The sequence below is a fragment of the Acinetobacter sp. GW821-FHT01E09 genome, assembly GCF_059422385.1.
The window spans coordinates 2,652,890-2,710,560 of record NZ_JBWKWU010000001.1; the positions used below are offsets into that span (position 1 = coordinate 2,652,890).

The following is a 57,671-nucleotide window of genomic DNA, read 5'->3' on the forward strand; positions in this document are numbered from 1 at the left end:
AAAATTGATTGAACAGTTAAGACAATATATTTCAGGTTAAGTGACATTATAAAAATATAACCCTCCATGTGGAGGGTTTTTTATTGTGTATAGAAAATTGGCAGCTCAGCTTGCATGTAAAACCATTTTAAATTTCAAGATAATAGAAATAATCACCTGCTTTGAGTTGCATGTCTTCATTTATCACGGGGATAAACAATCGAGTTCATTAAACGAAAGCTAAGACTGAATTTCAAATTTAACGATAAAATAAAAAAAACCTAGCCAAAGCTAGGTTTTTAAATCAAATCAATTTTTTATCAGTTTAGATTTAACTTTTCAGCAACATAGTCGGCATCTTTATCACCACGCCCAGAAAGGTTTACAACAATTTTGATTTCTTTCGCTAATTTAGGCGCTTCACGAATTGCCCACGCCACAGCATGAGAACTTTCTAATGCAGGAACAATCCCTTCTACGCGTGAAAGGGTCATAAACGCATCTAAACACTCTTGATCAGTTGCTGTTGAATATTCCACACGGCCTAAATCTTTTAAGAAGCTATGTTGAGGGCCTACACCCGGATAATCCAAACCAGATGCAATCGAGTGCACAGGCAATGGTGCACCCTGTTCATCTTCTAGTACATAACAAGCCATACCATGAATCTGACTTGGCTTTCCTAAAGTCAATGTTGCTGAATGCTGTTGAGTATCCAGACCATGACCTGCAGGTTCCACACCAACCAGTTTAACCTCTGCATCATTTAAAAATGCCGTGAATGCGCCAATTGCATTTGAGCCACCGCCTACACAAGCAACCACATAATCTGGTTGTGCGCCAAAGCGATCTTGGGTTTGAACTTTAATTTCATTGCCGATAATAGATTGGAAATCACGTACCATTTTTGGGAAAGGATGCGGCCCAACCACAGAACCAATCGCATAAATAAAGTTTTTAGGGTCTTTTAAATACTCTTCAAATGCGCTATCTACAGCATCTTTCAGTGTTGCAGTACCTTGAGTGACTGAAACCAGTTTTGCACCCAAAATCTTCATTTTCACGACATTGGGATGCTCTTTTTCAATATCCACCTGCCCCATATGAATTTCACATGGAATACCAACCAAAGCACATGCGGTTGCAAGTGCAACGCCATGTTGACCAGCACCTGTTTCTGCAATCACTTTGGTTTTTCCCATATATTTGGCAAGCAAAGCTTCGCCCAAACAATGGTTAATTTTATGTGCGCCTGTATGATTTAAGTCTTCACGCTTTAAATAGATTTGTGCGCCACCCAATTGATCAGAAAGACGTCTTGCATGAAATAAAGGGCTAGGACGACCTACATAGTTGGCAAATAAATCAGCCAATTCATTTTGAAATTCAGGCGTTTTACGAATTTCTTCATATGCAACATTGATTTCATCCATTGCTTCTTTTAAATGAGGTGGAATAAATTGACCACCATATTCACCAAAAAAGCCTTGTTCATTTGGTAGCGCAATACCATTGATTTGATGATCCATTTCTTTCCCTATTTAATAAATCAGCCGTTGAATTTATGAATAACAACTTTGCTTTCGAATAATCTATCGTGACAAATATTTCGTCATATCCTCAATACCTTTAAGGGTCATTGGAAACATATGATCGTCAAATAATTGTTTAATTAATGCGATGGTTTGTGTGTAATGCCAGTAACCTTGCTCTTCTGGATTTAACCATGCTGTTTTTTCAAAATGATTGCGTAAGCGACGTAACCATACGTCTCCTGCTTCATCATTCATATATTCAACAGAGCCACCGACCGATTTCAGCTCATAAGGTGCCATACTTGCATCACCCACCACAATTACACGATAGTCTTTACCGTAGGTATTAAATAAATCCCATGTATTCATTCGGGTAGAAGAACGACGATGATTATCTTTCCATACATAGTCATATAGACAGTTATGGAAATAGAAATACTCTAAGGTTTTAAATTCAGTTTTTGCCGCACTAAATAATTTTTCACATTGTGCAATGTGCGAATCCATCGACCCACCTACATCAAACAACATCAAAACTTTAATACGGTTACGCCGTTCAGGCACCATTTGTACATCTAAAATGCCCTGTTTGGCAGTTTCATAGATGGTGCTGTTAATGTCTAATTCTTCTGCAGCGCCTTGACGAGCAAACTTACGTAATCGACGTAAAGCCATTTGCATTTGTCGAGTACCTAAAATTTGTTCATCATCCAAATTTTGATATTTACGCTGTTCCCAAACTTTTACTGCTGAATTTTTACGACTCGGGCCGCCAATTCTCACGCCTTCAGGATGGTCACCAAAAGCACCAAACGGTGAAGTTCCACCTGTACCAACCATACGGTTGCCACCTTGATGTTTTTTATGTTGTTCACGCAAGCGTTCTTCCAACATCTTCATCAGTTCTTCAAGCGAACCTGCTTTCAGCAATTCAGCACGTTGTTCAGGTGTGAGATGTTTTTCAAGTAACTCTAAATCAAACCAGTCTTTGGGAAGTTTTTGAACTTTGCTGAGCAGATCATCGATATCAAAAGTATGAATACCTTCAAAATAATCTTTCATGGCGCGGTCAAATTTGTCAAAGAAGCGTTCATCTTTGACCATGACTGTCTTTACTAATTGATAAAAATCATCTTGATCGGCAAAAACCAAACCTTCACTAATTGCTTGGTTGAGATCAATGAGTTCTCGTGTTGAAACTGGAACACCATATTTTCTGAGGGTATAAAATAATCGCACAAACATGTTGCGATCTCCTCATTAACGACGTGACATAAAAGCTAAGCGTTCAAGCAACTGTACATCTTGCTCATTTTTAATCAATGCACCATATAAAGGTGGAATCGCTTTTGATTTATCATGATTACGCAAAATGTCTTCAGGCATATCATCTGCCATTAACAAGCTTAACCAGTCAATCAATTCAGATGTTGAAGGTGGTTTTTTTAAGCCAGGCACTTGGCGTAATTTAAAGAAGACTTGTAATGCTTCTGAAACCAGTGTTCCAGAGATATTTGGAAAATGAACTGCGATAATTTCACGCATCGTTGCTTCATCAGGAAATTCAATATAATGGAAAAAACAACGACGTAAAAATGCGTCTGGCAGTTCCTTTTCATTATTTGAAGTAATGATTACGATTGGACGTTGAGTTGCAGTAATGGTTTCGCCTGTTTCATAGACAAAAAATGACATTTTGTCTAATTCATGTAGCAAGTCATTTGGGAATTCAATATCTGCTTTGTCTATTTCATCAATCAACAATACACAGCGTTCTTCGCTGGTAAATGCATCCCACAACTTACCTGGTTTGATATAGTTTTTAATATCGTAAACACGGTCATCGCCCAACTGGCTATCACGTAAACGAGAAACTGCATCATACTCATACAAACCTTGCTGTGCTTTGGTTGTAGATTTAATGTGCCAAGTAATTAATTTAAGACCTAGACTCTCAGCAACTTGTTCAGCCAATAAGGTTTTACCTGTACCAGGTTCACCTTTCACCAATAATGGCTTTTGCAATGCTCGAGCTGCTTTTACAGCCAGTTTTAAACTATCCGTTGCGATATACTGTTCAGTACCTGTGAATTGTTGAGAATCGACAGACATAACTTACCTTTATTTTTTATTTAAAGTGGTGAAATATTTTTTGCTACAGCGCTTGCTTGGGTATTTTTCGTGGTTTTGTATTTAGACCAAAAAAATCCAATGACTAAACCAATACCCATGACAAATGTAATTAAGGCAAGATTTGACCAAATCAATGGTGAGTCCTTGGTCAGAATACCAAATAACAGTCCAAATATTGCTGGCGCAATCGCTGAGTTTGGTCCTTCAGAAATGGTCGGGGTTGCAAGAACGGCAAATACAATGATCCATGTAATACCGCCAAGTGGCGATGGCAATCGTTTTGAAATCGAATACCAGCACCATAAAATCAACAGCGTCCCAAGAATATAGACGGTTATTGCGATATTATCTTCTGGGATAGCATCAAATAGATCTAAAAAATTTGCCCATATTCCTGATAACTGATCAAGCACCACGTAATCCCTCTGGTTCAACCGCATTTGGGTTAATTAAACCTTCTGGCGGCATTTGAATAAAGAAGCCTTTTGTATTGAGTGAATCGATTACATGTAACACATTTACACGTGCCAAAGGTCGAGCTTCGCTCAGTTCAAGATGCATTACATGCGTTGCACGACCAAAGGCAACACGTAGTGGCTCAGAAAGAGCCGCTAAGGGATCTGCACTTTCGTCTGTATTTGGATGATTTGGGCGAGCCACATAAAGATACATTTCATCTTTTTTGCTCGATTTATAAATATCACAATGCATTTTAAACAACAGCTTCAGTAAAACTTAGTTGACAGCATACATGAAAAAAACGACGGATACATTATCGAAAGTTAACGCATCAGTCGTTATTTATGTCCAATTGCTAAATCTTTGATCAATAATAACGCAGTAAGCTTTCTTGGCTATTGGTGATTATTCATCTAAACAACAACAGCAACAGCCGCTATTCATTGACCTTCATCTGCATACTTAAAAACTTAATATCTTCTTGTAACAGATGGATCAGCGGCTGGGTAAGTAATTCATAGCGCCACCCCAACAAATAACCGGGTAAATCCTGTTCATTGCCATGAAATACCACATGATGATACAAGGCATTTAACCATTTTTTACGCATAAGTACTTCTTTAGGTACTTGCATTTCAAATGAAACCTGAGAAATTAACTCATCCACTTCAAGGGTGATTCCCTGAGAAGAATGCTTAATTGGTCGTGCAATACGCAGTGGCCATTCATCGGTTTCAGGCAGAAACTTCAATAAATCTAAAATTGTTTTTCCATGTTCACGCACAATATTTGGACGTATTCCCTTCACAGAGGACAATTGAAAATTATTTTTAGGATTGACTTCAACCAAATCAATCATCGTGGCATTTTTTAGTATAAAGCTACGTGGTTGATTGAGTGCCTTGACCATTTCTTCACGCCAAACACTTAATTGTTGCAATTGCATCAATTGTTTTCTGGAATGACGATAATTACCAATATCACAATATAATTTTTCTTTTGGAGTTTCTGAAGCAATTTCAAAGGTTAAATTTTGACAATCTTCAAGCACATGTGAGTATAGGCTTTTCTCGACCAATTCAGCTTTTACTTTTTCAGCCAGACGCATAATGTATAAAACATCATTGGCTGCATAATTCATTTGTTCATCTGTTAATGGTCGAGCCAGCCAATCTGAACGTGTTTGATCTTTATCAATATCAATCTCTAACACCAATTTCAATGCATTTTGATAACTGACTTGTAGACCATGTCCTAAAAAAGACAACCCCACTTGGGTATCGAAGACATTCTTCAGATTTTTCTGATCTGCATAATGATAAATGAGATCAATATCTTCTCCACAAGCATGAAAAATATTTTGCTGTGCTTGAAAAAGTTGAAACCAAAAGCGATCTAAATTTAAGGTTGTGCCGTCGAGCAAAAATACTTGACCATTGACATTAATTTGGAATACACCGAGTTTTGGCCAAAGTGTGTCGACTTTAATAAATTCAGTGTCTAGACCATAAGTCGAAGTATGTTGCATCAAATTCAACACATGTTCGAGATCGGTCTGTTGATTAATAAATTGAAACATGTCAGTTTAAGTCAAAATGTTACATTCAAATGAAATATGATTTTACCTTAATATATAAAATTTAAATATAATATTTTTAAACTAATTCTCCGTAAACACCTTATTTTTCAATAAAGTTTCTTGTGAATATTTATTTTATATATAGGTTTTACAACTTAATAAAAGTATATTTTAAAGTAATAAATAACATGGCTAATCATTGCTTTAGCTTGAGTTTACCTAAAAAATTTAGCGTGAATGTAAATAATTTTTAAATGAGACAGAGTTTGTTGATCTTTTAGTCGTTATCGCATTTACGCAAAACTTTCAAGCTCAACAAACTCTAAATGTTAGCAAGTCTAAGATCGCTATTTCATTCTCATGCGATTATGAACAGCCTGACTCAATGTATGACTATCCACATATTCCAATTCACCACCTTGTGGAACACCTTGTGCGATTCGTGTCATTTGCAAAGACAAATGTTTTGTCGCTTCTACAAGATAATGCGCAGTCGCTTGCCCTTCTACTGTTGCATTGGTGGCTAAAATTACTTCAGTAATTTTACCATCGGTTAAACGCTGCACTAAATATGGAATACCTATTTCTTCAGGACCAATACCATCTAAAGGCGACAAATGTCCACCCAATACATGATATTTGCCTCTAAAGCTACCAGACTGTTCTATTGCCATTACATCTGCAGGAGACTCAACCACACAAAGCAGCTGATCATCCCGATCATTTGAGCAACAAATATCACAGACTTCATTTTCAGTTAAAGAATGACAAACACTACACTCATGAATATAGGAAGTTGCTTCATTTAGCGCATGCGCCAAACCTATAGCACCTTCTTTATTTTTCATGATCAGATGGAGTGCCATACGTTGAGCCGATTTCGGCCCAACACTGGGTAAGATTCGTAAAGCTTGTACGAGTTGATCAAAACGGTCGCTAAACACCTATGATTCCTTAGAACAATCCTGAAAGACCTGGTGGTAAACCCATACCTGAATTGGCTTCTTTCATCTTCGCTTCTGTAATGACTTCAGCTTGGCGAGCCGCGTCATTCATTGCTGCTGCAATCAAGTCTTCAATCATATCTGGATCGTCTTGCAACAAATCTGGACTGATTTCGATACGCTTAACAACATTACGGCAAGTCATTGTAACTTTTACCAAACCGCCACCAGCTTCAGCATTCACTTCAGTTTGGGCAAGTTGTTCTTTTGCCTTTTTAACGTTGCTTTCCATATCTTTCTGCATACGTTGCGCTTGCTGCATAAGCATATTAATGTTCATAAAATACTCCGAAAAAAAGTCCTAAATTAAATCTCTGTCTTTCAGTTTCATGGCTCGTATTTTCAAAAGCCTAGAAGAAAATGAAAGAAACTCTTTCGCAAATTTTGCTTATCTTAAATTAAATCTAATCCATGAGAAAGGTCACGGATAATATCATCGACATCTTCTAAGCCAACAGACAAACGGATTAAACCTTCACGAATACCCGCTGCTGCTTTTGCTTCAGGAGAAAGCTTACCATGAGTCGTTGTTGCTGGATGGGTAATTGTTGACTTAGCATCACCTAAATTACCTGTAATCGAGATAAATTGTGTATGGTCAATAACTTTCCAAGCACCTTCTCGCTCGCCTTTCACTTCAAAAGAAACGATTCCACCAAAACCGGTTTGTTGTTTGGCTGCTAACTCATGACCAACATGGTCTGCTAATCCAGCAAAATAAACCTTTTCCACTTTTGGATGAGCAACCAGCCACTCGGCAATTTTTTGCGCGCTTTCAGAATGTGCTTTCATACGCAGTCTTAAGGTTTCTAAACCTTTCAAAAACACCCATGCATTAAATGGGCTCATAGACGGGCCAGTGGTACGAACATAACCAAATACTTCTTCAAGTAATTTGTGACTACCGACCACAGCACCACCCAATGCACGACCTTGTCCATCTAGATATTTGGTGGCAGAGTAAATCACTAAATCTGCGCCAAATTGCAATGGACGCTGTAAAATTGGTGTGCAAAAACTATTATCAATCGCCAATAAAGCATCATTTGCATGTGCTAAATCTGATAATGCTTGAATATCTGCGACTTCAGCCAAGGGATTTGATGGTGACTCAACAAACAGTAATTGGGTTTCAGGACGAACCGCGTCTTGCCAAGCGGTTAAATCAGTTAAATCAACAAAAGTCACTGCGACATTAAATTTAGCGACATATTTTTCAAATAATGAAACTGTAGAACCAAAAACAGCACGTGAACAAATCACATGATCGCCTGCCTTTAAGAACGACATTGCAACTGCCATAATTGCAGCCATACCTGAACTTGTTGCCACAGCACGTTCACCACCTTCTAGTGCAGCTAAACGCGTTTCAAACATTGCTACAGTTGGATTGGTAAAACGTGAATAAATATTACCTGGTTCAGCACCAGAGAATTTTGCTGCTGCTTCCGCTGCATTTTCATACACAAATGACGAAGTGAGGAAAATTGGCTCACTATGTTCACCTTCAAAACTGCGTGTATGACCTGTACGAATCGCTAAAGTATCAAGTTGGTATTCAATGTCGTCGTGCTGGCTCATTTCAACTACTCAGTCCAAAAACTGCCTTTGTAAAATATTGCCAACATTTTGAGCGCCCTATGTATTTAAGGTCAAGGTAAAATCGTAAATTATCACATACACTTCGCTTAAATCTGCATAAAAATGAGACAAACACCGCTTATGACACAAGTATCAGCTAAGTTCCAACAGCGCAAATCCAAATTGAAGAATCTAACCACACGTATCTTCAATGGTAAGTCATTGGTTTTATCTCAAAGTACCCCTTATGAAATTATTGCGGAGCATCATCAAACCAAAGTGCGTTACTACGCAGCTGCTGAAAAAAAATTTAAGGAACCTTTGGTTTTTACAGCACCATTGTCGATCAATATGGCAATTTATGACCTCTACCCTTATCGTTCACTCGTTAAATATTTTACCGAACAAGGCTATGATGTGTATTTATTGGACTGGGGGAAACTCAGTTATCAGGATCGCAACTTAAACTTTTTATACTTTATTGATGAAGCTATACCACTCTGCATTAATAAAATCCGAGAGCATGCTCAAAGTGAGCAAATCTCATTACATGGCTGGAGCATGGCCGGTATTTTTGTATTACTTTACACAGCATTACGCCAACCTAATTATGTTAAAAACTTAATTATCCTAGCCAGCCCAATTGACAGCTATGCATCGGGTGGCATCGGTAAACTTTATCAAAAAATAAATAATCTGATTATAAAGAATCAAAAACTGAAAGATACTTTATATAAAGGTGGTTTACCGAAAAAACTGATCCATACCCCGGGCTTACTCAATGCCATTGGTTTTAAGATTTTAGATCCAAAGGGTTGGTATGAGGGTCATAAACAATTGTTGCTAAATTTAGACGACAAGGAGCTGTTGCATGAACACGCTACTCTTGGAAATTTTTTAAATCACATGGTGGATTACCCCGGTGGTGTCAATCAAGATATGTTATTTAATGTTTGGCTGCAAAATCCACTGAAAAATGGGGCAATTCAGCTCAGTAACCATAAAATTGAACTTCGCAATATCGACTGTTCATTGATGATTGGGGCTGGAAAAAATGATCAAATGGTCACCGCAGATGCAGTTAAGCCTTTAAGCGAATTGACAAAGAGTAGTGATGTCACGTTTACTCTTATTCCTGGGGGACATTTAGGGCTAATGTCTAGTCAAAAAAGTGCGGATGAATTTTGGCCTACACTGTCCAGATGGTTAGAACAAAGATCGACAAAAATTTAAGAGATAGATATGAAGACTACAGTTGCATTTATTGGTTTAGGCGCAATGGGCTATCGTATGGCAGCACATTTACCCAAACATTTTGATACCGTATATGTGTGGAATCGAAATTTTGCAAAGGCCAAGCAACATGCAACTGAGTTTGGTACTCAAGCTGTCGAACTCGATCAAGCGGTGCAAGCTGATATTATTTTTTCATGTTTACCGACTAGCCAAGATATCGATGATTTAATCCAAGATTTAAAGATCAAAAATGGCGCGATTTGGGTCGACTGTACCAGTGGTGTACCTGATGCTGCGCGTAAACAATCTGAGTATCTGCTCAAAAATAATATTCACTTCTTAGATGCCCCTGTAAGTGGTCAAACCATTGGCGCTGAAAATGCAACACTGACCTTTATGGTTGGCGGTGCGGCAGAAGCGTTTCAAATTGCCCTACCTGCAATGCAGGCGATGGGTAAATTAATTAAACGTGTCGGTGACTCAGGTGCAGGCTTTGCAGTAAAAGCTGTAAATAATATGATGATGGCGGTTCATTTATGTGCGGCCGCTGAAGGATTTACCACGCTGAAAGCACATGGGGTAGATTTAAATGAAGCGCTTGATTGTATCAATGCATCCAGTGGTAAAAGTGGTGTGACTGAAACTGCACTACCGCAACGTATCCTCAATCGCAGTTTTCCACTGACCTTTGCTTTACCCTTATTGGCAAAAGATACAGGTATTGCCATTGATTTAGTTCGTGATGCAAGATTATCAGCACCAATTCTTGGTTTAACACAAAGCTTAATTACCGCAGCCAATAGCCTTTCAGAGCCTGATAGCGATTTTTCTACCGCGGTAAAAATGTATGAATCATGGAGCAAAATTACATTAGATTAATTTTTCGTCATTGAATAATCACAACTAAACCTTATAATCACATTAAGTGACATGTAAATATGTCAATTTCGAGGTCGTATCATGAATAAATATGTAATTGCTACACTTTCTAGTTTATCTATTTTAGTCGCTAGTCACGCTTTTGCTGATAACACCCAAGAATGTAAAAAATTGCAAGATGATTACAATGTCATTTATGCATCAAAAGGGTTCTGTTTTAAAGATCCTGAAGCAAAAGCAAAATATAATAATGACAATTGTTATACAAGTAAGCCTAAATTTTCTGAAAAAGAGCAGCAAAAACTTGACTCTATCAAGGAACGTCAGAAAGAATTGAACTGTAAATAATCACATTCACACCTTCAAGGAAATAAACATGGCTTATGATGATCAGAATATATTTGCACGAATTTTACGTGGTGAACTTCCTGCAATTAAAGTTTATGAAGATGATCATGTGCTTGCATTTATGGATATCATGCCGCAAGCCGATGGGCATACCCTGATTATTCCGAAGACGCCAGCAGTGACATTGCTCGACTTAGATCCTGAAATTGCAGCTTATACAATCAAGATTGTGCAAAAAATAGCGCAAGCAATTGAAACAGCTTTGGATGCTCAAGGTATTGTATTGATGCAACTTTCTGGAGCTGCTGCTGGACAAACTGTACCTCATGTACACTTTCATTTGATTCCGAGCTCGGTGCATGAATTAGGTCGTCATGCTATTCAAATGGGTGATCAGGAAAAAATTAAAGGGTTTGCTGAAAAAATTAAAGCTGCACTGGCTTAATTAAAAACCTTTTTAGAATCAATGGGGCTAATCAAGCCTCATTTTTTATTTAAATTACACAAATGTTAAATTCACGTCATTAAATTGTCATTTTTTCTTCACTGATATGTAACAAAGTTTACAGATACTGCATGCAAGTTAGTAAGTAGTGCACAAACCCACACTTACTGAATAAAAAAAGTAACTGCAAACCCATTGAACATGTTTTGGAGAAATCTCAATGAAAAAAGTGCTACTCGCTGCAGCAATCGCCACCCTTAGCATAAGCGCAGCTCAAGCAGCGCCAACATTGTATGGTAAATTCAACGTAACTTTAGATCAAATTGATAAGAATGGCTTTAAAGACGAAAGCGTAACTAAAGTAAACTCTAACGCTTCTCGTATTGGTGTTAAAGGCGAAGAGAAATTAACAGATAAATTGTCTGCTGTTTACTTGGCAGAATGGCAAATCAGTGCTGATGGTGATGGCGATGCTTTCACTAACCGTAACCGTTTCGTGGGGATTAAATCAGACGGTATTGCAACGTTAAAAGTTGGTCAGTTTGATTCATATTTCAAAAATGCTGCTGGCAACAACCAAGATATCTTCAACGATCACAACGAACTCGATATGACTGCGATTTTAGTTGGTGAAGATCGTTTAAAAAACGTGATCGGTTTTGAAACTGATAAAAAATTATTGGCTGGTTTAGCTTTCAACATCATGTTTCAGCAAGGTGAAGAATCATCTGCTTTAAAAAATGATGCTAAAGGTCAAAAAGGTAGCCGTGATAGTTTCGGTGATGGTATCTCTACATCACTTACTTATGACAACAAAGACTACGGTTTTGCTGCTGCTGTTGCAGGTAACTTCGGTGTTGCATCTAAATATAATGCATATAACTCTGAATTAGGTAGTAACACAATCTACTCTGACGCAATCCGTGTTACAGGTTCTGTAGACTTGAAACCTGCGGGTCTTGATGGCTTAGTATTTGGTGCATTATGGCAAACTGCTAAACCGTCTGATGATACTGTTGCAACCACTTCTGGTACTACAGTAACATCGTTCAAAGGCTTGAAAGAAAATGCTTATGGCATCACTGCTGCATATGCAATTCCTTCTACACCGATTAAGCTAAAAGCTGAATATATTTCTGCAACGACAGAACTATATGGCCGTGATGATCGTAAACAAGACCTTTACGGGATTGGCGCGGATTACAACATCAACAAGCAAGCTCGCTTCTACGGTGTTGTTGGTCAACAAAAGCGTGATTGGTCAACTACATCTACACCAGAGAAAAAGAAAACTGTTATTGGTTTAGGTATGGAATATAACTTCTAATCCGAACCTTTAATAAAAAACGGCAAGTGATCTTGCCGTTTTTTTCGACTCAATAATTCAAAAGCTCATTTTATAAAATACATATTCATTAGCTGAGTAACCATCATATAAATTTAGCGCTCTTATAAATAACGCACGTATCGTTTCATCATCCATGACAGATCTATCATTTAGCAACATGAATTTCATCGTTGGATAGGCATACAGCTCCCCAAACCAAAACTGAAAATCATTAATTTAAATATCAGTATGTAGGATATAACAAGAGTTATATCTAAACACCAAAAATACAAACAAGCTCGACAGAATCTTAGGATTTCACGCTGTCAATTTTTAACAATTAAAGTTTGATATAGGTTCGAAACCCACGACTCGCATAATATGAGGCAGCACCATTATGATAGGTAAATGTACGCCCATAACGCTGATCACAAAAGATCGCCCCACCTTGCTGACGTAATATCGTTGGTGTTTCGACCCAGCTAGATGTTTTTAAGTCAAATTTGAATATTTGCTGTAGAGCATAATACTGTTGTTCCGTCATTAGTGCTAAGGCATGCTTATTTACCCAGTCGATCACCGTATCTTCAGGAGGATGATCCTTGCGACTGAGTAATGCCTCTCGGTCATAACACAGACTACGCCTTCCTTTTGGCGACTCAATTGCACAATCAAAAAAATACACACCTTCTGTATTCGGTAAAACAACCACATCTGGCTCGCCGCCAGTCATTTCCATTTGTTGTAAAGCCCATAACTTTTCAGGACAAAGCAAAAGTTGTTTTTGGACAAAATCCCAGCTCATTTGTGCATGTCGTTCTGTATGCTGCTGAAAACGCTGTGCTAAGGTTTTTAATAGGTTTTCAATTTGCAATGGACTCAGTTTTTCTTGCTGTTTTATCATTTATTTTACTGCCTAATTTTAAGCCTTTACTAACATAACATTATCCACCAAGTGCAACCAAATCCGCCTTTTGGGCATACTGAAGTGGATTGATTAAATAGTCTGGCACGGATAATTCAATGGAGTTCTCTGCATATGCAATTCTTTCTACACCGATCCAACTAAAAGCTGAATATATTTTTGCAACGACAGAAAAATCGTCGTGGCGATCGTAAGTTACGGGATATAGCTTCTAATCTTAATTTAAAAAATGGCAAGAAATCTTGCCGTTTTTTACTTAACAACAGAATATTTTAAAAATCTCGTATTTCATCAAACCAAGCATTCACTGTTTCTTGATCTATATCGAATGTTGAAGCTTCAACCAGTTGCAGTACAGCAAGACCAGTATCTTCTCTTTCAACAGTTTCAATATTGGGCAATGTATTAATTATCTCAACAAGTTCAATAATTGCACCTTTCACATCTTGTTTTGTCTTCGCCTTGGAGATTTCTTTTAAAGCAGATTTATATGCTTTGATCGCAATTTTTGCATTATTGCTTTCCCAGTTTTCAAATGGAATTCCATATTCAGTGGTAAACCATATTGAACTCCTCAGTTTAGACACCGACGAATAATCCAATTGTTTTTCTTTAACTAAATGCTTTAATTCAGCATTTAACCTTTTCCCTGTTTTTTCATCAATATTCCATCCAATGAAGGACCTTAAGTTTTCCCAAGTATTTAAAGCTGGAAAGCCTTCCAAATTTACGGCATAGCGTATTCCAATACGTTCAAGTTGCTGAAGTTGCTTTAAACTTGCTGTATTGATTATATTCCCAGTTAAGTTTAGATTTTTTAAATTAGGAAACTGTAATAAGCTTTCACAATCAAAAGCTTGACCTAAAGGTTTAACAGTTAAATCTAACGAAGTTATTGCCGCTAAATTTTTCATAACAGGAAGATGGTATGCCGATACCATTGGATCTTTGTTTGTCGTTGGTTCTATTCTCAAATGGGGATATGCTGCTGTGGTAATAATTTCAAATTGCTCAATATGACCAGCCAAATGAAGCGAATATAACCCCTTCTTATTCTCATCATCAGCATGATTTAAAACTAATGTGATTGGATATTGATCTGCTTTGATTGAAAAGTTATGAATTTGAGCATGACTTAAATCTAGACAAATCGCTTGCGTAGGTCGCCAAGAAAAATCTTCTATTACTCTTTTCTTCGACCATTCAATAAACCCCTGATCATTTCCCCAATAATAAAAAAATCTTGGCCAATCTCCATAAGGATGCAAATGCGCATTTTGTTGACCATTTGGCGTATAAAAAGTATTAAAAGCATCCCAATTGATTACAGCATTTTCTTCAACAAGAACATCAAACTTTTTCTTGTCCATGCCGATTCGACCAATTGAGAAGCTTCCTTGCCCAGCTGGAATTTTTATCTGATGGCTATTTGTACCTGTTAAAGAAACATAAATGGGAGTATTTCTATCCATGTTGATCCATTAATTGTAAATTGTACGATTCAGCTTTCAGCAAATATTAATTACTTATACTTGTGCAAATAAGCATATAAACTCAACACAGAATATATCAAGCTTAAAGCTTAGCCTTTGTTTCATTTTAGCAAAATATGAACATGTTAGATTTAGCTCTATATTTCAACTTTCCCAACTTAGATACTTAGATGATCTAAAAGACCTTGATGATCTATTTTGACCACAATCAGTGGATGGATTAGAAATCCCAATTTTTTCTAAGCAATCATCACCTAATTCTTTAATATGAAAATCCACATAGTCTTTGACTATTCCTTCAACTTCAAAATCCTGTTGAATGATGCGTTGTTTTTGTTAATCAAATTTTACGATATTTTCTAGTAAGTAATTTATTTGATCTAAAGTTTGCTTATTTAAAATATCTTGCCGATTTTCCAATAGAGTACTAACTCCAAAAATGTTGGCACTGTTTACACTTCGTTCCATTTTTATAAAAAAAGAGCGGAAAACCAAGCAATAGAAAAACCAAATAAGCGGGACGTTTTCCTTCGGTATATGGCTGTATATCACTACTACCACAATGAGGGCAACTTTCACCTGCTCCAAACTGTTGTTCTAATTCTTGGCTAAAATCTTGGGCAAGTAATGCTTTAGCCTCCTCTGCATAGCTTTCAGGAACTAACAGTCGCACACCACCCAAAGCATTGGAGTAAAGCCAATCCATATTAATAGTATGTTCATTTTCAATACGTGCTGGAATTTCTGCTGCTTCTAATTGCGTTTTGGCAATCTGAGCCTCGTAAGGAAATGAATATGTTTCAGCGACAACCCATTGCATAAAAACACCTAACAGAAATAAAAATGGATTTTAAGCTCAATTCGTTTCACTGTATATTGCATAAATTTATTCAGTTGATGCTTTCATTTTTCAAATTATGCGGAAGGAAAGGAAATTTCATAAAAATAAGGGAATACGTTGGAGGATAGATAGGTTTTAAAGCAGTGCATTTTATCTATTTCCGTTAAATGTCATTCTTCTTTCTATTCTGCCTAAGCAACCAGTAACTATAGTTAGTCTTAACTCTATCCTACTTTGCAATATTTTGATGAGGAAGTAAAACAACAAAATTTACATCTTATTCTTACTATTTATTATTTTTCTCCGCGCATAAAAAAACACCCCGCTCTCGTTAGAGACCGGGGTGTTTTAGATTTAAAAGCTGGCGATGACTTACTCTCACATGGGTAACCCCACACTACCATCAGCGCTAAGAGGTTTCACTTCTGAGTTCGGGAAGGGATCAGGTGGTTCACTCTTGCTATTGTCGCCAGCAAACTGTTATGGACTTGTTCGGGTCTTATTTAAATGCCTTACTTCGTACCAAATGAGTTTAACAGAACATTTGAGTTGAATAGTTTAACTAGCTTTACAACTAAATCAAGTATGTTTGATCTTTTATGAATCAAATGATGCTTCATATACAACTGCTTGGGTGTTGTATAGTCAAGCCTCACGAGCAATTAGTATTGGTCAGCTTCATGCGTCACCGCACTTCCACATCCAACCTATCAACGTCGTAGTCTTCAACGGCTCTTTAGAGGACATAAAGTCCTAGGGAAATCTTATCTTGAGGTAGGCTTCCCGCTTAGATGCTTTCAGCGGTTATCCCTTCCGAACATAGCTACCCGGCGATGCGACTGGCGTCACAACCGGTACACCAGAGGTTCGTCCACTCTGGTCCTCTCGTACTAGGAGCAGATCCTCTCAAATTTCCAACGCCCACGGTAGATAGGGACCGAACTGTCTCACGACGTTCTAAACCCAGCTCGCGTACCTCTTTAAATGGCGAACAGCCATACCCTTGGGACCTGCTTCAGCCCCAGGATGAGATGAGCCGACATCGAGGTGCCAAACACCGCCGTCGATATGAACTCTTGGGCGGTATCAGCCTGTTATCCCCAGAGTACCTTTTATCCGTTGAGCGATGGCCCTTCCATACAGAACCACCGGATCACTAAGACCTACTTTCGTACCTGCTCGACTTGTGGGTCTCGCAGTTAAGCGCGCTTTTGCCTTTATACTCTACGCGTGATTTCCGACCACGCTGAGCGCACCTTCGTACTCCTCCGTTACTCTTTAGGAGGAGACCGCCCCAGTCAAACTACCCACCAGACATGGTCCTCGTCCCGGATAACGGGACAGAGTTAGAACCTCAATATTACCAGGGTGGTATTTCAAGGATGGCTCCATAGCAACTGGCGTCACTACTTCAAAGCCTCCCACCTATCCTACACAAGTAAGATCAAAGTTCAATGTCAAGCTGCAGTAAAGGTTCACGGGGTCTTTCCGTCTAGCCGCGGGTACACCGCATCTTCACGGCGATTTCGATTTCACTGAGCCTCTGCTGGAGACAGCGCCCCCATCATTATGCCATTCGTGCAGGTCGGAACTTACCCGACAAGGAATTTCGCTACCTTAGGACCGTTATAGTTACGGCCGCCGTTTACTGGGGCTTCGATCAAGAGCTTCGCTTACGCTAACCCCATCAATTAACCTTCCAGCACCGGGCAGGCATCACACCCTATACGTCCACTTTCGTGTTTGCAGAGTGCTATGTTTTTAATAAACAGTTGCAGGGGCCTGGTTTCTGTGGCTGCCAATAGCTCAAGGAGCAAGTCCTATCACCGTCAGCAGCGTACCTTCTCCCGAAGTTACGGTACCATTTTGCCTAGTTCCTTCAGCAGAGTTCTCTCAAGCGCTTTGGTCTACTCGACCTGACCACCTGTGTCGGTTTAGGGTACGATTCCTGTGTAACTGAAGCTTAGAGACTTTTCCTGGAAGCATAGTATCAGCCACTTCGCTAGTAAACTAGCTTGCTATCAGCTCTCAGCATAGAGCACCCCGGATTTGCCTAAGATGCATGCCTACTGCCTTTCACCTGGACAACCAACGCCAGGCTGACTTAACTTTCTCCGTCCTCTCATCGCATTACACAGAAGTATTGGAATATTAACCAATTTCCCATCGACTACGCCTCTCGGCCTCGCCTTAGGGGTCGACTCACCCAGCCCCGATTAACGTTGGACTGGAACCCTTGGTCTTTCAGCGAACGGGTTTTTCACCCGTTTTGTCGTTACTCACGTCAGCATTCGCACTTCTGATACCTCCAGCATACTTCTCAATACACCTTCATCGGCTTACAGAACGCTCCCCTACCACGTATACATAGTATACATCCGCAGCTTCGGCATATAGTTTTAGCCCCGTTACATCTTCCGCGCAGGCCGACTCGACTAGTGAGCTATTACGCTTTCTTTAAAGGGTGGCTGCTTCTAAGCCAACCTCCTAGCTGTCTATGCCTTCCCACATCGTTTCCCACTTAACTATAATTTGGGGGCCTTAGCTGGCGGTCTGGATTGTTTTCCTCTTGACTACGGACGTTAGCACCCGCAGTCTGTCTCCCGGATAGTACTCATAGGTATTCGGAGTTTGCATCGGTTTGGTAAGTCGGGATGACCCCCTAGCCGAAACAGTGCTCTACCCCCTATGGTATTCGTCCGAGGCGCTACCTAAATAGCTTTCGGGGAGAACCAGCTATCACCGAGTTTGATTAGCCTTTCACCCCTATCCACAAGTCATCCCCTGGCTTTTCAACGACAGTGGGTTCGGTCCTCCAGTTAGTGTTACCCAACCTTCAACCTGCTCATGGATAGATCACCCGGTTTCGGGTCTATACCCAGCAACTAAACGCCCTATTAAGACTCGATTTCTCTACGGCTCCCCTATGCGGTTAACCTTGCTACTGAATATAAGTCGCTGACCCATTATACAAAAGGTACGCAGTCACCAAACAAGTTGGCTCCCACTGCTTGTATGCATGCGGTTTCAGGATCTATTTCACTCCCCTCACAGGGGTTCTTTTCGCCTTTCCCTCACGGTACTGGTTCACTATCGGTCAGTCAGGAGTATTTAGCCTTGGAGGATGGTCCCCCCATATTCAGACAAGGTTTCACGTGCCTCGCCCTACTCGTCATCATTATATGTGCCCTTTCGTGTACGGGACTATCACCCTCTACGGTAGCACTTCCCAGAGCTTTCCGCTAAAACACATATAACTTAATGGGCTGATCCCCGTTCGCTCGCCGCTACTGAGGGAATCTCAATTGATTTCTTTTCCTAAGGGTACTGAGATGTTTCACTTCCCCTCGTTCGCCTCGCATGACTATGTATTCATCATGCGATACCTACCTTATGGTAAGTGGGTTTCCCCATTCAGAAATCTCCGGATCACAGGATATTTGCCGCCTCCCCGAAGCTTATCGCAGGCTATTACGTCTTTCATCGCCTCTGACTGCCAAGGCATCCACCACATGCACTTAATTACTTGACTATACAACCCCAAACAGTCGTTAATCCCTACAAGGAGGATCAACAATGTGAACTTAATCACTTCTATTTGTTGCCTGTGAACTTAATCACCATACAGCTTCAATTTAATTCATATACCAAAACGCTTGATTCAGTTTTATCGCTAGTGCTCATTTCACTCAACATTAACAATTACTTGCTAACATCAACTAAAACGAGTTTAAACAATTATTTCAACTCAAATATATTCTGTTAATGATTCACTACCGCCTCGTCAGCGAGTAGTTAACTGTGATAAATCACAGAACTTAATAAGCTATCGGCTTACTAAGTTCTGTAATCACTTAGTCTTTATATAGTGGTGGAGACTAACGGAGTCGAACCGTTGACCTCCTGCGTGCAAAGCAGGCGCTCTACCAACTAAGCTAAGTCCCCAGCTTAAGATCTTAATATATCTGCTCTTCTGTGTTCAGTAGACTTGGTGGGTCTGACAAGACTTGAACTTGTGACCCCACGCTTATCAAGCGTGTGCTCTAACCAACTGAGCTACAGACCCTCAGATACATCAATGAAGAACAACTTGTTGTGGATTCTTACCAATCGTCAATCTTTCGTTAAGGAGGTGATCCAGCCGCAGGTTCCCCTACGGCTACCTTGTTACGACTTCACCCCAGTCATCGGCCACACCGTGGTAAGCGTCCTCCTTACGGTTAGACTACCTACTTCTGGTGCAACAAACTCCCATGGTGTGACGGGCGGTGTGTACAAGGCCCGGGAACGTATTCACCGCGGCATTCTGATCCGCGATTACTAGCGATTCCGACTTCATGGAGTCGAGTTGCAGACTCCAATCCGGACTACGATCGGCTTTTTGAGATTAGCATCCTATCGCTAGGTAGCAACCCTTTGTACCGACCATTGTAGCACGTGTGTAGCCCTGGTCGTAAGGGCCATGATGACTTGACGTCGTCCCCGCCTTCCTCCAGTTTGTCACTGGCAGTATCCTTAAAGTTCCCACCCGAAGTGCTGGCAAATAAGGAAAAGGGTTGCGCTCGTTGCGGGACTTAACCCAACATCTCACGACACGAGCTGACGACAGCCATGCAGCACCTGTATGTAAGTTCCCGAAGGCACCAATCCATCTCTGGAAAGTTCTTACTATGTCAAGACCAGGTAAGGTTCTTCGCGTTGCATCGAATTAAACCACATGCTCCACCGCTTGTGCGGGCCCCCGTCAATTCATTTGAGTTTTAGTCTTGCGACCGTACTCCCCAGGCGGTCTACTTATCGCGTTAGCTGCGCCACTAAAGCCTCAAAGGCCCCAACGGCTAGTAGACATCGTTTACGGCATGGACTACCAGGGTATCTAATCCTGTTTGCTCCCCATGCTTTCGTACCTCAGCGTCAGTATTAGGCCAGATGGCTGCCTTCGCCATCGGTATTCCTCCAGATCTCTACGCATTTCACCGCTACACCTGGAATTCTACCATCCTCTCCCATACTCTAGCTTCCCAGTATCGAATGCAATTCCCAAGTTAAGCTCGGGGATTTCACATCCGACTTAAAAAGCCGCCTACGCACGCTTTACGCCCAGTAAATCCGATTAACGCTCGCACCCTCTGTATTACCGCGGCTGCTGGCACAGAGTTAGCCGGTGCTTATTCTGCGAGTAACGTCCACTCATCCTAGGTATTAACTAGAAGAGCCTCCTCCTCGCTTAAAGTGCTTTACAACCATAAGGCCTTCTTCACACACGCGGCATGGCTGGATCAGGGTTCCCCCCATTGTCCAATATTCCCCACTGCTGCCTCCCGTAGGAGTCTGGGCCGTGTCTCAGTCCCAGTGTGGCGGATCATCCTCTCAGACCCGCTACAGATCGTCGCCTTGGTAGGCCTTTACCCCACCAACTAGCTAATCCGACTTAGGCTCATCTATTAACGCAAGGTCACAAGTGATCCCCTGCTTTCCCCCGTAGGGCGTATGCGGTATTAGCATCCCTTTCGAGATGTTGTCCCCCATTAATAGGCAGATTCCTAAGTATTACTCACCCGTCCGCCGCTAGGTCAGTTACCGAAGCAACCTTCCCCGCTCGACTTGCATGTGTTAAGCCTGCCGCCAGCGTTCAATCTGAGCCATGATCAAACTCTTCAGTTAAAAATCATTAGTGACTTAAGGTCACAATTCTGGCTCATCAATGTACTGACAAATTCTCTCAAATAAACTTCGAGTAATTTAAACCAATCAATCAATGATAATATTTCGATCAATCAATCAGTAAAAATCCACACAAGTTGTTCTTCATATTCTCTTAATGATTAATTTATCACTTCGTCAGTGATAAATAAGACGCAATAAACATTTAACAACTTAACCCTCTAAGCTAAGTTCGTTTGCTGTATCGCGTCGGGATGCTGCGTATTCTATACAGATTTTAAACCAGCGCAAGCCCTATTTTCAACAAAATGCATCGTGTGATTATTTTTTAATCTAAATATTCAAAAAACCGCATAATTCACCTATTTTTTAGGCATTTTTGAGAAATTCAGCTTAAAAGCAACCTATATCTATTCAAAATAATCACCAGAAGATTGTGCATGTAGAAACGCAGGAATTAATCCTGTTAATGCTGCACGTATATCAGCACGTTCATTAATCAATTGATGCGAGCCTTCTTCAAGAATCAATAAGGTCTGTAATCTAAATTGTCGACGTACAAAATCAATATTATATTTCCAGTCTACAGTTTGATCTTGTGCACCTTGTGCCAACCAAACCGGAATGCGGCACTTTGGATAGGCTTCCATTTCCAGCATCCACTTTGACATTGCCAAAATCCAATCCATTCCCATCATTCGAGGTTGCAAAGGGTCTTTAAGGCGTACAAATCTTAAAAACTCTGGATTGTGATTATTTCTTTTAAAGTGACGAGGAACTTCTCTTTTAATTCTGCGAATAATTCCTAAACCAATAGAATTATGCCACCACGCTGTTTTTGCAGGTCGGACCAATGGTGAAAGCAGCAATACCCGATCCACAATTGGATTTTCACGTTTTTGTGCATACTCAAGTAAATGATGCATCCAAATTGCACCACCTGTACTTTGCCCCACTCCCAACCACGGCTTAGGAAGCTGCTCTGCATTTTTTACATATTGATAGACCGCATGTAACACTTGTTGATAATGGTCAAAGTTTTGAATATTTGCAGGCGAACCATTACTCAGCCCATGCCCTGGTAAATCATAAGTAATCACACTAAACCCTTGTTCAAGGATTTCTTTCACAATCGGTTGGTAAATACCACTATGTTCTAAATAGCCATGCAACAAACATACAGTGCCTTTTATTTTATCTATATTGGGTTTAAATACTTGCACATGCAGTTTAAACAACGGCATATCAATAAAACCTTGCCATTGCACACAGTCCAGTTGATCAAAACCATAAAGACGTTGATAAGATTTTATTTCTTTATTTGGAATATATTCACGATTTAAGTTTAAGGCTTCTAATAGTTGTGGTGTTGTATCTCGACTTGGTATAGGTAAGTCAAGTTGCTTTAGAATTGTTGGATTTAAAAATGGAATATCTGCCATTAAGGCACCTCTCTACAGCCACTCGAACCAAACAACATATCTCGGATTGTTGCTAAAGTTTCATAATTGGCTCTACGACTATGATCATAATTTTGTTTGCTAGGCTGCCATGCTGTTAATTGAGTTGGCATGGGTGCATTGACAGGAATTGTTTCGATCCCATTTAATGCAAATAAACGACGTGTTCTTGGCATATGGTAACGATCGGTAATTAATAAGACTGTAGGTGCACCACCTTTCTTCTGTAAAAGCAATGAGCTGAAGCGTGTATTTTCACAGGTGTTCATGCTTCTATTTTCTAATAGTTTTGCTTGAACACCGCGCTCAGATAACCATTTTTGCATATAGGGTGCTTCTACACCACTCAGCACAATAGGAAGTTTAACTTTCTCTTCTAAGGCTAAGGTTGTTTCAAGTCTTAGTTTGGTATAGTCATTCACAATAATGTCTTTTTGATTTTTATCTAAAGTTAAACCACCGCCCAAGACTACAATTGCATAAGGTTGACTGATTGGCTTCGGTTGTTCACTGGTTTTGGTAGGCAAACTTTCAAGATCTTCTTGTACTTGTGAACTGGACAATTCATTTGCCAATGTATGTGAATTTTCTTGAAGTAATTTTTCATCAATTTTATGTTTTTTTAAGAATGTTAAATATTCATCCATTAAAGCCTTATTGTCTTCACTATTTAAATCCAATAAGTTTTTAACCACATCGTTCGATTGATTCTCAACAACCTCTGATGCAGCATGTTCAGACACCAATGGAATTACTGGTTTGTTTTGTTCTTCATCATCATTTTTTTGATCTTCAGCAATTTTTTCTTGCAAGGCTTTATATCGTAACTGAAGTAGCATTAAATCCTGAGCATTTTTACTCTTAATCGCTTCATCCATCAGCTTAAGATAGGCTTGTCGAGCAATCCATAAGTCAGAACCAGGTTCTAAGTTTTCAGCCTCCGAAAGCGCAGCATTTTGCTGGCTCTTTGCTGCCACCTGATTCACTTCAACTGGAACAATGCTATTCAGGATTTTAACCATCATTGTCGAATAAAATGGCGTGTACCAAAAAACGACCAAACAGCCGAATAATACAAATAATATGGCAATTATTCGTAGAAATCTGACCATCCAATGCGGTTTGACCATATATTTACTCAATTTAATGGTTTTCGATTAACCCTAGTTCATTATAAAGCACAGGTTCAGGCTCTAAGTGCACACCAAACTTCTCAAAAACATCTTTTTGTACTGCCTGATATGTTGCGCGTACATCTGTCAATGTTGCATCGGCATAATTCACCAATACCAAAGCTTGTTTATGAAACATTCCCACCTGATTAAGCTGTTTACCTTTCCAACCTGATTGATCAATCAACCAACCCGCTGCAATTTTAACGTGATTCCCTGCTTGAGGATAATGTGGAATATTAGGGAATTTTGCAATTAATTGTGAAAACTCTTGTTGCTTAATAATCGGATTTTTAAAGAAACTTCCCACGTTTGGATATTCTTTTGGGTCTGGGAGTTTACTTTGACGAATATGAATCACTTGCTTTTGTAAGTTTTCAGCACTCATATCATCCATCATTGCATCTTTTAAATCCCCATAATTTACTTTTAAATCAGCATGTTTAAGCAATTTAAAAATCACATGGGTAATCACATAACGATCTGGGTCACCTTTAAAAATACTGTGTCGATAAGAAAAATGGCAATCTTGTGCTTGAATTGAAAGTGTCTGTGCTGATTGACGATCGTAGACTTCTACAGATTGAATAAATTCACCGACTTCAACACCATACGCGCCAATATTTTGCACAGGCGATGCGCCGACTAAGCCCGGAATCAAAGCCAAGTTCTGTAAACCATAAAGCTGTTGCGTTGTCGTCCACAATACAAAGTCATGCCAAACTTGCCCTGCACCCACTTTGATTGTTTTACTTTCGGCATCTTCACTTAAAAACTCAATACATTGTATATCTATAGCAACTACAAGCGCATGAATATGCTCAGGCAGCATCATATTGCTGCCCCCTGAAAGCAGTAAAACGTTTAAATCGTGTGCTTTAGAAAACTGCAACGCTTGTTGAAGATCTACGATAGATTGTATTTTGACATAATGTGATGCAATCGAGTTCAAACTCAATGTATTAAAGGGTTTGAGCTGAACCTGTGATTCAATATTCATAACTTAAATTTATTTCCTAAAAATATTTCAATCACTTGCATTAAAACTGTTGTTGAAACACATGTACCCAAGCCAAACTGCTTGATTCACACTGATCAAGCACACGTTCAAATCCATCAGCTTCACCATAATAAGGATCTGGAAGCGCCTGTTGTGGATAAACGCGATCGTGCTCACTCATTAAAGCAATTTTAGCTTTGATTTGAGCAAGACCAAATTGGCTGCTGGCTTGGTTATACACATGCTGTATATCCGCAAAATTCTGATGATCCATGGCAAGAATCAAATCAAACTCTAAAAAGTCTTGTATTTTTAATTGTCTAGCACGTAATCCAGAAAGATCATAGCCTCTTTTTATTGCATGTTTTTGACTGCGACTATCGGGTGATTTATTTGGATGATAATTGCTCGTTCCAGCGGAATCCACAACTACATTTAATCGTTTTTCATCACAATAGTGTCGTAAAACCACCTCTGCTGTGGGTGAGCGACAAATATTTCCTAAGCACACACATAAAACTTTGTATGGCATTTTGGATGACATAACAACCTCAAATGATCATTTCTTTTATAAAGTCTTATGTTAAGTTATTTAGCAGGCGAATCCTATAGAACCTTAAAACAATAATGTTTAATTTGTGATGATAGATTAAGGATAATACATATGAGTCATTTTCAATTCCAAACTGTAGCCAATATTATTTCAGGTTTAGGATCAATCCAAGAACTCAGCACAGTATTAGGCAATCAATACCACAAAGCATTAATCGTGACAGATGCAGGCATGATTCAACACGCACTGCATTTGCCGCTATTAAAAATTTTAGTGCAATGCAATTTAGACTATGAAATTTATGCCGATGTACAGGCAGACCCAGCAGTGCAGATTGTTTTATCGGCAGTTCAATTCGCCAAAGACAATCAAGTAGATGTGGTCATTGGCTTTGGTGGTGGTAGCTCTATGGATGTTGCTAAGCTCATCGCGATATTGGCAAATCCAAAGCAATCACAAAGTATTCAGGAAATCTATGGGGTCAATAATGTCAAAGGCCCTCGCCTTCCTTTAATTCTTATTCCAACCACAGCGGGCACAGGCTCTGAAGTCACCCCCATTTCAATTGTCACTACAGGTGAAACCACCAAAACAGGTATCGTTTCCCCCATTTTATATGCCGATGTAGCAATTCTAGATGCAACATTTACCTCAGGCCTACCTGCACATATCACAGCAGCAACAGGCATAGATGCGATGGTGCATGCTATTGAAGCCTATACCTCTAAAATTAAAAAGAATTTTTATGCAGACATGCTTGCTAAACAAGCCCTCAAACTTTTAAATAAAAATTTAAAATTGGTCTTGGCGGATGGTACAAATTTAGCAGCTCGTCAAAATATGCTGGTTGGCTCTATGCTTGCAGGGCAGGCTTTTGCCAACGCTCCTGTAGGTGCTGTACACGCTTTAGCATACCCCTTAGGTGGTCATTTTCATTTATCACATGGGCATACTAACGCTTTGGTTTTATTGGAAGTGTTAAAATTCAATGCGCCTGATGCAAAAGCACTTTATGCAGAGTTAATGCAATGGCTTGATCCTTATAGTAAAGGCAGTACCGAAGGCTTATGTGACTTATTTATTGATCATATGCAGAGACACTTAGATCATAGTGGTTTGACTTTGAAATTACGCGATTTAAATGTACACGAGCAGCAACTGGATAGATTGGCATCCGATGCAATGCTGCAAACCCGTCTTTTACAAAATAATCCAAGGCCTCTACTCCACGCAGATGCATTAAAAATTTATCAGGCGATTTATTAAAATTTATCAACATTAATAGTGCACTGATTTATTGAATGCGCTTTTAAATAGACTTCTTTCATAAGTCCTTTTTAAAAGCATAAATCAACATAAAAGCGCCCTCATCCTAGCCTTCTTCCAATGGGAGAAGGCACTTTCAATACCAATATGACTCACTCGACATGATCATTTTTTGATTCATGAAAAATCTTGAATAAACATGAAGTACAATTGAGACATACTCGCTGAGTGTTTTATTTAAAAGTATCAAAATATCTATCATATGACCTATAATTTGTGTTTGAAATATGCGGCCTGCATCAGATCAAATCGACCTAAATTTTAAACAAAACTTATAATCTTGTAAAAATACAGCATTAAAATTAAACTTGATTATTCTCAAAATATGAAAAAAACCATCTTATTGCCTCGTTTTGTTATATTTTTTAATCAATCAAACTTAAAGTTTTTTTAAAAAATTTATTTAAAAATGATTAATTATCAAAATATTACTCTATTAAATGACTATTTTATGACTAGCTAGTATTTAGTTTTTATTTAATTTTTATTTAATTTTTAAAATAATTACTCTAAAATCGCGACAGATCTTAATCGGAAAATTAAGACAACTAGTATTGGAAAATGATTCTATGAAAAAACTTACATTAGCAATTCTGCCATTAGCAGCATTTGGATTAAGCAACGTTTCTCACGCAGCAACTTCAGATGGTAAAACTTTTGGTGTTTCTGCTGGTTGGTTACATGTTATGCCTCAAAGTAAAGGACAAGGCGTAAATGGTAAAACTGGTAATGGTTTAGGTCCTTTATCAAATATTCAAGCCAATAATCCTGATGCTGGTTTTGAAGTACAAAATGCGGATACAGCAGGCTTAATGCTTGATTATTTTGTCAATGACAATGTTTCACTTGAGTTAACTTTAGGTGCTCCTCCTGAAATGGAACTTGCTGGTAAGGGTAGCATTAAAGTTCACGGTGTTCCTGTAATTAATTTAGATAAATTTGATAAAGCTGCAACAACAGATGCTTATACACCAACCCTTTCTGCTCGTTATCACTTTGGTTCAATCAACAATAAGATCCGTCCTTATGTTGGTGCAGGCTTGATGTATGCACATTTCTCAAATGTTGAAACTGATTCAGCAATCAATGATGCATTAAAAGCCAATCCTTTACTTGGTCGATTTAATCCAGAATTAGGTAAAGTTAAAGTGGATGATGCGTTTGCACCTGTTGCAATCCTTGGTGCAGATTTCAATATCAACAAAAATTGGTATGCAACTGCTTCTGTTTCATATGCGCATTTAACAACAAAAGCAAAATTAAATGTTAATGGTACAACACCAGCTGGACAAACCACTTTAATTTCAGGCCAAAGCAGCATTGAGATTAAACCAATCGTGACTTATTTAGGTCTTGGTTATCGTTTCTAATCAATTTGGACTGAATCAGTTCTAAATTGCAAAAGCTCATTAGGTTAGACTTAATGAGCTTTTTTATGGCATACACTCGATTATAAATGTTTAACTAAAACACTTGTAAACAAGTGCAAAATTCATCTATAAAGTTACTTGTTTATAAAATCTTGAAAAGCATTGACTTGGTGATTGATCACGAAAAAGCGCTGTTAATTTTTTATCTATTTGAATGAATAATCCAAATGAAGCCAGAAATAAAATTACGTACCCAATATCCCTTTATCTTCCCTATCCAAACACGTTGGGCAGACAACGATATTTATGGTCATGTGAATAATGTGACTTATTATAGTTATTTTGATACTGCGGCTAATGCGCTCCTGATCCAAAAAACCGACTTTGATATACACCATTCACCCATCATTGGCTTGGTGGTAAATTCTTCATGTCATTTTCTCGAAGAACTCACCTATCCAGAAATTATTGAGGTTGGGGTCGCCATTGCAAAAATTGGTAATTCATCACTGAGCTATGACCTGGCTATTTTCAAACAGGGTAAAACTGAAGCTTCAGCGCAAGGTCAATTTGTGCATGTATTTGTTGAGCGTGAGACAAAGAAAAGCACCCCGATTCCACAAAAAATGCGAGATGCTTTGCAAGACTATATGCTTTAAGGCTAAAGCTAAAAATCGACGCTCAAAATAGCTTAAAACCGATAGCATAAAAATAAAACATCATTTTAAGCCAAGGTATTTTGATCCCAAAAAGCCTGACTCACTTCAGGCATTTGATTTAACATTTCAATAATCGGCTGAATTTCTTTTTCCTCAACGGAGTTCGCAATCAAAATCGCCTTAATTTCCACATCTTGCTCACCAAACGGTTCTACATCAAAATCTTTAGCAGGAAAATGATAACGCTTTAAAGCTTTATTAAGCTCATCCATGACATATTTACTGTGCTCTTTTTGACAAACCACATAAATTTCATGTTGCATTTCCGAATCAACATTTAACGGCTTACGATCAATAATATGCCCAATAGGACGTAATAAAGTATTGGCTGCCAAAATAAATATCGTCGCTAATATTGCTTCCACCAAACGGTCACAACCTGCCGCAGCACCGACAGCAGCAGAACACCACAAGGTTGCAGCAGTATTGAGCCCTTGAATATTCCCTTCTTGGCGCATGATTACCCCTGCGCCAAGAAATCCAATGCCAGAAACCACATAAGCAATCACCCGTACTGAACCATCAGCACCTGTTAAGTTATTGGCAATATCAACAAATATAGCAGCGCCAAGTGCGACTAATACATTGGTTCTTAAACCTGCTGTACGCTGTCTATACTGTCGCTCAAACCCGATCAATCCCCCTAAAATAAAAGCGCCAAGTAAACTAATCAAGGTATCTAGCATATTCGCTAATTCTAGATGTTGCATGAATTGGAGTTGCATTGGAGTTCTCCATTACCACCCGTAACGACGGATGTAAATTTTTTTCATCAGTTGCACAACCAGCATGTAGCCAAGCAAGATGAAAGGTAAAAATAAGAAATAAGTTAATGGTAAAGCTTGTAATTTTAAGTACTCAGCAAAAGGCCCCATTGGTAAGAAAATACCAGCAGCCACAATGACCAAGGTCATGACCATCAAAGGCATTGCTGCACGACTTTGAATAAATGGTATTTTTTCTGTACGAATCATATGCACAATAATCGTTTGTGTTAATAATCCTACGACAAACCAACCTGACTGAAACAAGGTTTGCTGTTCTGGTGAATTTGCATGAAATACAAACCACATGAGAGCAAAGGTCAAAATGTCAAAGATCGAACTGAGTGGCCCAAAGAAAATCATAAAACGGCCAATTTCATTTGGTTTCCAGCTTTGCGGTTTTTCAATCAACTCATCATCAACATTGTCAAATGGAATGGCGATTTGTGATACATCATAAAGTAAATTCTGTACCAGCAAATGAATCGGTAGCATTGGTAAAAACGGAATAAAAGCACTAGCTACTAATACCGAAAAAACATTACCAAAATTTGAACTTGCCGTCATTTTGATATATTTCAGCATATTGGCAAATGTACGTCGTCCCTCTAGCACGCCTTCTTCAAGCACCATTAAACTTTTTTCAAGTAAAATTAAATCTGCTGACTCTTTGGCTATATCCACTGCTGTATCAACCGAAATTCCAATATCAGCACTGCGTATCGCAGCCGCATCATTGATTCCATCGCCTAGGAATCCAACCACATGTCCATTCTCTTTCAGCTGCATCACAATACGTTCTTTGTGAACAGGACTTAACTTGGCAAATACCTGTGTATATTCAACGGCAAATTTTAGTTCTTCATCAGTCATATTCTCAACATGCCCACCTAAAAGAACATGTTCACAGTCCAGACCAAGTTCTTTGCAGACCTTTTGCGTAACAAACTCATTATCACCGGTAAGCACTTTGACATTGACGCCATGCGCTGCCAATTGAGCTAAAGCAGGTGCGGCAGACTTTTTAGGTGGATCCAAGAAAGTCAGATATCCAGTTAAAATCAAATTACTTTCATCTGCGACAGAAAAGTCATCTGATCTACCACTAAAATCTCGATACGCGATGGCAATAACACGTAAACCCTCAAGATTAAATTGGCGTATTTTTTCTTGAATCGCCTCAAGATGGTCTGGTGTTAATAGCTCAATCTTGTCATTTATCTCTACATGCGAACAGACTTTCAACATTTCCTCTGCCGCACCTTTAGTGATGATGCGTGCGTTACCCTGTAAGGTTTTGACTACCACTGACATACGTCGACGCACAAAATCAAACGGCACTTCATCAAGCTTTTTAAATTTAAAATTTAGATCCTGCAAGTCTTGTGCAGCATGGTCCAAAATTGCAGCATCCAGTAAGTTTTTAAGCCCTCTTTGGTAATAGCTATTTAAGTAAGCCTGTACCAGTACACGTTGTGATGTCTTGCCATTTACATCGACATGTTGTGATAAACAAATTTTATCCTCGGTCAATGTGCCTGTTTTATCTGTACATAAAACATCCATTGCACCAAAATTTTGAATCGCATCTAAACGTTTAACGATAACTTTTTTACGAGATAAAAATACTGCACCTTTGGCCAATGTTGAGGTCACGATCATCGGTAACATTTCAGGTGTTAAACCCACAGCTACAGACAAAGCAAACAGCAAAGCTTCACTCCAATCGCCTTTAGTAAAGCCATTGATAAATAATACAACTGGCGCCATGATCAACATAAATCGAATCAATAACCAACTGACTTTATTTACCCCCATTTGAAATGAGGTCGTCGCACGATCTGCATGGGATACACGGTGTGCCAATGCTCCAAAATAGGTCTGTGTCCCAGTATTCACCACCACCGCTTTTGCAGAACCAGACACAATATTGGTTCCCATAAAAACAATATTTTCCAGTTCCAAAGCATTTTGCAGGGTGTGATCCTTTTGATCAGCAAACTTTTCTACAGGAATAGATTCACCTGTCATCGACGCTTGTGAAACAAACAGATCTTTTGCAAAGATAATTCGACAATCCGCAGGGATCATATCTCCAGCAGACAATAAAATGATGTCACCAGGGACCAAATCTTGGATCGCAAGCTCAACCTGTTGAGATCCTTGATCTAGGTCGTATTGCATGGTTTCAAGGTCTGGATCATCCCAATCTACTTGACGAATCACAGTAGCTGTATTACTCACCATTGCTTTTAATGCAGCGGCTGCCTTATTTGACTTAAATTCTTGCCAATAGCGCAGTACCGTAGAAAGTACAACCATGGTTGTAATAATGATTGTGCCTTCTATATCGTCGGTAAAGAAAGCCACCAAAGTCAAAATGGTAAGTAAAATATTAAATGGATTACGATAGGCATACCAAAGATGCTTCCACCACGGCAGTGGTTTTTCATGCGCAAGCTCATTTAATCCAAATTGCTCTTGTCGTTGTTCAACCTGCTTTGCTGACAAGCCTTGCTCTGTTGTATTTAAATGATTGAGTAATTGATCTGATGGAACATATGAAGCATTGATCAAACTTTGTGAAAGTTTTTTACTAATTTCACTGGCATAACTGGCTTGATGTAATTCTTTAAATGAACGATGACGTTCAAATAAGTGTTGAATATGATATTTTTTGATGAAATTAGAAAATAAACGTTGCCATAGATTATGAAGCATAATGTTCTCCTTTTTTGGCAATAAAAATTTCTTCCTATTGAACAGGAATTGAATTAGATGATTTTTTTATGAGTTTAAAATTGGTGAGAAACTCAGCTCCCAGCCCAAACCAGCGATCATGATGGTGGTCAAATCGATCTGCATAAGCCACTTGGACCCTGACAAAATCTTGAATCAACTCATAACCAAATGCGGTTTGAAAAAATACAGACTGATGATCTTGATTAAAGATTTCTGCACTGAGCGAAGTTTTAGCATTTATCCAATAATTACTTGAAATTGCAGCTAAAACATACTGAGTATTGCCCTGATGTTCATAGGAGATATTGCCATTTAAAAATAACCGATCATCCAATAATAAATAAGTTACGGGGAGATTCACTTTCCAACTAGAGTGGTCATCACCATACATATTTCGGCTTATTGTTAAGGATGCGGCAGCGCCCCAACTATTTGACTCCACTGCTTTCAAATTACGTTTGAATTGACCTGATATCACATCATGACGATTCTTATTTTGAACATGATCATCCAGTTGAAAACTTAATTCCAAATTTTTGGCAATGCCACATACTGGAGAAAAACTGGAATTAACCTCCTGATGTTTATAAAAGTTTATATTACTTTCAAAATGGCAAGTATATAGATCAGCAACACTTGCATCATCTGTAATTAATACAGGATCGGCATATGCTGATTTATGAATAATAAGTAATAAAAAGCAGCCCGTAATCAGTACTGTTTCTATCATACAAAGTTGATTGATTACCATCCGTAATCCTCATTGCTGAGGCGGTATGAATCTAAGTGCGCACAAAAACAAGCCAAAATTGAACTGATTAAAGTCAAAATTGAGCTGTTTCACATCAAAATGGGGATGTAGTTTAAAATCAGATTATAACTGTCTCATTGCAAGACAGCTCTCCTAAAGGCAGTGCTCTCTTGCTCAGATACGAATAATGGCTGTATATAAACTACAGCGCCTCGATGAACAATTTGCCACTTAGGGTCTCCGCTAATTAAAGTTGCCGCAATTATAACCATAAAAATATTTAAAACAAGTGATTTTCAGCATAACAACGTCTATAAATGCCAGATTGATCATCATAATTGGAATTAAAATTCTTATATAAATTGAGAACCTGATGAGATTTTAAAATAATTTACCTTGGCACAGGCAGAAAAGGATTGTGAATATTGCCTAAATTTCGGCAAAATACAGTGGAATAAAAACAAGCCCTATTCCAGTGAAATTGAGCTTATTTAAAACGATATTTAATCTAGATGTTTTTTTAAAATTAGGCTTTAAGCTGAATATTTTCCAACTTTCCATCCAATGCTTCAATTAAGCTTTTGACTAAAGGCTCTTTTTGAAGCATTTCACTGGCACGATCATAAGCTCGAAGCTTACGCTCGTTTTGCATCATATAAGGTGTGGTCGACTCAACTTCACCATATTGCACTGTAAATAACGTATTCGGCCACTGCTGTTTTAATTTCGCCTCAAGGTCATGTTGTGCTTGGTTCAGTAATTTTTCATATTTTTGTGAAGTTTGAAAAATAGATTGACCATTCACATCCCCTGTCATTAACCCATGCTGTGCAAGTTCTTGAACAGCTGGAGAAAGTGAGCTATTTCTAAACCAATACTCCCATTTTTCAACCGTCCACTCACCTTCTAAGACCTGTAATTTTAAGGCAAGTATTTGTTGTGGCGTTTGTTCCTCAGAACAAGATCCGTGTTCTATTTCAGGGATAATATTAGAAACTTGAGCTGGAGTATCTGTTTGAGAATGAATAGGCTCAACCAAATCAATTTCAACATTTTGATCCTGATTTTCAGGTGCTAAAAAGAATACATCTTGATTTGGGCTAGACGGAGACGTGGTATTTTTCGGTTGACTCAACTCAGCACCAAACAAGGTTAAACTTGGTTCTGCATTTTCTACGTCAATTTTCTCTTGAATAATTGGCGGCTGCGCTTCAACTCCTTGACTATTATGAGCCGTTGCTTCAACCACAGCGCTTTGTTGTACTTCCTCAGTAAAGTCATCTAAATAGTCATCACTGCTCGGTTCATGGTCAACACTTTGCTGTTGAGTTTGCTGATCTTCAACTTGGTCAAAAGCTGGATCTAAATCACTCACTACACGCTGCGAATTGGCCTCAACCTGCGCTTGCTGTGTCTCCGCTAATGGCGCGTAACTTTCTGGTTGTGAACTCACATCCAAAGCTACATTTTGTTGTTCACTGTTTTTTTCAACAGGCACTTGCTGAGTCTGCTGTTGATGAGCTGGCTCTTGTTGAATTTGCTCTTGCTGAATCTGTGCTTGTTGCACAAGCCCCGTTTGAACAAATGCTTGATGCGGTTGCTGTGAAATAACAACTTGATCGATATTCTGATTGTTTTGTGGTTGTTGAGCTTGAGAGACTACAATTTCATTGATTTGCATCGGTCTAAATGCCAGTAAACGCAATACTGTCATTTCAAAGCCTTGCTCTTGTGTTACTGCAAGTTGTAGCTCCGCTCTACCTTTACTGGCAATTTGATAATAAAGTTGTAAATCTTGTGCAGAGACAATTTTTGATAACTGCATAATTTTTTGATTAATTTCAGCACTGTATTTTAGACTTAAATCAGGCAAATATTGCAACATTGCCAACTCATGCAAAGTCGAAATAAACTGATCTAAAACCAATGAAACATCTAAAGCCTGTTGCCTAAATTGTAGTAATAATTGGCTGACACGTGCATTTTGGTTTTGATGAATTGCCAAGATCAAATCATAAATGATGGTTCTATCAATCAAACCCAGCATTTCTTTGACATCTTGATGATGAATTGCACCTTGACCATAGGCAATTGCTTGGTCAGTTAAAGACAATGCATCACGTAATGAACCTTGGGCAGATTCAGCAATTTGCCAAATCGCATCTTGCTCTGATGAAATTTCTTCTTTATTTAAAATATCTGTAAGGTGATGGGTAATTTCATCTACAGCCAATGGACGTAATGTAAATTGCAAGCAACGTGAAATCACCGTAATTGGTAATTTTTGTGGATCAGTTGTCGCAAATAAAAATTTTACATGTTCAGGCGGTTCTTCTAATGTTTTCAATAACGCATTAAAGGAATGCGTCGAAAGCATATGTACCTCATCGATCAAATATACCTTAAATCGCCCTTGGGTCGGTGCATAAGGTACATTGTCCAGTAACTCGCGTGTGTCTTCAACTTTTGTCCGTGATGCAGCATCGATTTCAATAAGGTCAATAAAGCGCCCTTCATTTACCGCCTTACAGGTTGCACAAACTTCACAAGGTGTAGAGGTTACCCCTGTTTCACAATTTAAACATTTCGCTAAAATTCGAGCAATCGTGGTTTTCCCCACCCCACGTGTTCCAGTAAATAAATAGGCATGGTGTAAACGTCCACGATCTAAAGCACTGGTCAGTGCACGTGAAACGTGATTCTGTCCGACCAATTCATTAAAGTTACGTGGGCGATATTTACGTGCAAGTACCTGATACATGGAAGCTCCTAGTTACAGGTCTAAGGATACTGTTTTTTTGCTGATTAGTGAATGAAGAACTGTAGAGTTATTTTTTATTAGAGATAATTCGATCAATTTCTTCGAGTTTTGCTATTCTGATCACCTTTTTTGAATCGTGTTTAAGTAAAATTAGCTTATCTTGGCTTGCATCCAAAATGTACCAACCCATACTATTTTTCTCATCTTTTAATTTAGCCATTGGCAATTGTTCAAGATTGTTCAGCTTTATTTGCGCTGAGAAACAAGTCGTTAAAGCAACAAATACGATCAGAATAAATAATTTGATTTCATTATCTTTTTTTATTTCTTTATTTGTAAATATCCCGAATGTAAGCCCAATTAGGACACAATTCCAAAACATTGAAGTGATACTGATAAGGCCAAATGTTGTTAATAAAAAAACAATTATTGAAGCAATAGCAATAACAAAAATGGTTTGCCAAAAGTGGAATGATTTATCCTGTTGAATGATTGCTTGATAAGTATTATCCGTTTGATCTGGGTCTGTTGATAGTTTAAAGCGTTTTTTCTGTCTAAAATTGAATGATTTTTTAATTAACCATTTGAATGTTTCCATTAAAAAAATAACTAAAACAATAACTCCAGACATCAAAAGCAAAACTTTTAATATTTCAAAAATATAGAAGGTAGGCGATAAAATAGACATTACCCACACTGCATCTAGGGAATAGTAGAAAAAAGCATTTGAAAAGACAGATATACTTAATGCTACGACAGACAATATTCCAAATAGCTCTGTAATTGATAATTCTTTTTTAATCATTTAATTAAAGTCAAAAATATTATTGATTGTTTTTAACACAACACCTGTACAACATAAAGTTTATCTATCTCTTAAATAGATTTAAAAATATACACTAGTAAATTTACTAAAAAACACTGCCGTGGCAGTGCTGAATAAATCACAATTTGGACTACTATAGTTTTTCAATAGCTTCACCAAACTCATTTTTTCACACTGTAAAATCTAAATGTAAAAAATAAGCGCATAATTTAAATTATGCGCAATATTCTAGACTGCTCGCTGTTTCTTTGCAGGTAAAGCACGCCAAACAAATACAGATAAAACCAAGAACATCAGACCCGAAATGCCCAAGACTTTACTATGTGAATGAATAAACGCTTCAAAAGCAGCTTGCTTTACTTGTTGCATCAATGCAGGCTCTAACTGTTTGGTCAGTAATAATGCCTCACCAATAGAGGAACTTGCTTGAGTTGCGATATTCAGCGGTAAATGATCAGGCAAGATAATCGAATGCGCATAAAATATAGACAACAATAGTCCAAAAATCGCAATCCCGAGACCAGCCCCTAACTCATAGGCCATACCTTCGATTGCACCAGCAGCCGTTGCTTTTTGTGGAGGTACAGCAGACATAATAGCTGCTGTGGAGGATAATAACGCGATTTCAACACTGATCCCCATCAGCACCATCCACACCCAAGCTTGAATATAATCTATGTCAAAATTGGTCATGGCTAAGCCGAAGAAACATAAGGCGCACATCAGCATCCCAACAGTTGCTACAGGTCTTAAACCATAGTGATTCATTAAAATACTGGTAAAGGGTCCCCCAATACTGATTGCTATCATAAAGGGTAAAATAAACAAACCTGCTTCTAATGGGCTATATCCATACACAAACTGTAATTCCTGTGAAAGGAGTAGCTCAAAACCAACTAATGCAATCATTGCCACCATTGCCATCACAATACTGGTTGAAATCACAGGATTCTTAAACAGACTAAAATCAATCATCGGTTGGGTTGTTTTCAATTGATGGCGGATAAATCCCACTAACAATCCCAATCCAAGCACAAAAATTAAAATCATCCCGAGGCTAAACGCATAGATAGAGGTCTTAATTGAATAAATCAGCATTAAGATAGCAGTGACCAAAATGAGCGCTTGTAATAGATTTAAAGGTTGTTTGGTTTGTACTGCTTGCTTCGGCACCAGCCATGTCGTTAAGACCAAGACTAAAATAATAATTGGCACATTAATCAGGAACACGGTTCCCCATGAAAAATGTTCCAAGATAAATCCACCTAAAAGTGGACCAAAAGCCGCTCCACCGCCACCGACAGTTCCCCAAATACCTAAAGCATAATTACGTTGTTTTTCATCTAAGAAGGTATTACGAACACCTGCCAAGGTTGCAGGTAAAATCATGGCAGCGCCTACACCAAGAAATGCTCTGGCAGCAATCAACATATAGGCTGAACTCGCAAAAGCAGCCATGAGAGAAGCCACACCAAAAATACCTGCACCAATTAGCATCAGCCGTTTAAAGCCAATACGATCCCCCAATGCCCCCATGGGTAAAATCAAGCCTGCCATGATCAGTGAATAGATATCTATCACCCAGAGCATTTCATTACTGGATAGTGATAAGGCAGCACTCAATGTTGGGATGGCAACATGCAAAACCGTTGCATCAATTGAAACCGGTAAATAAATTAAAACGATGATTACCAAAATCACCCAATTGCGGTACATAACACACCTAATTAAAGTTGGACACTTGTTCAAGTTGAGTCATTATAACCAGACTTGAACAAACGTCCAACTTTGTTTAATATTTGTTTTGTAAATTTTGTTGTATTAAAAGTGATGAACTATTTAAACCGAGAACAGCGTCGTACTATGATTTTGGATGCAGCAAAGCGTGTTGCATTACAAGATGGATTGAATGGATTAACTGTGCGCCGTATTGCCGCAGAAGCACAAGTTTCAACAGGACAAGTACATCATCACTTTGAATCAAGTTCGCATTTAAAGGCCGAAGTTTTTATTGAATTGATGGATCAACTCAATGAAGTAGAAGATCAAATTAAAACCGACAGTAGTTTTGAGCGTTTATCTCTCTTGCTAGGCTTTGAAAATATTGAACAAACTCAACCCTATTTACGACTTTGGAATGAAGCTGAGATTTTAATCGATCAAGATCCTGAAATTAAAAAAGCTTATAATATTACGATGGAACAATGGCATGTAGCCTTGGTTACTGCGATTGAACATGGCGTCAGCCAACAAGAATTTAAAATTGCTACAACCAGCAGCAGCCAAGACATTGCTTGGCGGCTGATTGCTTTTGTTTGTGGTTTAGAAGGAATCTATCAACTTGGCTTAAAAGGTCTAGACCAACACTCGTTTAAACACCATGTCGAAACCATCCTAAAAATGGAGTTATTTGCCTAAGAAAATATTGATAAATCTATATACTGCTGTTTAAAGTCCTTATTTTTAATTCTTTTGCAAAATAAGACTCAGCCATCTGATCTTCTATAAAATTTTAATCGCTTTGATCTTAATATTTAGAACCAGCCTTTACTTCCCTTAAGTAAACCATCGGCGCAGCGCAATGTTTCTTGGGTCAGTCCCCAAAGACGATAATCGCCTGTGATTGAACCAATGGCAAAATTATGGGTATAGGCAAAACTAAGCCCTCGTTGCGGGTCACACCACGCCCCAGAACCGTTATATCCAATGTGACCAAAGCCTTGCTTGGCACGTTTACCCATACTAATCACACGGTGGTAGCCTAAACGCCATTTCATCGGAATTGGCATCACACGATCTCGCTTAATCGATTGAATTTTACTTAACTCTGCAAATATTTCAGGACGAATGAAAACTTTTCCTTCCCAAACCCCTTTATTTGCCATCATGGCATAAACTTTTGCAAGACTATTGGCGCTAAATACCCCATTGGCCGCTGGAATAATCGCTTGAAGCCCTTGGTCACTAAAGAAACTAAAATCACGCATCCCTTTCGGTACCATAGCATCTAAAAAATCTTGCGGATTTTGTCCGGTTAATTCAACCAATTTATCGGAAAAAGACGTTTTATGATGCTTCTTGGCTTTGCTCTTACTGGATTTTGTTTCTGTTTTTTGTACAGGTGCTGCTTTTTGAATTAAACGCGCCACACGATTTAGCTCAGATTCAGGCACACCAAAATAGGCACCATCAAGGTGTAGGGGTTCAACCAAATACTTCCGCATTAACTGTGTTAAAGATTGTTGCGTTGCTTTCTCTAAAACACCACCCACCAACCAGCCAAACGTTAATGCCTGATATGCAATATCAGTTCCTACAGCAAAACGGGGTGTGGCCTGCTCCATCACCTTAAGCATATGCTGCCAATCCGCCATTTCAACGGCACCAGCAATAATATTGCGAATATCGTATAAGCCACTTTGATGACTTAAAATATGACGCAGTGTCATATTCTCTTTACCATTTTGAGCAAATTCAGGCCAAAAATTGACTATAGGCGTATCGTAGTCTAAGAAACCTTCACTCACCAAAATATGCGCGAGTGTGGCCAGTACACCTTTCCCTGTGGAATAACAAACCGACAAGGTTCGCTCATTCCATTGCTCAGTTTTTGATTTTTTACCCGTATATATATCGACAACTTTTTCATTTTGAAAATAAACAGTTAAAGCAGCACCACCATTTTCGCTACGACCATCCTGCAAACGACTAAATTGAACAGCGAGATCTTGAAAACGCTCATCCACATAGCCCTGATAATTTTTCGTATTCGCAAAAATAATGTCCGTTAAACTGCTCATTGCCCTATCCTATTTTTTTAATCATAACTTTTTTAATTAAAAAAGCCTGAATCATCTCGACTCAGGCTTTATATTTTATCTTATAAAGCGTTAACCACACCAGAAACATGAGGTTTTTGTGATTTTTGATTACGAATCAAAAAGTCAGTTGTTGTACCATCTTGTGCAGTTAAAAATTCTACTGTTGAAGGTAAATACATCGGCAATTTAAACAATACATCGGCTTCATAAGCTTCTGGTAAGTTGAGCCCAGCGAGAACACGCGCCTTGCTCCACATCCCATGAGCAATCGCTTGTTTAAAACCAAATGCTTTTGCAGTTAATGCATGGATATGAATCAAGTTAAAGTCACCTGATGTCATAGCATAACGACGACCAGTATTTTCAGAAACTTCCCAAACCGCCTGAACTTGATAATTTGGTTCTTTTTTATCTTTTGGTTTTTCTGTAACTGAACCATCGGTTTTTTGGCGTGCTAGATAGGTGGTTAATCCTTGCATGACCACGTCACCGCCAACTTTGGCTGTTGTGATGAAATCGAACTGAACCCCTTTATCATGGGACTTTAACTCACCAAATTGACAAGATAAAGTCAGCTGTTCATTGACCCCAATTTTACGTGTTTGCTTAATTTGATTGCGAATATGCACCAAGCCTAAGATTGCAAAAGGAAATGCTTCAGAGGTCATCATATGCATTTGTAAACTTTGCGATAAAACAGCTAAATAAATCGCGGGAATATACCCATTATTTTTAAAGCCACACACTTCGTTATATGCTTTTAAATGATTTGGATCAATTTTGAATGAATCAACCACATATTCAACTTGCGGTAGAACTTTTTCACCTTTTGGCTTTTTAAAAATTAAACCCTGAATCACTTTTGGATAAGCTAAATATGGCTTAGGAAGTTGACTAAAATGGCGAGTATTCATACTGGACCTTTGAAAAATTAATTCTTATTCAACATTTAAAAAATCCAACATTTCAGTTGGAAATTAACGGATGATACAGCTTAAACATCCTGATTTTGTTTAAGAGAAAACCAGCGAAAGCGTTATTTAAATACACAAATAATCTCTTCGCGGTAATCCCCTAAACGAAACAGGATTTCACTTATGCGTGATTATGCACCCAATAAGCTTTGACCACAAACACGCACAACATTACCATTTAATCCTGTAGATGCTGAAGATGCAAATAAAGCAATTGTTTCAGCAACATCAACAGGTAAGCCACCTTGACTCATTGAGTTCATACGACGACCCGCTTCACGGATTGCAAATGGAATTGCCGCGGTCATTTGAGTTTCAATGAAACCTGGCGCTACAGCATTAATAGTAATACCATTTTTTAACACAGGTGCAGTAAATTTCACCAAGCCAATGACACCTGCTTTTGATGCAGCATAGTTGGTTTGACCTAAGTTACCAGCAATACCTGAAATTGAAGATACGCAAACAATACGACCATTTGCATTTAAACCATCATTTGACAATAAATAATCATTAATACGTTCAGCAGCAGATAAGTTGATATTAATCACCAGATCCCACATCTCTGGCTTCATATTTGCCAAAGTTTTGTCACGTGTAATACCCGCATTATGTACGATGATATCTAAACCACCTTGTTGAGCTGCCGCAGCTTTGATTTTTTCACCGGCATCAGCAGCAGTGATATCAATTGCGAGTGTAGAACCACCGATTTCACTTGCAACACGGTCTAGGTCTGCTTGTTGTGGTGGAACATCTAAACAAATTACATGTGCACCATCACGTGCCAATACATGTGCAATCGCTTCACCAATACCACGGCTTGCACCTGTTACTAATGCAGTTTTGCCTGCAAGCGGTTTTGCCCAATCGATATCAATCACATCACCTTTAGATACGCGAATCACTTGACCCGATACGTATGCTGAACGTGGAGAAATTGCAAAACGTAAACTTGATTCCAAGTTTTGTGCAGCATCTGCATCAACCAGAATAAGATCAGCAGCAATTCCTTTCTTAAACTCTTTACCAACCGATTTAACAAACCCTTCTAATGCACGTTGTGCAATCGCCTGCTTAATCGTTGGTGCAGTTTCAGGTGTTAGACCAATAATAATTACACGGCCTGATGTCGCAATTTGACGGGCAACAGGATTAAAAAACTTGTGTAGTTCATGTAATTGTTCTGAATTTTGAATCCCTGATGCATCAAATATCACTGCTTTGAATTTTGATTCTTTATCGCCTTCATTAAAAGCGCCAACATTCAAACCAGATTTTGCCGCAGCTTGTTGTAACTCTGCGTTATTCCCTGCATAAGTGTTGGCATGAATATTACTAAGAACCTGCGCAACTTCACCAGTGAAATGACTCTTTGGAGCTGCACCAAATAATACAGCACCTTTAACGACAGGAGTGGCTGACTCAAAGCGGTCTAGCTGGATTGGTGATGGTAAACCTAAATTTTTTATGACAAATTTACCAATTGGAGATTTAGCAAATGCTTGGTATTGGTCAGACATGTTTCTTATCTCTCATCAAATTAATTTTGTATGGGGCTTAAGCTATCTTTTAACTTCAGTATAATCTCAGATATTTAGCTGTGTTGCGCTTTCTTAAATGGCTTGCGTTGGTCTTTGCGCAAGGCTTAGAGGAATCATCAACAACGCTATCATCTCTATGACCCATAAGCTTCAGTTAAATCATACTTGAGTTGCCAAAATGATGACTTGACCTGAAAGAATATGCAAATGTCATTATAGTCAATTCGAGTCATAGCCAATTATGTTAATGTAAGCACTAAGAATATTGCGAACATGCTTGGAAAAGCCTTATGAGCAAAACAACTCAAGAAAATTCAAACGCTGAAAGCACTGTACAAGAAACTGTGTCAAATACATCAAAACCTCGTACTCGTACGAGTAAAAGTAGCAACACAAATTCTACAAATGCCAATGCAGCCAACACGACTAAAAAACCGACTCGTGCACCAGCAACTGCTTCACGTAGCAAAGCAACGGCATCGACGGCAAAAAAAGTTACAACAGCTTCATCTTCTAAAACTCAAACTTCTGGTCAGCAGGATAAAATTATGAGTCAAAACACTGTACGTCGCGTAGCAATTATTGGCGGTAACCGTATTCCTTTTGCACGTTCAAATGGCCCTTATTTCCGAGCGTCAAACATTGACATGCTTACTGCGTCTTTAAACGGTTTAATTGAACGTTTTAACCTTCAAGGTCAACGTTTAGGTGAAGTTGTTGCTGGTGCAGTTCTAAAACATAGCCGTGATTTCAACATGACACGTGAATGTGTTTTAAATACTCAACTTGCCCCTGAAACCCCTGCTTATGATATTCAACAAGCATGTGGTACTGGCTTACAAGCAGCTTTCCTTGTTGCAAACAAAATTGCATTAGGTCAAATTGAAGTGGGTATTGCTGGTGGTGTAGATACCACTTCTGATGCACCAATCGCGTTTGGTGACGGCTTACGTAAAGCATTGCTTGAATTAAACATTGCAAAAACAGGTAAAGATCGTTTAAAAGCCTTAGCTAAAATCAATGTTAAAGACTTGATGGATGCGCCAAAAAATGGTGAACCTCGTACAGGTTTATCTATGGGTGATCACCAAGCGATTACTGCTTTAGAATGGGGTATTCCTCGCGAAGCTCAAGATGAACTTGCTGCATCTTCACATCAAAAAATGGCCAAAGCATATGAAGAAGGTTTCTTCGATGATTTGATCACGCCATTTATGGGTCTAGACAAAGACAATAACTTACGTCCTGATTCTTCAGTTGAAAAATTGGCTAAGCTTAAACCTGCATTTGGTAAAGGTGATACTGCAACAATGACTGCAGGTAACTCTACTCCTCTTACAGACGGCGCTTCAGTTGTACTTTTAGCCTCTGAAGAATGGGCGAAAGCAAATGGTCATGAAGTACTCGCGTACTTAACATTCACTGAAACTGCTGCTGTAGATTTTGTCAATAAGAAAGAAGGTTTATTGATGGCACCTGCTTATGCTGTTCCACGTATGTTGGCTCGTGCGGGTATTAAACTTCAAGACTTCGACTACTATGAAATTCATGAAGCTTTTGCATCACAAGTTCTTTCGACCTTAAAAGCATGGGAAGATCCTAAGTTCTGTAAAGAACGTTTAGGTCTAGATGCACCATTGGGCTCAATTGACCGTAGCAAACTCAATGTTAAAGGTTCTTCTTTAGCTGCTGGTCATCCATTTGCAGCAACAGGTGGTCGTATTTTGGCAACTGCTGCAAAATTGATTAACCAAAAAGGTTCAGGTCGTGTGTTAATTTCGATTTGTGCTGCTGGTGGTCAAGGTGTAACTGCAATCGTAGAGAAATAAGTTCTCTGATTTGTACGATACCTTCAAAAAAGCATCCTAAATGGATGCTTTTTTATTGCTCGTCAATCTACATATCGCTAACAAGATTTTACCTAGACCACAAAAAATGGTTAGCCGAAGCTAACCATTTAAAATCTTCACTATTCTTAGGGAAAATAGTGTTGATTTTAGAAGCGATACCCCACACCAACATAAGTAATCAATGGATCTATATCGACTTTTGTCGTGGAATTAATCAGTCGCTTACCAGTCTTGGCATCAACGACATCAATCTTTGCCTGATTGTTGAGCTTGGCATAAGAAACAGAAGCCACACCAAACCAGTTTTCATTAATATCATAAGTAGCGCCCAGACTTACAATGGGTGCTATGGCATCAGTCGTTTTAACTCTTACATAAGGATTTGCACTGGAAGGTTTACCATCTAACGCAGCCCCAGCTTTTCCATCTAAAACGTTTTGAATCATGTGTCCCGCTGCAACCAGATCACTTTTGATCTGTGAGTTCAACTTAATATCCGTGAAATGAGAGTACATCACCCCTACCCCAATATATGGACGCAATTTATTGACACCAGATTGACCAAATTGATATTGCGCTTCCAGCGCTGGTGTCCAAGCACGTACCGATGCTGCTTTAGACTTATTGCCTAAATTGGTGATTGGGATTGCTTGATTTAAACCAATACCATCTGGAAATAAGATATTAACCAACTCATTTGGCGAAGTGGCTAATCCTGTGAGCGGTGCCAAGATTTCCCCTTTACCTTTAATATCCACTTTTGGAGGAATCCCACCAATGAGTTGCAAAGAAACATTGTCGTTGATGTAATAATTTAGCATCAAGCCCAGCGTATCCACATCATCGACTTCGAGCCCTGTACCCTTGGCTTGCCAATTTTCCAAGCCATGAATATTTGCGGTTCCTGCGACCTCCGGCAAAATATTACCCTTACCATCAGTCAATAAGGTTTGCATAAAGGCATCATTGAGAAATTCAGTTAACACCTCTTTCTGATTAAATGGCACTCCGCCTAAGTCTTCTCCCATCGCATTAGGATCAACTGAGTTTAAAAAACTGGTTGTAGAGATACTTCCGACTGTTGCATTGGTACCATTTTTAACACTGGTATTAATATTAAAGGGATTGGCTTTTCCTTGAGGCATGACATGTAGCCAACCTGCAGATACTGAAAAGCGTTTATACTCCCCCGCAAAACTCGTGCTGGTAATCGCGAATAATGAAGTTGCTATAGCAATATTTTTTAACGTTAATATTTTTTTCATTTTTTATCCTTAAAATATGAGATTACCGAACCGTGGCAACCTGTTTAAAAAACATACATAAAAAACAATATTTATGTATAAAATTCTGATCAATAGCATTTACACTCATCCGAAAAAAATATTGGTACTTTTACTTTTAAATTTTTCATAATACTTATTAATGATATATATCATTATGTTATTTTTATCATTTAGCATAAATTAACAGTACAGGTATATTTAAAAAGTCTATTTAAGCCCATACTGACTCAGTATAGGAATATTAAATTTTTCACATAATTTTCACTTTTTAATTATTAATACACATTCTCACAAATTGATAATTCATTCTATTTTTATGGATTTTAAAATTTATGCTCAAAATTTAACTCAACGCGTCACTTTTTAAAAATAAAATGATCTGTCAAAACAAAAAATACCAAATAAAATATGTTTTTGTAGTTTTTAATCAAAACTCACGTTCAAGTATGCTTTTCACCTTAAAAATTATAAAGAAAAACTTCATCACTTTATTTTAAATAAAAATATCAAACACTTAATTTAAAGTTTTTATTATTAAAATTTGGTAGGTGTTTAGTAGGTATTCAATCCAGCCCTCAAAACTGATACTCAACCTCAAGGTGATCATCACCTTTCTGGAATGATGAAATAACAATGGTAGAAGGAATCGCACCATGGCTTTTAAAAATATAGCAGATCAAACAAACGGTTTTTACATCCCTTGCGTCTCACTTTTTGGTCCAGGTTGTGCCAAAGAAGTCGGTGCTAAAGCACAAAATTTAGGGGCAAAAAAAGCCCTCATCGTCACTGATGCTGGATTATTCAAATTTGGTGTTGCAGACATTATTGTTGACTATCTCAAAGAAGCTGGTGTAGACAGTCATGTTTTTCCTGGTGCAGAACCAAACCCGACAGATATTAATGTACACAATGGCGTAAACGAATATAACAATAATGGCTGTGACTTTATTGTGTCATTAGGTGGTGGATCTTCTCATGACTGTGCAAAAGGAATCGGCTTAGTTACCGCAGGTGGCGGTCATATTCGTGATTATGAAGGGATTGATCAAAGTAAAGTCCCAATGACACCGCTTGTCGCAATCAATACGACCGCGGGAACTGCTTCTGAAATGACTCGTTTCTGTATTATCACCAATACAGATACCCATGTAAAAATGGCGATTGTTGACTGGCGTTGTACACCGCTTGTTGCAATTGATGATCCTAAACTCATGATTGCAAAACCTGCTGCTTTAACTGCTGCAACGGGTATGGATGCTTTAACTCATGCTGTAGAAGCTTATGTTTCAACTGCTGCAAACCCAATTACCGATGCATGTGCAGAAAAAGCCATTTCAATGATTAGCGAATGGTTAAGCCCTGCTGTTGCCAATGGCGAAAATCTTGAAGCACGTGATGCAATGGCATATGCACAATATTTAGCAGGTATGGCATTTAACAATGCATCTTTAGGTTATGTACATGCAATGGCTCATCAATTAGGTGGCTTCTATAACCTTCCACACGGCGTATGTAATGCAATTCTATTACCGCATGTGTGTGAGTTTAACTTAATTGCTTGTCCTGACCGTTATGCAAAAATTGCCCAATTAATGGGTGTCAATACTGAGGGTTTAACCGTTACTGAGGCTGCCTTTGCTGCGATTGATGCAATTCGTGAGTTATCATCATCTATTGGTATCCCTTCTGGCTTAGCTGAACTGGGTGTCAAAGCGGAAGATCATGCAGTGATGACATCAAATGCGCAAAAAGATGCCTGTATGTTGACAAATCCACGTAAAGCAACTGATGCTCAAGTAATTAAAATTTTTGAATCAGCAATGTAAAAACGATCCCCTTTCGTTCTACTCAGTCTGACAACTGTTTTAGGCCTAATACAATGAAGTATGCTTGATACTCAGGAATATTACTTTGGTAGTATTCCTTTTTTATACGCTTATCAAAAAATGACAATCATTATTGTCAGATATATTGATAAAGTCACAATCTATGACTATGATGCTTAAAACATCAGCGGATTATTTCAGCAATGACAACAACAAGTAAAACCATCATCATCACGGGTGCAAACACTGGAATCGGGCTTGCAACTGCAGAAACATTTATTAAGGATGGTCACCATGTGATCATTGCTTGTCGTAATCCTGAAAAAGCAAAAACAGCACAACAACACTTAGAGTCATTCGGTACAGGTCAAGTAGACGTGATTCGCCTTGATTTAAATAGTCTTGAACAAATTAACCAAGCAGCCAATGAAATTATTGCCAAATATGAAAAAATTGATGTATTAGTCAACAATGCTGGCATGATGACACCTGATCTTGAGGCCACAGCTGATGGTTTTGAAAAACAGTTTGGGGTAAATTATCTGGGGCCTTTTCTTTGGACATTGAAACTTCTTCCATTGGTTCAAAAAGCCCAACAAGGTCGTGTAATTCATTTGGCTTCAATGATGCATCTTTTAGGTCGTATCCAACCTGAAAACTTTAACGCGGATCAAGTGAAAAAATACAATGGTGTATTGAGCTATGGCAATAGTAAATTAGCCAATCTGCTGTTTAGTAATATCCTTGCCAAACAACTACAAGGAAGTCATGTCACCAGCAATGCATTGCATCCAGGTGGCGTAGATTCTGAGATTTATCGTGAATTACCCAAATGGCAATATGCAATAATTAAACTTGGTCTTATTCCACCATCTAAGCCTGCCGAATTAATTAAAAAAATTGCTTTTGATCCATCATGGGAAAAGCGCAATGGTGATTATGTGAGTTTGCAAACCCCTGCGTTTAAATCAGGCAAAGCCAAAGATATACAGTTGGCACAAAAACTATATGATGAATCCTATGCGCTGGTAAAAGACTATCTGTAATTTTTCGGATTTCATTTTTCAATAAATTCAGGAATATGCTATGACCACTCAATCTACTGAATATCAACCTGATATCCTTGGTACAGGTTATGAAAAACTAACCTTAAACTTAACAGATGACTATGATGGTAAAGTCATTGCGACTTTGGTACGCAAACAAGCAGCTCAAGCGAGCAAGAAAGCGGTGCTCTATATCCATGGTTTTATCGATTATTTCTTTCAAACAGAAATGGCTGAACAATTTAATCAACATGATTATGATTTTTATGCACTTGATTTAAGAAAATATGGTCGTTCTTACCTACCACATCAAAAATATTATTATGTTCTAAATTTGAATGAATATGATGAAGAAATCACACAAGCATTAAAGATTATTGGTCAGGAAGACCACACTGAGGTGTTACTGGCAGGACATTCTACAGGTGGATTGATCGCAACATTATATGCAGCACATTATCCACAACATCCCCTTATTCAAGCCTTATGGTGCAATAGTCCTTTTTATGACTTTAATATGCCTGCTTGGAAGAAAAAATTAGCCCTCCCCAAACTCAGCGCATTGGGTAAACGCTTACCTAATTTAAAGTTTCCAAGTGAATTAAATAAATGGTATGTCACTAGTCTGCATAAAGATTTGCAAGGCGAATGGGATTTCAGCTTAGAGTGGAAAAAACCAACTTACCCCAAAGTATATTTAAGCTTTGTGCATGCAATTTTTGAAGCGCAAAAAGAAATTCATGCAGGTGTACAGATCAATGTACCAACCTTAGTGATGCATTCTCACAAAACAACCTATCCCAAGAAATTTAACCGAGATGCTCAAAGCACTGATGTTATTTTAGAGGTCAAAGACATCGTCAGGGATGCAGGTAAAATACAGGGCGACGTTAATGTCATGACCATTCAAAATGGACTGCATGACTTAGTCTTATCGGCACCAGAAGTCAGAAAAGAAGTTTATCATCAACTTTTTTCTTGGTTAGCCCAAAAACAGCTTTAAAAGCGCCAATTCATTCTTTTTTGCAAACGCAATGATCAGTTAAAAGTATCCTGCAAAATCAATGTTCATCTTTATATTTCATTAGAATTTGATGAGCAGGATGCCCGACTGGTGTAAGTTCAATCAGACGCTCAACGGCATCAATCGCCTCTGGAAAATGTGCAAGGTGTTTTAATAAAGCATCTGTTTCATTGGCTTTAAAAATCGCTTCACTCAGGCGTGATTCAAGGCAGTCTCGCCATGCAGATAAAAAAGGACTTTCAGTTTTAGCTAAAAATACACCTTTGCATAATTTTAAAGCGGATTCGGTATAACCCGCATCTAAAGCATTCTCTGCTTGCAAGAAATCTGCCTCAACATGTGCCAATAAACGATAAGGCCGTGAACCCAACATGCCACCCAAGATATCGCGCAACTGCGACATTTCAGCTTTTAATGTGCCGACACTCACTTTTCGTTCACCATATAGCGCTTGATGTAAATTTTCCAGATTCATCCCTTGTGGACACAACGCAAGAATAGTCAAAATTTCAATTTGTCGTGGTGTCAGTACCACGATCTTGCCATTGAACAACACTTGTGGCACAGCAAAAGCCCGGATAAATAAATGTTGTTGTTGAAACTCTAGCAATGCCGATTGAATAATTGAGGCACAGCGTTCAGCTGCCAGTAATCCCAAACTATTGTGATGATTCCATGTGGTTGAAAGATCAATTACCCCTAAAACTTGTTTGGAATATGGATCTATAATTGGAGAGGCATAACAAACCCAGTCATGCACCGAAGACATAAAATGTTCATTAGAAAACACACAACTGGATTGTTGGGTTTTTAATGACAGTGCCAAAGCATTGGTTCCCACCAAATCTTCTCGCCATTGTCCACCAGCAATAAAATGAACACGTTCTGCGGCATTGCGCATTTGCCCACTTGCGGCTGACCAGATAATAGTACTACCGATATCCCCTACTGCAGCAACCATTGCCGACTGTTCTGCGATATGAGTTAATTCATCACGACAATGTTCGATGGCTTTTTCTAACAGTGTTTTTCTTTCTTGTTTTACATTCATCAAGGGTGCAGCATCACGATCTTTGGGAATCGCAGCTGAATTGGAACGTTGCCATGAACTTGCAATACTCTGCCCGAGTTGATCAGCATGTTTTAAAGACAAACTACTACTTTGGCGTAATTGCTCAATTAAACTCCGTTTATTTGATAACTCTTGTTGGCTTAACATACGCTACTTCCTCTGTAATTCGTTAAAAAATATCCTATCCTTTCTCTGTTGTTTTTATCCAGCGGACCTGCTTATAAATTACTCTAGCACATTAACACAGTGAGCTTAACCTCAGTCAACACAACTCATACCAAAGCGTTAGAATAAAACCAATTTTTTCCAATATTTAGCAATTTTTCAATAAACAAGAAAATATTGCCAAAGATTAAAGCATAGCGCAAATGTGTCTTGGATTTCATCCAACCTTTTCCCTACCTTTGACTCTCTATGCTCAAACCCTCATGTAAACAATCATTGTTCATACATGCCATATTAAACACATCATGAATGATCATGAATATAAGTAAAGGGATACTCTTATGCGTTATGTAGATCCAAATCAGCCTGGTTCAAAAGTACAGTTCAAAGCCCAATATGAAAACTTTATTGATGGCAAATGGGTAGCACCTGTTAAAGGGCAATATTTTGATAATGTCTCTCCTGTAGATGGTAAAGCCTTTACCAAAATTCCACGTTCTTCTGCGGAAGATATCGAACTTGCATTAGATGCAGCACATAAAGCCAAAGCTTCATGGAACAAAGCATCTCCAACAACACGTTCAAATGTACTGCTGAAAATTGCAGATCGTTTAGAAGAAAATTTAGAATTACTGGCGGTTGCAGAAACATGGGAAAACGGTAAGCCAATTCGTGAAACATTGGCAGCCGATATTCCTTTAGCAATTGACCATTTCCGTTATTTTGCAGGTTGTTTGCGTGCACAAGAAGGTGGTATTTCTGAAATTGATGAAGATACCATTGCTTACCACTTCCATGAGCCTTTAGGTGTAGTTGGTCAGATCATTCCATGGAACTTCCCTATTCTTATGGCAGCATGGAAACTTGCACCAGCACTTGCAGCGGGTAACTGTATAGTACTTAAACCTGCTGAACAAACACCATCAAGTATTTTAGTTGTTGCTGAACTCATTCAAGATATTTTACCGCCAGGCGTTTTAAATATTGTCAATGGTTACGGCGTTGAAGTGGGTCGCCCACTAGCAACCAATCCACGTATTGCTAAAATTGCATTTACAGGTTCCACTGCTGTTGGTCAAATGATCATGCAATATGCAACTGAAAATATTATTCCTGTGACACTTGAGCTTGGTGGCAAATCACCAAACATTTTCTTTGAAGATGTCATGGATAAAGATGATGATTATTTAGACAAAGCGCTTGAAGGCTTTGCCATGTTCGCTTTAAACCAAGGTGAAGTATGTACTTGCCCATCACGTGCCTTGGTTCAAGAAAGTATTGCCGATAAATTCCTAGAAATGGCTGTTGAGCGGGTAAAACGCATCAAAACTGGACATCCTCTAGATACAGACACCATGATTGGTGCTCAGGCATCTCAAGAGCAACAAGACAAAATCTTGGGTTGTATCGCAACAGGTCGTGCTGAAGGTGCTCAATTGCTTACAGGTGGTGGCGATCGTCAGGAAGTCGGTCAAGGTTTCTATATTGAACCGACCATTTTCAAAGGTGACAATAGTATGAAGATTTTCCAAGAAGAAATTTTTGGACCAGTCCTCTCTGTCGCAACATTTAAAGATTATGACGATGCGATCCGAATTGCCAATGATACGATGTATGGCTTAGGCGCTGGTGTATGGTCGCGTTCTGCGCATACCTCTTATCGTGCGGGTCGTGCGATTGAAGCTGGTCGTGTATGGACCAACTGCTACCATATCTACCCTGCACATGCTGCATTCGGTGGTTATAAGAAATCAGGCATTGGCCGTGAAAACCACAAGATGATGCTTGATCATTATCAACAAACCAAGAATTTATTGGTTAGCTATTCAACCAAAGCAATGGGCTTCTTCTAAGTTCTATAGTTGATTTACACTTTAAAAAAGCGAACTTCGGTTCGCTTTTTTTGGTCATGATGAAGATGCTTTTTAATTCTTATCACTATCAATTCATTCATTATTTTATACAGATTGCGATGATTCTCTAAATTTAGTCGGTTGTTGGATTCATCCAAACATCTTCATAGCCATGCTCATCAATAATGACATGATAATCGTGCTCAAGCGCCAAATAAGGTAAAATTTCAGGTAAATATTGCTGTAAATGCGAGGCATGCAGCGGTTGATAAAAATCATCAGCTGAAGAATATTCTCCACAGTGAATAAACCAAGAAACATTGTCTTGTTTTTGAAGCGCAACTCGAACTGCATAAATCGGTTGTTGACCTAGACTCTGTAATGCAATTGCAACCCTATCCGACAGATTAAATTCGATATATTTTGACTGATATTTTTTGCAGATTTGCCGTTGTAATGTTTCTAAATCCATCAACACATTCCTTTATTGCCTGTTTAGTATTGTTTATTTAGTTGCATAAACCAATACGTTCAAATCAGATATATTGAGATCAGCAGCAAAATTATTTAAGCCTTTTCCATAACATTTTAATATTTTCGAAGCTATATCCCACCACGACTCTTAAATTCATCATCAATAACATTGTGAAAAACACAATCACAAACATCACTAAACTTCGTGGAAAAAATTTCTGATCTAAAACAGATTTATAAGTATTCAATGCTAAATATAAAATGATCAAAAGTGTGTAAAAGAACAGTTGAAAGTAGATTTTGTATCTTGGCTTTTTCTCAACAATTTCCATCAAATATACAGACAAAGCCAATGCAGAAAATGCGGTAAAAATGAAAAAGCCGAGTACCCATAAAATGCTAAAGCTTTTGATATGGCTGATTGCCCATAAGGATAGGTTAGCAACACAGCCACATAATATAAATGCTGTTTTAGGACGTTCTATGAGTTTATAAATCAAATCATTCATTCTCTGTGCTTATACTCTTCTTTTGTTCTTTTGCGAAAGGCTCACGATAAGATGCTAAACCATTTGTGCAATATCAATAAATGCCTGTGTAATTGGACTCATCTGTTTTTTATTCTTCACTGCCAGACTAATAGACCGCTTGATATTGGGTGATAAAGGTAATTTTTGAACATTGGGAAACAGCGTCATCAACTCTTTATTCAAGGCCATATCTGCGACAATTGACACACCAGCACCATTGTTCACCATATTAATAATGGTCAATATTTGAGAAAAATAACATTTAATTTTTGGACTCAGATTGGCTTTTCTAAACATCTCTGTCACATGGTTTTGACTGCCTGCTGAGGTCATTAAAAAAGGATGTTCTACCAATTCATCCAATCGAACTGCACTTTGTTGTGATCGTGCATAGGATTTGGGAATAAGTGCTACAAAAATATCCTCAATCACAGGAAAAGTATCAAAACGTTCTTCAGGTAAAACCACAAATCCAACATCAATAGTACGGTCATGAATCCATTGAGCAATATCTTTGTCCGTTCCTTCTTTAATAAACACTTCAATATTTGGATATTTTAAACTAAATTTTTCTAGAATTAAGGGAATCAATACATTAGAAGATGAAGCACCGAAAGATCCAATTCTTAAAGTGCCAGAATGAAATCCTTGTATATCGGAGATTTCTTGTTTTAGCACATTAGAAATATTCAAAATTTCTTTCACATGCACTAAAAGCCGTATACCCGATTCAGTTAGCTCAACTTCATTATGATTGCGATAAAACAATGTGACTGACCAATCTTGTTCTAAGCCTTTAATTGCATGAGAAATCGCAGATTGAGAAATTTGCAAACGCTGCGCTGTGACAGTAAAGCTTTTCTGTTCAGCCAACATGGCAAAAATAGTCAGTTGAGTAAATGTCATCGCCACTCTATCCATGAGTAAAAACTCATTTTACCATGAATAGGCATAAGTCATATTCTTGATTAAAGTTTACTTGGGTTTAGCTTACAGATGAAAAAATCAGTGGGTAGGACTTGGTCGAATTAGGTTCTGCATAGAGCGTTCAGCATGCTACAAATGATTACTATTCTTTTCCCATCCATTGCCCTGATTGGTTTAGGTTTTTATCTGTTCCAGTCACGTATACTGGATGAAAAATTCTGGAATGGCGCAGAAAAGCTCAATTACTATATTTTATTTCCAGCCTTATTGTTTAGTTCTCTTGCAAATGCAGATATGAATATGGGGCATCTCAACAGCATTCTTATGGTCATTTTTTTAATTATGGCCATGATCATTGCTGGCGTTTATCTGTTTGCAAAGTTAAACCGCACACCTATTGCCCAAATCGGTGTATATGTTCAAAGCTTGATTCGTTTTAATACCTATCTCGGACTCTCGATTGCCACGACACTCAATCATGCTGAAATCAAAAGTATCTTGGTCAATATCCTTGCTATAGCAATTCCCTTGGTTAATGTTGTTTCGATCCTTTCATTGACAGATAAAGATCAACTGAACATTAAAAATATATTCTGGTCTTTAATCAAAAATCCACTGATCAGCTCTTGTATATTTGGAATTACATTTAATGTTTTAAACATCCCTATTTGGTCTGGCTTTGCAAATCTATTAAATGCTTTTTCAAGTAGTAGTCTGATGTTGGGCTTATTATGTGTAGGAACAGCAATTCAGTTTTCGACGCTCAGAGTTTATCTGAAAAAGTCGTTGCTTATTAGCCTACTCAGATTATTGCTGATCCCACTTATTGCCTTTATCTGCTTGCAGTTTTTTGAGCTCAGTCATGCCGCGGTGATTGCTATCATGATTTTCTTTTCTATCCCAACCGCATCTTCCGCCTATATCTTAACCAAACTATTAAACGGCGATCATCAATTAATGGCAGCAAGCATCAGCATGCAAACACTTTTATCAGTATTCACTTTGGCACTGATCCTTGCGCTATTACAGCATTATTATGTTTGATCTGCTATATTTGCGATTAGAGTTTTTTCATCAAATATTTTGCTGATTCAATGTAGTTTGGCTTTGTATAGAATAGCTGTGCTGCATGGCAGCTGCAGCACAATACAACGCAATTCTCCCATGCTAGCATCTAAATCATAGAATCAGAATTTAAAAGCGTATTGATCAAGATTTAGCCAATTCCATCTCAACAAAGTGCAGATGATCAACACCCCAAAACATTTCATTGCCAATAAACCATGTCGGTGCACCAAAAACACCACGCCCAATGGCTTCTTCTGTGATATTTTTTAGTTGGGCTTTGACCTGTTCATCTGAAAGCCAAGTTTGCACCTGCTCCGTACTAAAACCCAATGATTGAAGCAATGTAATAAGTTCATTGATATCATTTAAATTACGTGGATGCCCAAACATTGCATCAAATAAAGCGTTTAACACTGTTAAGAATTTTTCAGTTTGATAAAGCTGAACTGCAGTAATCACTCGCATCAGATTTAAGGTATTAATAGGAAAATAGGGATTCATTTGTATTGGAATATTCCAGAGTTTTGACCAGCGCCCCATATCAATCATCGAATAGCTGGCTTTTGCTGGCACAACCATTGGACTACTATTCCCTGTGGCTTTAAAAATACCACCAAGCAAGACTGGCTTCCAAATCACTTGCGCTTGATTTTGTTTTGCAATTTTTTGAATCTGATAAAAGCCTAAATAACTATATGGACTACCCAAATCAAAATAAAATTCTACCTGTTTCATTCAGTGTTATTCCTTAACTGTACTGATCATATTTTTATCGTACTACTGTAAAAATGATTCTAGAAGAAACTTAAATCATCCAGACGTACTCTCGCTATACAAAGTGAAAGCCACCTGCTTATACAACATGACTTATAGCAACTAGCAACCATTAATTAACTTACTAATATAAAATGACTTACCATTTTTCCATCCAAGGACGTAAATCTAGCTCATGCGTCCATGCATCACGTGGTTGCTGAGCAAGATGCCAATAATTTTCAGCAATATGTTCAGGATTTAAAATACCATCTTGGTCTTTTTTCTCATAAAGATCAGGAAAACTATTTTTAATAAAATCTGTATCAATTGCACCATCAACTACCACATGAGCCACATGAATATTCTGTGGACCAAGTTCACGCGCCATACTCTGTGCCAAAGCTCTAAGTGCATGCTTTGCCCCTGCAAATGCTGAAAAATAAGCAGCACCACGTAGACCAGCAGTCGCGCCAGTAAAGATCAATGTCCCGCGTTGTCGGCTTACCATTCGTTTCGCCACTTCACGACCAGTTAAAAAAGCAGAAAAACACGCCATTTCCCATATTTTAAAATATTTACGCGC

The 57,671-nt window shown here is 38.5% G+C and carries 48 protein-coding genes, 2 tRNA genes and 3 rRNA genes (2 of these 53 running past the window's edge); 16 read left to right on the top strand and 37 right to left on the bottom strand.

The genetic code is table 11. From position 1 onward, the window contains the following. On the top strand, positions 1 to 40 hold the end of the coding sequence (locus AC07U8_RS12145) for a CBS domain-containing protein (protein ID WP_004822228.1). Its footprint begins 392 nt before the window's first position; 40 of the gene's 432 nt are visible here — the last part of the coding sequence; its start codon lies off the left edge, out of view; it ends in the stop codon at positions 38 to 40. A 259-nt stretch (positions 41 to 299) separates the two neighbouring features. On the opposite strand, the gene trpB is transcribed toward AC07U8_RS12145, so the two are convergent. The 9 genes from trpB to AC07U8_RS12190 all read right to left on the bottom strand — a co-directional run bounded on the left by trpB (position 300) and on the right by AC07U8_RS12190 (position 8,270). Then, positions 300 to 1,508: a tryptophan synthase subunit beta gene (trpB, locus tag AC07U8_RS12150; protein WP_034617271.1), complete on the bottom strand. Its 1,209-nt coding sequence runs from the start codon at positions 1,506 to 1,508 to the stop codon at positions 300 to 302. Between the two features lie 63 nt (positions 1,509 to 1,571). Next, positions 1,572 to 2,759, bottom strand: a complete 1,188-nt coding sequence (locus AC07U8_RS12155) for a vWA domain-containing protein (protein ID WP_004822231.1) — start codon at positions 2,757 to 2,759, stop codon at positions 1,572 to 1,574. 15 nt (positions 2,760 to 2,774) lie between these two features. Further along, positions 2,775 to 3,626 (bottom strand): AAA family ATPase, encoded by an 852-nt coding sequence (locus AC07U8_RS12160; RefSeq protein WP_004719598.1) that lies wholly within the window; start codon positions 3,624 to 3,626, stop codon positions 2,775 to 2,777. Positions 3,627 to 3,646: 20 nt separating this feature from the next. Further along, positions 3,647 to 4,060: a hypothetical protein gene (locus AC07U8_RS12165; RefSeq protein WP_016539240.1), complete on the bottom strand. Its 414-nt coding sequence runs from the start codon at positions 4,058 to 4,060 to the stop codon at positions 3,647 to 3,649. After that, positions 4,053 to 4,358: a YcgL domain-containing protein gene (locus AC07U8_RS12170; protein WP_004822235.1), complete on the bottom strand. Its 306-nt coding sequence runs from the start codon at positions 4,356 to 4,358 to the stop codon at positions 4,053 to 4,055. Before AC07U8_RS12170 ends, AC07U8_RS12165 begins: the two co-directional genes overlap by 8 nt. Before the next feature lie 184 nt (positions 4,359 to 4,542). Then, positions 4,543 to 5,685, bottom strand: coding sequence for a ribonuclease D (locus AC07U8_RS12175; protein ID WP_016539239.1), 1,143 nt, complete (start codon positions 5,683 to 5,685; stop codon positions 4,543 to 4,545). Between the two features lie 347 nt (positions 5,686 to 6,032). Continuing rightward, positions 6,033 to 6,629: a recombination mediator RecR gene (recR, locus tag AC07U8_RS12180; RefSeq protein ID WP_004719588.1), complete on the bottom strand. Its 597-nt coding sequence runs from the start codon at positions 6,627 to 6,629 to the stop codon at positions 6,033 to 6,035. A 10-nt stretch (positions 6,630 to 6,639) separates the two neighbouring features. Further along, positions 6,640 to 6,969 carry a YbaB/EbfC family nucleoid-associated protein gene (locus tag AC07U8_RS12185; protein ID WP_004719585.1) on the bottom strand — a complete coding sequence of 110 codons (330 nt, stop codon included), beginning with the start codon at positions 6,967 to 6,969 and terminating at the stop codon, positions 6,640 to 6,642. A gap of 113 nt (positions 6,970 to 7,082) precedes the next feature. Then, positions 7,083 to 8,270: an O-succinylhomoserine sulfhydrylase gene (locus AC07U8_RS12190; protein WP_494737948.1), complete on the bottom strand. Its 1,188-nt coding sequence runs from the start codon at positions 8,268 to 8,270 to the stop codon at positions 7,083 to 7,085. 141 nt (positions 8,271 to 8,411) lie between these two features. On the opposite strand from AC07U8_RS12190, the gene AC07U8_RS12195 reads away from it, so the two are divergent. From AC07U8_RS12195 to AC07U8_RS12215, 5 genes are all read left to right on the top strand, one after another. Next, a complete protein-coding gene (locus tag AC07U8_RS12195) occupies positions 8,412 to 9,503 on the top strand; it encodes an alpha/beta fold hydrolase (RefSeq protein ID WP_096734355.1) in 1,092 nt (363 codons plus the stop codon). A 9-nt stretch (positions 9,504 to 9,512) separates the two neighbouring features. Next, complete coding sequence (locus tag AC07U8_RS12200) at positions 9,513 to 10,385, top strand: NAD(P)-dependent oxidoreductase (protein WP_239045446.1); 873 nt, start codon at positions 9,513 to 9,515, stop codon at positions 10,383 to 10,385. 81 nt (positions 10,386 to 10,466) lie between these two features. Beyond that, complete coding sequence (locus tag AC07U8_RS12205; protein ID WP_004719576.1) at positions 10,467 to 10,733, top strand: YARHG domain-containing protein; 267 nt, start codon at positions 10,467 to 10,469, stop codon at positions 10,731 to 10,733. Between the two features lie 28 nt (positions 10,734 to 10,761). Continuing rightward, positions 10,762 to 11,178 carry an HIT family protein gene (locus AC07U8_RS12210; RefSeq protein ID WP_004719575.1) on the top strand — a complete coding sequence of 139 codons (417 nt, stop codon included), beginning with the start codon at positions 10,762 to 10,764 and terminating at the stop codon, positions 11,176 to 11,178. 220 nt (positions 11,179 to 11,398) lie between these two features. Continuing rightward, positions 11,399 to 12,505: a porin gene (locus AC07U8_RS12215; RefSeq protein WP_494737949.1), complete on the top strand. Its 1,107-nt coding sequence runs from the start codon at positions 11,399 to 11,401 to the stop codon at positions 12,503 to 12,505. A 340-nt stretch (positions 12,506 to 12,845) separates the two neighbouring features. Here the strand turns inward: AC07U8_RS12215 and AC07U8_RS12220 are convergent, their stop codons facing one another. The 12 genes from AC07U8_RS12220 to AC07U8_RS12275 all read right to left on the bottom strand — a co-directional run bounded on the left by AC07U8_RS12220 (position 12,846) and on the right by AC07U8_RS12275 (position 25,604). After that, the gene (locus AC07U8_RS12220) at positions 12,846 to 13,406 is read right to left on the bottom strand and encodes a DUF4256 domain-containing protein (RefSeq protein ID WP_494738598.1); all 561 of its coding nucleotides are present in this window, start codon (positions 13,404 to 13,406) and stop codon (positions 12,846 to 12,848) included. Positions 13,407 to 13,702: 296 nt separating this feature from the next. Further along, positions 13,703 to 14,902, bottom strand: a complete 1,200-nt coding sequence (locus tag AC07U8_RS12225) for a hypothetical protein (RefSeq protein WP_494737950.1) — start codon at positions 14,900 to 14,902, stop codon at positions 13,703 to 13,705. Positions 14,903 to 15,350: 448 nt separating this feature from the next. Beyond that, positions 15,351 to 15,743: a putative signal transducing protein gene (locus tag AC07U8_RS12230; protein ID WP_494737951.1), complete on the bottom strand. Its 393-nt coding sequence runs from the start codon at positions 15,741 to 15,743 to the stop codon at positions 15,351 to 15,353. A 380-nt stretch (positions 15,744 to 16,123) separates the two neighbouring features. Then, positions 16,124 to 16,238, bottom strand: a 5S ribosomal RNA gene (gene rrf / locus AC07U8_RS12235). A gap of 167 nt (positions 16,239 to 16,405) precedes the next feature. Next, positions 16,406 to 19,296 (bottom strand): 23S ribosomal RNA (locus tag AC07U8_RS12240). Between the two features lie 337 nt (positions 19,297 to 19,633). Continuing rightward, positions 19,634 to 19,709, bottom strand: a tRNA-Ala gene (locus AC07U8_RS12245). Positions 19,710 to 19,753: 44 nt separating this feature from the next. Beyond that, a tRNA-Ile gene (locus AC07U8_RS12250) sits at positions 19,754 to 19,830 on the bottom strand. A gap of 59 nt (positions 19,831 to 19,889) precedes the next feature. After that, positions 19,890 to 21,428, bottom strand: a 16S ribosomal RNA gene (locus tag AC07U8_RS12255). Together the 16S, 23S and 5S rRNA genes with 2 tRNA genes alongside form the textbook arrangement of a ribosomal RNA operon. 410 nt (positions 21,429 to 21,838) lie before the next feature. Beyond that, the gene (locus tag AC07U8_RS12260) at positions 21,839 to 22,870 is read right to left on the bottom strand and encodes an alpha/beta hydrolase (protein WP_004719563.1); all 1,032 of its coding nucleotides are present in this window, start codon (positions 22,868 to 22,870) and stop codon (positions 21,839 to 21,841) included. After that, positions 22,870 to 24,018: a YdcF family protein gene (locus AC07U8_RS12265; protein ID WP_056512837.1), complete on the bottom strand. Its 1,149-nt coding sequence runs from the start codon at positions 24,016 to 24,018 to the stop codon at positions 22,870 to 22,872. Before AC07U8_RS12265 ends, AC07U8_RS12260 begins: the two co-directional genes overlap by 1 nt. 13 nt (positions 24,019 to 24,031) lie before the next feature. Then, positions 24,032 to 25,060, bottom strand: a complete 1,029-nt coding sequence (gene murB, locus AC07U8_RS12270) for a UDP-N-acetylmuramate dehydrogenase (protein ID WP_494737952.1) — start codon at positions 25,058 to 25,060, stop codon at positions 24,032 to 24,034. A gap of 40 nt (positions 25,061 to 25,100) precedes the next feature. Continuing rightward, positions 25,101 to 25,604 (bottom strand): low molecular weight protein-tyrosine-phosphatase, encoded by a 504-nt coding sequence (locus AC07U8_RS12275; protein ID WP_004822261.1) that lies wholly within the window; start codon positions 25,602 to 25,604, stop codon positions 25,101 to 25,103. A 120-nt stretch (positions 25,605 to 25,724) separates the two neighbouring features. Here AC07U8_RS12275 and AC07U8_RS12280 point away from each other — a divergent pair, with 120 nt between their 5' ends. The 3 genes from AC07U8_RS12280 to AC07U8_RS12290 all read left to right on the top strand — a co-directional run bounded on the left by AC07U8_RS12280 (position 25,725) and on the right by AC07U8_RS12290 (position 28,968). Then, the gene (locus AC07U8_RS12280) at positions 25,725 to 26,879 is read left to right on the top strand and encodes an iron-containing alcohol dehydrogenase (RefSeq protein ID WP_494737953.1); all 1,155 of its coding nucleotides are present in this window, start codon (positions 25,725 to 25,727) and stop codon (positions 26,877 to 26,879) included. Positions 26,880 to 27,508: 629 nt separating this feature from the next. Further along, the gene (locus AC07U8_RS12285; RefSeq protein ID WP_494737954.1) at positions 27,509 to 28,309 is read left to right on the top strand and encodes an OmpW/AlkL family protein; all 801 of its coding nucleotides are present in this window, start codon (positions 27,509 to 27,511) and stop codon (positions 28,307 to 28,309) included. A 227-nt stretch (positions 28,310 to 28,536) separates the two neighbouring features. Next, positions 28,537 to 28,968: an acyl-CoA thioesterase gene (locus AC07U8_RS12290; protein WP_494737955.1), complete on the top strand. Its 432-nt coding sequence runs from the start codon at positions 28,537 to 28,539 to the stop codon at positions 28,966 to 28,968. Positions 28,969 to 29,033: 65 nt separating this feature from the next. Here AC07U8_RS12290 and AC07U8_RS12295 read toward each other — a convergent pair whose 3' ends face one another. The 6 genes from AC07U8_RS12295 to AC07U8_RS12320 form a co-directional block, all read right to left on the bottom strand. Continuing rightward, positions 29,034 to 29,753: an MgtC/SapB family protein gene (locus AC07U8_RS12295; RefSeq protein ID WP_004719550.1), complete on the bottom strand. Its 720-nt coding sequence runs from the start codon at positions 29,751 to 29,753 to the stop codon at positions 29,034 to 29,036. 12 nt (positions 29,754 to 29,765) lie between these two features. Further along, the gene (gene mgtA, locus AC07U8_RS12300; RefSeq protein ID WP_494737956.1) at positions 29,766 to 32,513 is read right to left on the bottom strand and encodes a magnesium-translocating P-type ATPase; all 2,748 of its coding nucleotides are present in this window, start codon (positions 32,511 to 32,513) and stop codon (positions 29,766 to 29,768) included. Positions 32,514 to 32,547: 34 nt separating this feature from the next. Beyond that, the gene (locus AC07U8_RS12305; RefSeq protein ID WP_034618334.1) at positions 32,548 to 33,285 is read right to left on the bottom strand and encodes a PA4824 family protein; all 738 of its coding nucleotides are present in this window, start codon (positions 33,283 to 33,285) and stop codon (positions 32,548 to 32,550) included. 526 nt (positions 33,286 to 33,811) lie between these two features. Then, entirely contained in the window at positions 33,812 to 36,046 is a 2,235-nt protein-coding gene (dnaX, locus tag AC07U8_RS12310; protein ID WP_494737957.1) for a DNA polymerase III subunit gamma/tau, read from the bottom strand. A 67-nt stretch (positions 36,047 to 36,113) separates the two neighbouring features. After that, positions 36,114 to 36,851: a hypothetical protein gene (locus AC07U8_RS12315; RefSeq protein WP_494737958.1), complete on the bottom strand. Its 738-nt coding sequence runs from the start codon at positions 36,849 to 36,851 to the stop codon at positions 36,114 to 36,116. Between the two features lie 249 nt (positions 36,852 to 37,100). After that, the gene (locus tag AC07U8_RS12320; protein WP_494737959.1) at positions 37,101 to 38,588 is read right to left on the bottom strand and encodes an MFS transporter; all 1,488 of its coding nucleotides are present in this window, start codon (positions 38,586 to 38,588) and stop codon (positions 37,101 to 37,103) included. Between the two features lie 114 nt (positions 38,589 to 38,702). On the opposite strand from AC07U8_RS12320, the gene AC07U8_RS12325 reads away from it, so the two are divergent. Then, positions 38,703 to 39,290, top strand: a complete 588-nt coding sequence (locus AC07U8_RS12325; protein ID WP_494737960.1) for a TetR family transcriptional regulator — start codon at positions 38,703 to 38,705, stop codon at positions 39,288 to 39,290. A gap of 116 nt (positions 39,291 to 39,406) precedes the next feature. On the opposite strand, the gene AC07U8_RS12330 is transcribed toward AC07U8_RS12325, so the two are convergent. From AC07U8_RS12330 to AC07U8_RS12340, 3 genes are all read right to left on the bottom strand, one after another. Beyond that, entirely contained in the window at positions 39,407 to 40,672 is a 1,266-nt protein-coding gene (locus AC07U8_RS12330) for a serine hydrolase domain-containing protein (protein ID WP_494737961.1), read from the bottom strand. An 80-nt stretch (positions 40,673 to 40,752) separates the two neighbouring features. Further along, positions 40,753 to 41,607 (bottom strand): MaoC family dehydratase, encoded by an 855-nt coding sequence (locus AC07U8_RS12335; protein WP_494737962.1) that lies wholly within the window; start codon positions 41,605 to 41,607, stop codon positions 40,753 to 40,755. A 191-nt stretch (positions 41,608 to 41,798) separates the two neighbouring features. Then, complete coding sequence (locus AC07U8_RS12340) at positions 41,799 to 43,190, bottom strand: 3-oxoacyl-ACP reductase (protein ID WP_004822281.1); 1,392 nt, start codon at positions 43,188 to 43,190, stop codon at positions 41,799 to 41,801. Positions 43,191 to 43,501: 311 nt separating this feature from the next. On the opposite strand from AC07U8_RS12340, the gene AC07U8_RS12345 reads away from it, so the two are divergent. Continuing rightward, entirely contained in the window at positions 43,502 to 45,040 is a 1,539-nt protein-coding gene (locus tag AC07U8_RS12345; RefSeq protein ID WP_034615194.1) for an acetyl-CoA C-acetyltransferase, read from the top strand. A gap of 167 nt (positions 45,041 to 45,207) precedes the next feature. Here AC07U8_RS12345 and AC07U8_RS12350 read toward each other — a convergent pair whose 3' ends face one another. After that, complete coding sequence (locus tag AC07U8_RS12350; RefSeq protein ID WP_004822285.1) at positions 45,208 to 46,326, bottom strand: OmpW/AlkL family protein; 1,119 nt, start codon at positions 46,324 to 46,326, stop codon at positions 45,208 to 45,210. A gap of 674 nt (positions 46,327 to 47,000) precedes the next feature. On the opposite strand from AC07U8_RS12350, the gene mdh reads away from it, so the two are divergent. The 3 genes from mdh to AC07U8_RS12365 all read left to right on the top strand — a co-directional run bounded on the left by mdh (position 47,001) and on the right by AC07U8_RS12365 (position 50,222). Continuing rightward, on the top strand, positions 47,001 to 48,173 hold the full coding sequence (gene mdh, locus AC07U8_RS12355) for an iron-dependent methanol dehydrogenase (protein WP_105713693.1): 1,173 nt from the start codon (positions 47,001 to 47,003) through the stop codon (positions 48,171 to 48,173). A gap of 203 nt (positions 48,174 to 48,376) precedes the next feature. Continuing rightward, entirely contained in the window at positions 48,377 to 49,219 is an 843-nt protein-coding gene (locus AC07U8_RS12360) for an SDR family oxidoreductase (protein ID WP_419263331.1), read from the top strand. A 40-nt stretch (positions 49,220 to 49,259) separates the two neighbouring features. Next, the gene (locus tag AC07U8_RS12365; protein ID WP_494737963.1) at positions 49,260 to 50,222 is read left to right on the top strand and encodes an alpha/beta hydrolase; all 963 of its coding nucleotides are present in this window, start codon (positions 49,260 to 49,262) and stop codon (positions 50,220 to 50,222) included. 58 nt (positions 50,223 to 50,280) lie between these two features. On the opposite strand, the gene AC07U8_RS12370 is transcribed toward AC07U8_RS12365, so the two are convergent. Further along, positions 50,281 to 51,462: a sigma-54-dependent transcriptional regulator family protein gene (locus tag AC07U8_RS12370; protein WP_004719519.1), complete on the bottom strand. Its 1,182-nt coding sequence runs from the start codon at positions 51,460 to 51,462 to the stop codon at positions 50,281 to 50,283. A 359-nt stretch (positions 51,463 to 51,821) separates the two neighbouring features. On the opposite strand from AC07U8_RS12370, the gene exaC reads away from it, so the two are divergent. After that, positions 51,822 to 53,333 (top strand): acetaldehyde dehydrogenase ExaC, encoded by a 1,512-nt coding sequence (gene exaC / locus AC07U8_RS12375; protein WP_004719517.1) that lies wholly within the window; start codon positions 51,822 to 51,824, stop codon positions 53,331 to 53,333. 133 nt (positions 53,334 to 53,466) lie between these two features. Here the strand turns inward: exaC and AC07U8_RS12380 are convergent, their stop codons facing one another. From AC07U8_RS12380 to AC07U8_RS12390, 3 genes are all read right to left on the bottom strand, one after another. Beyond that, positions 53,467 to 53,805 (bottom strand): immunity protein Imm33 domain-containing protein, encoded by a 339-nt coding sequence (locus AC07U8_RS12380; RefSeq protein WP_494737964.1) that lies wholly within the window; start codon positions 53,803 to 53,805, stop codon positions 53,467 to 53,469. A gap of 91 nt (positions 53,806 to 53,896) precedes the next feature. Then, positions 53,897 to 54,316, bottom strand: coding sequence for a hypothetical protein (locus AC07U8_RS12385; protein WP_494737965.1), 420 nt, complete (start codon positions 54,314 to 54,316; stop codon positions 53,897 to 53,899). Positions 54,317 to 54,370: 54 nt separating this feature from the next. Beyond that, positions 54,371 to 55,243, bottom strand: a complete 873-nt coding sequence (locus AC07U8_RS12390) for a LysR family transcriptional regulator (protein ID WP_303577746.1) — start codon at positions 55,241 to 55,243, stop codon at positions 54,371 to 54,373. 147 nt (positions 55,244 to 55,390) lie between these two features. Between AC07U8_RS12390 and AC07U8_RS12395 the strand changes: the two genes are divergently transcribed. Next, positions 55,391 to 56,308: an AEC family transporter gene (locus AC07U8_RS12395; protein ID WP_494737966.1), complete on the top strand. Its 918-nt coding sequence runs from the start codon at positions 55,391 to 55,393 to the stop codon at positions 56,306 to 56,308. Between the two features lie 165 nt (positions 56,309 to 56,473). On the opposite strand, the gene AC07U8_RS12400 is transcribed toward AC07U8_RS12395, so the two are convergent. After that, a complete protein-coding gene (locus AC07U8_RS12400) occupies positions 56,474 to 57,067 on the bottom strand; it encodes a 2-hydroxychromene-2-carboxylate isomerase (protein WP_494737967.1) in 594 nt (197 codons plus the stop codon). A 178-nt stretch (positions 57,068 to 57,245) separates the two neighbouring features. Beyond that, positions 57,246 to 57,671 carry the 3' portion of an SDR family oxidoreductase gene (locus AC07U8_RS12405; protein ID WP_096734377.1) on the bottom strand. The gene runs 321 nt beyond the window's last position, so only the last 426 of its 747 coding nucleotides appear in the window; its start codon lies off the right edge, out of view; it ends in the stop codon at positions 57,246 to 57,248.

Bases quoted from the DNA above. Each gene is read 5' to 3' on its own strand.
- AC07U8_RS12395 (WP_494737966.1), top strand. From the start codon at position 55,391: ATGCTACAAATGATTACTATTCTTTTCCCATCCATTGCCCTGATTGGT.
- AC07U8_RS12400 (WP_494737967.1), bottom strand. From the start codon at position 57,067: ATGAAACAGGTAGAATTTTATTTTGATTTGGGTAGTCCATATAGTTAT.
- AC07U8_RS12390 (WP_303577746.1), bottom strand. From the start codon at position 55,243: ATGACATTTACTCAACTGACTATTTTTGCCATGTTGGCTGAACAGAAA.
- AC07U8_RS12330 (WP_494737961.1), bottom strand. From the start codon at position 40,672: ATGAGCAGTTTAACGGACATTATTTTTGCGAATACGAAAAATTATCAG.
- AC07U8_RS12380 (WP_494737964.1), bottom strand. From the start codon at position 53,805: ATGGATTTAGAAACATTACAACGGCAAATCTGCAAAAAATATCAGTCA.
- AC07U8_RS12215 (WP_494737949.1), top strand. From the start codon at position 11,399: ATGAAAAAAGTGCTACTCGCTGCAGCAATCGCCACCCTTAGCATAAGC.
- AC07U8_RS12195 (WP_096734355.1), top strand. From the start codon at position 8,412: ATGACACAAGTATCAGCTAAGTTCCAACAGCGCAAATCCAAATTGAAG.
- AC07U8_RS12265 (WP_056512837.1), bottom strand. From the start codon at position 24,018: ATGGTCAAACCGCATTGGATGGTCAGATTTCTACGAATAATTGCCATA.
- AC07U8_RS12205 (WP_004719576.1), top strand. From the start codon at position 10,467: ATGAATAAATATGTAATTGCTACACTTTCTAGTTTATCTATTTTAGTC.
- AC07U8_RS12190 (WP_494737948.1), bottom strand. From the start codon at position 8,270: ATGAGCCAGCACGACGACATTGAATACCAACTTGATACTTTAGCGATT.
- murB (WP_494737952.1), bottom strand. From the start codon at position 25,060: ATGAATATTGAATCACAGGTTCAGCTCAAACCCTTTAATACATTGAGT.
- AC07U8_RS12275 (WP_004822261.1), bottom strand. From the start codon at position 25,604: ATGTCATCCAAAATGCCATACAAAGTTTTATGTGTGTGCTTAGGAAAT.
- exaC (WP_004719517.1), top strand. From the start codon at position 51,822: ATGCGTTATGTAGATCCAAATCAGCCTGGTTCAAAAGTACAGTTCAAA.
- AC07U8_RS12290 (WP_494737955.1), top strand. From the start codon at position 28,537: ATGAAGCCAGAAATAAAATTACGTACCCAATATCCCTTTATCTTCCCT.
- mgtA (WP_494737956.1), bottom strand. From the start codon at position 32,513: ATGCTTCATAATCTATGGCAACGTTTATTTTCTAATTTCATCAAAAAA.
- AC07U8_RS12285 (WP_494737954.1), top strand. From the start codon at position 27,509: ATGAAAAAACTTACATTAGCAATTCTGCCATTAGCAGCATTTGGATTA.
- AC07U8_RS12295 (WP_004719550.1), bottom strand. From the start codon at position 29,753: ATGCAACTCCAATTCATGCAACATCTAGAATTAGCGAATATGCTAGAT.
- AC07U8_RS12345 (WP_034615194.1), top strand. From the start codon at position 43,502: ATGAGCAAAACAACTCAAGAAAATTCAAACGCTGAAAGCACTGTACAA.
- AC07U8_RS12225 (WP_494737950.1), bottom strand. From the start codon at position 14,902: ATGGATAGAAATACTCCCATTTATGTTTCTTTAACAGGTACAAATAGC.
- AC07U8_RS12170 (WP_004822235.1), bottom strand. From the start codon at position 4,358: ATGCATTGTGATATTTATAAATCGAGCAAAAAAGATGAAATGTATCTT.
- AC07U8_RS12365 (WP_494737963.1), top strand. From the start codon at position 49,260: ATGACCACTCAATCTACTGAATATCAACCTGATATCCTTGGTACAGGT.
- AC07U8_RS12340 (WP_004822281.1), bottom strand. From the start codon at position 43,190: ATGTCTGACCAATACCAAGCATTTGCTAAATCTCCAATTGGTAAATTT.
- AC07U8_RS12350 (WP_004822285.1), bottom strand. From the start codon at position 46,326: ATGAAAAAAATATTAACGTTAAAAAATATTGCTATAGCAACTTCATTA.
- AC07U8_RS12305 (WP_034618334.1), bottom strand. From the start codon at position 33,285: ATGGTAATCAATCAACTTTGTATGATAGAAACAGTACTGATTACGGGC.
- AC07U8_RS12230 (WP_494737951.1), bottom strand. From the start codon at position 15,743: ATGCAATGGGTTGTCGCTGAAACATATTCATTTCCTTACGAGGCTCAG.
- AC07U8_RS12185 (WP_004719585.1), bottom strand. From the start codon at position 6,969: ATGAACATTAATATGCTTATGCAGCAAGCGCAACGTATGCAGAAAGAT.
- AC07U8_RS12155 (WP_004822231.1), bottom strand. From the start codon at position 2,759: ATGTTTGTGCGATTATTTTATACCCTCAGAAAATATGGTGTTCCAGTT.
- AC07U8_RS12360 (WP_419263331.1), top strand. From the start codon at position 48,377: ATGACAACAACAAGTAAAACCATCATCATCACGGGTGCAAACACTGGA.
- mdh (WP_105713693.1), top strand. From the start codon at position 47,001: ATGGCTTTTAAAAATATAGCAGATCAAACAAACGGTTTTTACATCCCT.
- AC07U8_RS12210 (WP_004719575.1), top strand. From the start codon at position 10,762: ATGGCTTATGATGATCAGAATATATTTGCACGAATTTTACGTGGTGAA.
- dnaX (WP_494737957.1), bottom strand. From the start codon at position 36,046: ATGTATCAGGTACTTGCACGTAAATATCGCCCACGTAACTTTAATGAA.
- AC07U8_RS12260 (WP_004719563.1), bottom strand. From the start codon at position 22,870: ATGGCAGATATTCCATTTTTAAATCCAACAATTCTAAAGCAACTTGAC.
- AC07U8_RS12315 (WP_494737958.1), bottom strand. From the start codon at position 36,851: ATGATTAAAAAAGAATTATCAATTACAGAGCTATTTGGAATATTGTCT.
- AC07U8_RS12280 (WP_494737953.1), top strand. From the start codon at position 25,725: ATGAGTCATTTTCAATTCCAAACTGTAGCCAATATTATTTCAGGTTTA.
- AC07U8_RS12175 (WP_016539239.1), bottom strand. From the start codon at position 5,685: ATGTTTCAATTTATTAATCAACAGACCGATCTCGAACATGTGTTGAAT.
- AC07U8_RS12160 (WP_004719598.1), bottom strand. From the start codon at position 3,626: ATGTCTGTCGATTCTCAACAATTCACAGGTACTGAACAGTATATCGCA.
- AC07U8_RS12385 (WP_494737965.1), bottom strand. From the start codon at position 54,316: ATGAATGATTTGATTTATAAACTCATAGAACGTCCTAAAACAGCATTT.
- trpB (WP_034617271.1), bottom strand. From the start codon at position 1,508: ATGGATCATCAAATCAATGGTATTGCGCTACCAAATGAACAAGGCTTT.
- AC07U8_RS12335 (WP_494737962.1), bottom strand. From the start codon at position 41,607: ATGAATACTCGCCATTTTAGTCAACTTCCTAAGCCATATTTAGCTTAT.
- AC07U8_RS12325 (WP_494737960.1), top strand. From the start codon at position 38,703: ATGAACTATTTAAACCGAGAACAGCGTCGTACTATGATTTTGGATGCA.
- AC07U8_RS12200 (WP_239045446.1), top strand. From the start codon at position 9,513: ATGAAGACTACAGTTGCATTTATTGGTTTAGGCGCAATGGGCTATCGT.
- AC07U8_RS12370 (WP_004719519.1), bottom strand. From the start codon at position 51,462: ATGTTAAGCCAACAAGAGTTATCAAATAAACGGAGTTTAATTGAGCAA.
- AC07U8_RS12320 (WP_494737959.1), bottom strand. From the start codon at position 38,588: ATGTACCGCAATTGGGTGATTTTGGTAATCATCGTTTTAATTTATTTA.